We start from the raw sequence: 54080 nt of genomic DNA, 5'->3' as shown, positions 1-54080 counted from the left end.
GCGAGGACGACCGCCACGAGCCGCCAGTCGAATCTGAGCAACAGGACGGCGGTCACGAGCGGTCCGCCAGCGATGCCGACGTTCCCGGCCATTCCGTGGTAGGCGAACGCCCGTCCGCGTTCCTCGACGCCGTTGCTGATGAGCGTGAGCCCCGCCGGGTGATAGACGCTCGCCGTGGCTCCCCACAGCGCCAGTGCGCCCGTCACGCCGACGACGCCCGGTGCCAGACTCAGGGCCAGAAACGAGAGCCCCATCCCGGCGAGACAGGCGGTAATCAGCGTTCGAGAGCCAAACCGGTCGACCAACAGCCCGGCCGGGAGCGCGCCGACGCCGAACAGTCCGTAGCCGATCGCGACCGAGACGCCCAACACCGCCGCCGTCGTCGAAAACTCCAGCAGCCAGATCGTCATCAGGATCGGAATCGATAGCTCGTAGGTGTGAACCATCGCGTGCCCGACGGTAACGAACCCGACGATCGACCGATCGTTGTCGTCCACAACGTCTGCTATTCGGCGAGTTCGAGTTATATATTCTGTTATGTGAGACCTATCGACACGGATCGAGCGCGCCGGTTCGACAGACGATGCGATCGCCACGACCGGCCTAATCGCGCCGGTGCGGTCGCGACGCCGTCGTTCGATTCGCACTCCCATCGTCGCTTCCCAGGTAGCGGCGGACTCGACGGCAAAGGATAGTATAAAGGCGAGCGGGTGCTACGTCAGGGACATGACGACGCTCGGAACGGCGAGCGCGGGGCCCGGCGAGATCGACACGGGCCGTCTCGAGGTCGGCGAGACGCGGGACGGAAGTCCAGTCGGGCTTCCGGTCGCCGTGGTCAACGGGGCAGCCGCGGGGAAGACCCTCTACATGCAGGCAGCGAGCGACGGCGACGAACTCAACGGCGTCGGCGTCATCCAGCGGGTCGTCCCACGGCTCGATCCTGCCGAGATCTCGGGGACGATCCTCATCGTGGGGATCGTCAACTACCACGCGTTTCAGGTCGCCGAACACCGCAACCCGATCGACGACACGAAGATGAATCGCGCCTACCCCGGCAACGAGGGGGGCACCTCGAGCGAGCGGATCGCCGCCGCGACGTTCGACATCGCCACCCGTGCGGACCTGATCCTCGACCTCCATCAGGGATCGACCAGTCGGATGCTCGACGAGGTCCGCGTCCGGTGTGGGAACCGACATCGCCTTCACGAGCAGTGTCTCGAACTCGCGAAGGCGTTTGGCTGTGGCTACATCCTCGATCAGAAGGGGCCAGACGGACAGCTGGCCCGTGCAGCCCCCGACGATGGGATCCCGACCGTCGACCCCGAACTCGGCGGGGCCGTCGGCTGGGACGAGCGGAGTATTCGGAAAGGCGTCGACGGCGTGTTCAACGTGCTCCGGTACTACGACTTCCTCCAGGGGAGCCACTCCCTCGAGACCCAGACCCGTGCCACGGGGTTCGAACAGTATGGCGCTCCCGCGGGCGGGCTGGTGACCCTGCAAAAGGAGCTCGGCGATCCGGTCCGGCCCGGCGAGACGCTGTTCGAAGTCACCACCCCCTTCGGCGAACCGAAAGCCGAGGTGACCGCCGACGGCAACGGCATCCTCTGGCGAGCACGGCGGCTCCCGCAGGTCGCGACGGGTGAGTACGTCTGCTCGGTCGGAACCGACATCGGTGAGTACTGATGCCCGCCGATCTCGATTGCCCCGACTGTGGTGCCGTCTATGAGGCCGGTCCGGACGAACCGTGGCGCTGTGCCTGTGGTCGCGCCCTGGAGTTTACCGAACGCCCCCATCCACAGGGAGACCCGCTCCCGCTGCAGAGTCTCGACACCACCGAGGGACTGTGGACGTTCTTCGAGTTCCTCCCGATCGAACAACACGTCACGTTTTACGAGGGGTTTACGCCGATGGTCGACGCCCCCGCGTGGGACGCCCAGTTCAAACTCGAGTACGTCTTCCCGACGGGCTCGTTCAAGGACCGGGGCGCGACGACGACCCTCTCGCGGGCCGTCGAACTCGGCGTCGAGACGGTGATCGAAGACTCCTCCGGAAACGCGGGCGCGTCGATCGCGACCTACGCTGCTCGGGCGGGGCTCGACGCCGAGATATACATGCCAGCGGACGTCAACCAGTCCAAACTGATGGCGATCCAGCGGGCCGACGCCCGGCCGGTTCGCATCGAGGGGTCACGGGAGGACGTCACGGCGGCCTGTCTCGACGCCGTCGAGGGCGACTCGAGGACGGACGAGACGGCGGCCGGCGGGCGCGACGTCCCGTATCAGACGGGACCGGGCTGGTACGCCAGCCACGCCTGGAACCCCGCGTTCTACGCCGGGACGATGACGTTCGCGTTCGAGGTGGCCGCCCAGCAGGGCTGGACGACCCCCGACGCCCTCGTCCTCCCGATCGGCCACGGGACCCTCTTCCTCGGCGCATACCGGGGGTTCTCGCTGCTGAACGAGGCGGGTATCGTCGACGAAATGCCCAGATTGCTCGGCGCACAGGCGGCCGGCTACGCGCCCATCGTCGCCGCACTCGGCGGTGAGTCTACCGACGCGGACGACAAGCGAACGGAAATCGCCGACGGGATCCAGATCACCGAACCCGCCCGCGGTACCGAGATCCTCGAGGCGATCGAGGAAACCGGCGGCGACGCGATCGCGATCGGCTCGGATCCGATCGAGACCGCACTCGATCGACTCCACCGCAACGGGTTCTACGTCGAGCCGACCTGTGCGGTCGCGCCCGCGGCCCTCGAGCAGTATCGCGAGGCCGGCGTCATCGACGCCGACGACGACGTCGTCGTTCCGTTGACCGGCAGCGGACTGAAAACCCTTTGACGGTCGAGTTCACATACCCCGGTAGATGGTAAGCCGCCCGCCGACGTTTTGCCCCGACTGCGGACGCTCCCTCGAGTCGACGACGATCGAGGACCGCGACCGGATGCGCTGTCCCCGTTGCGAAGCGATCGTCTGGCACAACCCGGTCCCCTGTGCCGGCGTCGCAGTGGTCGACCGCTCGGGTCCAGCGCCCGCCGTGCTCTGTGTCGAACGCGGCGTCCCGCCGGGCGTCGGCGAGTGGACGATTCCCGGGGGCCACATGGAGACCGGCGAGGAGCCCCCCGAGGCGGCCGCGCGCGAACTCCGAGAGGAGACCGGCGTCACCGTCGACCCGGCCGACCTCGAGATCCTGGCCGCGTCGGCGATGCCGCCTCGAGCGGGCAAACACGTCGTGACAGTCCACTACGTGGCCGACTGCGCCGACGCCGACGGCGAACCGGTCGCGGGCAGCGACGCCACGGACGCCCGGTTCTGGACCCCGGCCGCGTTCGACGCCTCCGAGGAGACGTTTCGACCGGTCCACGAGGAGCGGTTCCGCGAGGCCGCCGCGGCGCTCGAGTAGGACCGTGGCCGGCGGTCGACCCCGTCCGACGAACCGGCACACGACGGGATCAGGGGATTCATTAGCGACCCGATCCAGATCCGGACGATGAGTGGACCGTCGTTCGCCATCGGGATCGCTGGCGGCACGGGAGCCGGGAAGACGACGGTCGCACGCACGGTCGCGGAGACCGTCGGCGAGGCCGTCACGCTGATCACACTCGACAACTATTATAAGGACCGCTCGCAGCTGACGTTCGAGGAGCGCGAGGAGATCAACTACGACCACCCCGACGCGTTCGAGTGGGACCTGCTCCGGGAGCAACTCGACGCACTGTTGACCGGCCAGTCGATCGAGATGCCCCAGTACGACTTCGAACTGCACAACCGGACGGACGAGCGCGTCACGGTCGAGCCGTCCGACATCATTATCCTCGAGGGGATCCTCGCCCTCCACGACGAGGCGATCCGCGAGATGCTCGACCTGCGAGTGTACGTGATGACCGACGCCGACGTCCGCATCTTGCGTCGAATCGAACGCGACGTCGTCGAGCGCGGGCGCGATCTCGAGGGCGTCATCGACCAGTACCTCGAGACGGTCAAACCGATGCACGAGCAGTTCGTGGCCCCGACGAAGAAGCAGGCGGACGTAATCATTCCCGAGGGTGCAAACCGGGTGGCGCTCGATCTCCTGATCGAGAAAATCCAGTCCGAGTTGTCGGACGACTCGCAACGGCCCGACGACGCCGACCGCGAACGTTCCGTTGCCGACCAGTCGATGGACTGACGACCGTCGGTTCGGAGCGATGGTCCACGACAGCACCGAGACGGAACCCGACATTCCTTTACTCCGGCCCTGAATACGGGCGGGTATGTTCCTCTCCCTACGCGCGGAGGTCGAGGACGCCCTCGAGGGGGCGCTCTCGACGCTTGCCTTTCCGACGGACGATCTGGGAATCGAAGAACCGCCCGAGGATGTCGAAAGCGTCCTGGCCTCGAGCGTCGCCTTTCGCCTCGCCAGCGAGGCCGGCGCGCCGCCGCCGCAGGTTGCGGGGCAGATCGCCGACGAAATCGATGCCGACCAGTTGAGCTACGTCTCGGACGTCCAAACGCAGGGACCCTATCTCAACTTCCTGCCGAGCGCGGCCTATCTCGCCGACACGCTCGCCGAAGCGACCGACGAGGCGTACGGCCACCTCGCCGACCGCGAGGAATCGGTCGTCGTCGAGCACACGAGCGCGAACCCGACGGGGCCGGTCCACGTCGGTCGTGCCCGGAACCCGATCATCGGTGACGCCGTCGCGAATCTGCTCGACTTCGCCGGCTACGACGTCGACCGCCACTACTACGTCAACGACGCCGGCCGGCAGATGGCCGTCTTCACCTGGGCCTACGAGACCTTCGACGAGGACGACCTCGAGGGAGAACCCGAGCGCGACCGCAAAGAGTACGACCTCGTCCGGTATTACCGCAAGGGCAACGCCTACCTCGAGAACGCCCCCGAGGCGGACGTCGAGGCCGCCGAGGCCGAAATCGAGTCGATCATGCAGGGACTGGAGGCCGGCGAGGACGAGGCCTACGAGCGGGTCAGCGAGGTCGTCGACCAGGTGCTCGGCGGGATGACGGAGTGTCTCGCGCGCCTGCCCGCGGAGTTCGACGAGTTCGTCAAGGAAACCCGGTTCATGCGAAACGGCGCGACCGACGACCTCGTCGATCGCCTCAAGGAACTCGACGAATCGGTCTACGAGGAGGACGCCTGGCAGCTCGAACTCGAGGATCACGGCATCGACAAGAACCTCGTCTTCCTGCGCTCGGACGGCACCTCGCTGTACGCCACGCGCGATCTGGCCCACCACGAGTGGAAGTTCGGCAACTACGACCGCGCGGTGACGGTGCTCGGCGAGGACCACAAGCTCCAGGCGAAACAGGTCCGGACGACGCTCGAACTGCTGGGCAACGAGACGGACCAGCTCCGGCAGGTCCTCTATTCGTACGTCAACCTCCCCGAGGGGAAGATGAGCACCCGCCGCGGAACCGGCGTCGACCTCGACGATCTGCTCGACGAAGCGATCGATCGCGCCCGCGAGGAAGTCGAGAATCGACTCGACGACCGCATCCGCGACGACGAACTCGACGACGAGGACATCGAGCGCATCGCCCACCAGGTCGGTATCGGTGCGGTCCGCTACGACATCGTCTCGAAACAGCCCACGAAAGCGATTACCTTCGAGTGGGAGCAGGCACTCGATTTCGAGGCCCAGTCTGCCCCCTACGTCCAGTACGTCCACGCGCGCTGTTGTGGCATCCTCGAGGAAGCGGGCATCGACCCCGAAACCGGAATGGACGACGTCGAGACCGCCGTCGACGCCGACCGCCTCGAGACGGAGGCCGAGCGGGACCTCCTCGAGACGATCGCGCGGTTCCCGGCGGTCGTCGACGAGGCCGCCGACGACCTCGAGCCCCACCGGATCGCGACCTACACCCGCGAGTTCGCCGATCGGTTCAACGGCTTCTACCGGGAGTGTCCGGTGCTGGCCGACGACGTCGATCCCGAGGTCCGCGAGGCGCGGCTGGCGCTGGTCGCGGCCTCGAAACACGCAGTCGCGAACGCGCTCTCGATCCTCGGCGTGGCTGCGCCGCGGTCGATGTAAGCGGCCGCCCCTCGCCGCCGTCACTGCCTCCCTGAGGCCGGGTGGCCATACGGCTGGTCGCCGTTACGACCGAAAGAACACCGTCTGCAGGCGCTCCCGTACGGACTACGTCTCGTCGCTGGTCTCGAGGACGGTCTCGACGAACTCGTCCTCGCTCATCTCGTCGTTGATGTACGCGATCGCCCACTGGACGTCGACGTAGAACGACATCACTTTCGCACCGTCGTTTTCGAGCACCCACGTGACGCTCTTGATCGCGGCTTTGAACGCGTCGGGATCGGTGATCGCCGCGGCGATAGTCTCCCCGAGTGACTCCAGTTCCGCGGCCAGCGTCTCGGGATCCGTCGTGGTCGTCGTCGCGACGATATCGACTTCGTCGCCGTCCTTGTTGACGTCCTTGATCGATAGTTTGTCGCTGTCGAATTTCAGTTTGTCCCGGTCGAGCCCCGGAACCTCGGGTTCGTCGTCGCCATCGTCGGTGCCGTCGGTATCGTCTCCCCCGTCGTCGTTGAGGGATTCGTCGTCGTCGTTCGGGTCGGAGTCGTCGCCGGTCTCGTCACTGGAACAACCCGCGAGGACGGTTGCGAGCGCTGCGCCACTGCCGAGGAGGATCTTTCGTCGCTCCATGGACGGCCCATCGAGAAGAGTCATGATTAGTAATCAGTTCGTTACCGTTTCTGTCCTCGCGACCGACGAATTCGGCCACTTGCGCTCGCGGAACGGGGAGCGGAAACGGCGGACAAACGCGTCCAAGGCGAGCGCGTTCCGTGTCGGAACCGGCGGAGAATCGGTCCATCGGGTGAGAGACGATGACTGTCACGAGTTGAGGGTAATCGTCGCATTCGACGGCAGTGACGCCATCGTGCGACGACTCGAACGCGGAAGGCACCGCTTACCGACCGATTTCGCGGTTCAGTGGTCGGACTCGGCTTCCGTGATCGCACTCGAGACGTCGTCGTGTGCAGCCTCCCGTTCGTCGGCGTCGGAATCCGAATCGGCTGGCGCGGAAGCGTCCGTCGAGTCGGTCTCCTCGCCCGCCGTCGAGACCGGGATATCGACCCCAGTCAACTCCGCTGCGAGACGGCGGTAGGCGACCGCGGCGGGTCCGTGGGGTTCGAAGACGACCAGCGGCGTCCCGGCGTAGACGCTATCGCGGGCCGCAGGATCTTCGGGGATCGTTCCCAGCAGGGACACCTCGAGGCGGTCGGCGATTTCGGTGTGGGAGATATCGCTGTCCGGGCGGGTCCGGGTGAGGACGAGTCCAGCGACGGCACCGCCCGAGCGATCGGTCAACTCGACGGTTTTCTTCGTGTCGTGGACGGCAGCGGGTTCGGGCGTCGAGACGAGGACGACGGAATCGGCCAGCCCAAGGGGGAGGACCGTCTCGTGGCTGACGCCCGCACCGACGTCGAGAAAGACGTAGTCGAACCTCGATCGGAGATCCGCGACGACCTCCCGCAGCCCTTCGGGGGAGGTTTCGGCGTAGTCGTCGAGGCTGGTGCCGCTTGGAACCGCGACGATATTCTCCGCCAGTCGATAAGTGGCGTCGTCGACCGATGCATCTCCGGCTAACACGTCGTGTAGGGTCGTCGAGTCGGGGGAGAGGCTGACGAACCCGCCGAGGTTCGCCATGCCGAGGTCGGCGTCGACGACGGCGACGCGCTTGCCGGCCTCGGCCAGCGCCGTCCCGAGGTTTACCGTCGTCGTCGTCTTCCCGACACCGCCTTTCCCGCTCGCGATAGCGTAGACCGTCTCCTGAGACATATTCGGATACTGTCCGGAGCCTAGAACGGCAACACCTTAAATCGTGACCTCACCCGACGAGTCGTGGCGAGTGGCCGACAAATCGTGAGCGACGGCAACGTGGTCGCTTGGCCGCCCAGCACCGCCGAGTACGTCTGCAGCGTCACCGGTCCCGCGTCAACCGGTGTGTCAAAGGATTCTTACCCACAGCCCCGTTTTATACGGCTAATGAGCCAGGAGGCCGCACAGGAGCAATCCGACCGGAAAAAGTACGAGTTCCGGAAGGTCATCGAGGACCTCAAGGACTACGACGGCTCCGGAACGCAGCTCGTGACGATCTACGTTCCCGACGACAGACAGATCAGTGACGTCGTTCAACACGTCACCCAGGAACACAGCGAAGCGGCCAACATCAAATCGAAGCAGACGCGAACGGCCGTTCAGGACGCGCTGACGAGTATCAAAGACCGGCTGCGATACTACGACACCTATCCACCGGACAACGGCATCGTGTTGTTTTCGGGTGCCGTCGACTCCGGTGGCGGCCGGACCGACATGGTCACGAAGGTCCTCGAGAGCCCGCCCCAGCCCATCGAATCGTTCCGCTATCACTGCGACTCGGACTTCCTGACCGAACCGTTAGAGGAAATGCTGGCCGACAAGGGCCTCTACGGCCTGATCGTCCTCGATCGCCGCGAGGCGAACGTCGGCTGGCTGAAGGGGAAACGCATCGAGCCGGTCAAGTCCGCCTCCTCGCTGGTCCCCGGCAAGCAGCGCAAAGGTGGCCAGTCCGCTCAGCGATTCGCCCGCCTGCGACTCGAAGCCATCGACAACTTCTACCAGGAGGTCGCGGGGATGGCAAACGACCTGTTCGTCCCCCGCCGCCACGAACTCGACGGCATCCTCGTGGGCGGTCCCTCGCCGACCAAAGACGAGTTCCTCGACGGCGACTACCTCCATCACGAACTGCAGGACACCGTACTGGGCAAGTTCGACGTCGCCTACACCGACGAATCCGGTCTGAAGGACCTCGTCGACAACGCCGAAGACGCGCTGGCCGACGCCGAGGTGATGAAGGACAAGAAGGTGATGGAGGAGTTCTTCGAGGAGCTCAACGCCGGCGAGCTGGCGACCTACGGCTTCGAGCAGACCCGGCGAAACCTCATGATGGGGTCGGTCGACCGACTCCTGATCAGCGAGGACCTCCGGAAGGACGTCATCACCTACGACTGTCCCGAATGCGGGGCCACCGAGCGCGAGGTGATCGATCGGCGCAAGTCGACGCCGACCCACACCTGTACCGAGTGTGGCACCGACGTCGAGGGGGGCGAGGAGGACCGTGAGGACGCGATCGACCACCTCATCGAGATCGCCGAACAGCGCGGCACCGAGACCAAGTTCATCTCGACGGACTTCGAGAAGGGCGAACAGCTCCTCAACGCCTTCGGCGGCTTCGCCGGTCTCCTGCGCTACTCGACCGGGGTCTAACCACTCCCTTCGCTCCCGATCGGCGAATCGGAACGCTTTCGTTCCGGTTCGCTGTCAGTTGTGGTATGCGACGCCGTCAGTTCCTCGCGAGCGGAACAGCCCTCCTCACCGTCGCTCTCGCCGGCTGTGGCCACCCGCCGGTCGTCCTCGATATGGACGAAGCGACGGCAGACGACATCGCCAACGAAGTCTCGACGACGGTCGAGCCCGATTCCGAGGAATACTCGGTCGTCTCGTCGGCCCGTGAGAACGGCTCGGCAACGCGGAGAGGGCGGTCCGAACTGTTCGATCGTACCGAGACGGTTCGAGTCGACGACGCCTTCTACGACGTCTCGGAGACTCGACTCGGGAGCAACGAGGTGACCGTCTACGAACTCCGCATCGATTTCGACCCCGCCGATTCCACGCCCGAGCGCGGCGAGATCGAGTACGGCGACCTCCCCGAGGCGGACCGCAAGCGCCTCGAGCGACTCTTCTCGGAAGACGACCCGCCGACGCAGGACGGAGACGATATCGGCGTCGAGTACGGAACCGCCGAGGAGGTCGGGAACGGGTCGGTGTTCGTGCCGGAGCCCGAGTACGATATCGTCGTCCACGATGGGGATCGGTCTCGAGTCACGGTCGATTCGCGAACCACGACCGAGGCCGAGTATCGGTACGAGGTGACCGAAGTCGCGTCCGACGTCGACACGTTCGCCGAGCAGGTTCGAGAGCAGTACCTGTTCACGCTCGAGGGTCTTTCCGACGCCGAAAGGGAGGTCGTCGAGGAGGCGATCGACGGCGGGTACTTCGAAGACGACGACGACTTCCGGTCGGTGGTCGACCGCATTCGGAAACACGAGGGGATAGACGTGGAGGATTTCTACGGGACGTGGCTCATAGAGTACGAGCGTGTTGCGTATATCACCTATGTCGAATGGTAGGTGAAGGGGTCGAGACCGGGTGCGTCGGGTAATTCCGATGTCGTTCGGGGCGGTATATCCAAAGAGCACACACGGCGACGAAACACTCGCCATCGAGAAACGGCGACCGTGGTAAAACGGCCGTCGTCGGTTTCAGGCTCCGCCGACGCCGGAACACAACAGCGTTAACACCACGTCCGTGAACAGTCGAGTATGCCCATTTCGAACCGAGACGTGCTCGTCACGGGCGGTGCCGGGTTCATCGGCTCGCATCTCACCGAGCGCTTGCTCGCGGACGGCGCGACCGTGACGGTCGTCGACGACCTCTCGAACGGGGACCGCGACCGCGTGCCCGAGGCGGCCACGTTCCTCGAGGCCGACCTCACCGATCCCGACGCCCTCGGGGGCCACCTCGAGGACGTCGACCTCGTCGTCCACCTCGCGGCGTCGAAACACGTCGACACGGACCGGCCCCACGCCCAGTTCGACGACAACACGCGGATGACCCGCACCGTTCTCGAGGCGATGGCCGACGCGGGGGTCACGGAGATCGCGTACACCTCCTCCTCGACGGTCTACGGCGAGGCACCGCGGCCGACGCCGGAGGACTACGCGCCCCTCGAGCCGATCAGCGCCTACGGGGCGAGCAAACTCGCGGACGAGGGCTTACTCTCCGCGCGGGCCCACAGCCACGAGCTGACGGTCTGGAACTTCCGGTTCGCGAACGTGGTCGGGCCGCGCCTGCGGGGAGCGGTGATCCCCGACTTCATCGAGAAGCTCCGGGAGAACCCGGAGACCCTCACGGTTCTCGGCGACGGCCGGCAGGAGAAGTCCTACCTCCACGTCGAGGACTGCCTCGATGCGATCCTCCACACGATCGAGCACGCCGACGACGCGATGAACACCTACAACCTCGGGACGCGGACGACGACCTCCGTCGACCGGATCGCGGCCATCGTGGCCGACGAGTTGGGCGTCGATCCCGACCACGAGTACACCGGCGGCGAGCGGGGCTGGACCGGCGACGTCCCGAAGATGCGCCTCTCGATCGAGAAGCTCTCGGCGCTTGGCTGGGAGCCCCGCTACGCGAGCGACGAGGCGGTCCGCCGGTCGACGCGCGAGATCATCGACGAACTGCAGTAAGCGCGAATTCCGTCGCATCGTTTCCGATGGAATCTGACCCGAGAGCGACAGTCGAGCCTCTCCGATCCTGTTTTAGGTGGGCTTAAATATCTGGCCTCGAGAGGGATCGCTATGAACGACGGGGGGGAGCGATCGAGATCGGAAGCGCCCGCCGACGGCTCCGGGAGCGGCGGGCTCGCCGGGGCGTTGACCCGCCGTCGACTGACGATTGCGGGAACCGTCCTCGTCGTACTCGGCCTGCTCGTCGCCCTCCGGGAGATCGACCTCCGGACCGTCGCCGCCGAGATCTCGAGTGCCGATCCGCTCGTGCTCGTGGCGGCAGTCACGGTGTACGTCGCCTCGTGGCCGCTCAGGGGTCGCCGGTACGGCGACGTGCTGGCCGCGATCGGCCACCGCGGGGGGACGGCGTTTGCCACGGGAGCCGTCTTCGTGAGCCAGACGGCGAACCTCGTGATCCCGGCGCGGGGAGGCGACGCGGTTCGCGCGTACGTGATGAACACCTACCGCGACGTTCCCTACACCGCCGGCTTCGCGTCGCTGGCCGTCGAACGGGTCTTCGATCTGGCGACGATCGCCGCCCTCGCGGGGCTCGCGACGACGTGGCTCGTACTGGGCGGCGCGGCCGGTCCCCTCGAGATCCTCGCGGAGGCCGGCGGCGCGCGGACCGCGCTCGTCGCTGCAGCCGCCGTGAGTACGGCGACCGTCGGCGTCGGGTTCGTGGTCGTGACGTCCGCTCGAGCCGATCACGGTCTGGGGTCGTGGCTTCGGAGGCGAGTCGACGGTCGATCGCGCCTCGAAAGACTGCTCGAGACGGCGCTCCGATTCGCGGGCGACGTACAGGTGGTCGCCCGGCAGCCGCGAGCGCTGGCAACCATCGGGATGGGGAGTCTACTGGTGTGGATACTCGACGTGCTCACGGCGGTCCTCGTCCTCGCGGCGCTTGGCAGCGGGCTCGCAGTCGGCCCGCTGCTGGCGGTCGGAACGCTGGCGGTGAGCGTGGGGAACCTCGCGAAGGTCCTGCCGCTGTCCCAGGGCGGCGTCGGGCTCTACGAGGCCGCGTTCACGGCACTGGTCGTCGGACTGACGCCGATCGGCGCGAGCACGGCCCTGGCCGCGGCGATCGTCGATCACGCACTGAAAAACGGCGTCACGCTGGTCGGCGGTGCCGGTTCCGTCGCCTCGCTCGGGATTTCGCTTTCCGACGCTGCGGAGTCGAACCCGGACGCGACGCGGGGGACCGATACGTTTTTAGGTGAGCCTAAAAAATAACGGTGCAATGAGTCAGGATATCTGCGTGATCGTCCCGACGATCCGGGAGTACGAGTGTATGCGCTCGTACTTCGCGAACGCTCGCACCCACGGCTTCGACCTCTCACGGTTGCACGTCGTCCTCGTCACCGAGGACTTCTGTGACACCGACGAGATGGAAGCGATGCTCGAGGACGAGGGTGTCTCGGGTGAGGTCTTCGATGGCAGCCGTCGCGAGGAGTGGTACGACGACCACGACGTGGCGGAGTACGGCCACGTCGTTCCGGCCGCCAGCCACGCCGAGACGAGTTTCGGCCTGCTCTACATGTGGGCCCACGACGAGTTCGACTACGGCTTTTTCATCGACGACGACACGCTTCCCCACGAGGATCAGGACTTCTTCGGGATGCACATGGAAAACATCGCGTTCGAGGGCGAGATCGAGGAAGTTTCCTCCGACGAGCAGTGGGTCAACGTCCTCTACCAGAACGCCGACGACCACGGCCTCTACCCGCGTGGCTACCCCTACTCGGCGATGAACGAAACGGTCGAAACTGGGACGACCGAGATCGACGGCGGCGACGTCGTCGCCTCCCAGGGGCTGTGGACCAACGTCCCCGATCTCGACGCCGTCCGCATCCTCATGGACGGCGACCTCGAGGGCCAGGCCCAGACCCGTACCTCGAGCGACGACTTCGGCGACGACTTCGTCGCCGCTCGCGGCAACTACCTCACCGTCTGCTCGATGAACCTCGCCTTCCGGCGCGAGGTGATCCCCGCGTTCTACCAGCTGCCGATGGACGACAACGAGTGGGAGGTCGGCCGCTTCGACGACATCTGGTCGGGCGTCTTCCTCAAACGGGCCTGCGACGTGCTGGGCAAACGCATCTACAACGGCGCGCCCCTCTGTGAGCACAACAAGGCTCCCCGGAGCACGTTCGACGACCTCAACAACGAAGTGCCGGGCCTCGAACTCAACGAGCACCTCTGGCGCGTAATCGACGGTGTCGGCGGCGACGCAGACGACTACGCCGACGTCTTCGAAGCGATGGCCATCGAACTCGCCGACGGCGACTGGGACGCGTACAACAACGGCGCGTTCTTCAACTACGTCGGCGAACACATGCTCGACTGGCTCGAGTGTCTCTCGGCCCTCGAGCGACCCGCGGCCGTTGTGGGGAATCGATGACTATAAGTGTATTTAGGCCAGCCTAAAACCCATGACGAAGGAATACGATTCCGCGGGCCGACGGGCGTTTCTCGCCGGCTCTGCCGCGCTCGGTACGGCCGGTCTGGCCGGCTGTACGGGCCTGATCGGGGGCGAAGAGGAAGACGACGAGAACGTGTTCAATCAGATCGGCTCCGGCCGCGCGGGTCGCGACCAGCCTGGGGGGACGCCGATGGCGGACCTCCCCGAACTCGAGGGGGAACTCCACATCTACTCCGGGCGAAACGAGTTCCTCGTCGGGACGCTCATCAACAGCCTCGAAGACATGTACGACGGGTTCGAGGTCGTCGGGCCGCGATACAACGACTCCTCGGATCTGGCAAACCAGATCGCCGAGGAGGGGTCGGGAACGGACGCAGATGTCTTCTTTACCGTCGACTCGGCCGCGCTCGGCGAGATCGCGAACGAGGGCCTGTCGCGGTCGCTCTCCGACGACGTCCTGGAGATGGTTCCCCAGGAGTTCCGAACCGACCAGTGGGTCGGGACCTCCGGCCGTATCCGGACGGTGCCCTACAACACGGACGCGTTCTCCGAGAGCGACATGCCAACGAGCATCGACGCCTACACCGACTTCGAGGGCGACCTCGGCTGGGCCCCCTCCTATGGCTCCTGCCAGTCGTTCGTCACTGCGATGCGACTGCTCGAGGGCGAGGAGGCGACCCGCGAGTGGCTCGAGGGCGTCGTCGATGCGGGAATCTCGGCCTACAACAACGAGATGGCGGTCTGTCAGGCCGTCGCGGACGGCGAGATCGACGCCGGCTTCACCAACCACTACTACATCCAGCGCGTTCTCGAGGGATCGCCCGACGCACCCCTCGAAACCGTGTTTACCGACGGTGACGCGGGCGCTACCTTCGACATCGCGGGCGCAACCGTTATCGAAAACACAGACGTGCCCGATCTGGCGGAGAACTTCGTCCGACATCTGCTCTCGGCGGAAGTCCAGGAGTACTTCGCGGTCGAAACGTTCGAATATCCGCTCATCCCCGAGGGCAATCCGGTCGGCGAACTCCCGACGATCCCCGAACTGGACGTTCCGGACCTCGACCCGTCCGAACTGTCCGACCTCCAGCCGACGCTGGATCTCATGCGCAGCGTCGAGGGCATCAACGTCTAACCACCCGCCACAGACCTCGTGATCCGCGATCCCGTTCGTACGGTCCGGTCGGTAATGGACAACCGGAAACGCCGTCTCGACCTGGCCGCACTCGCCGTCGTCTGTCTCGCCGGCTTCGCAGTGGCGATACTCGCAACCGAGCTCTTTCCCTACCACTCGAGCAACGACGACGAGGGAGTCTACCTCCTGCAAGCAGCCATGCTGCTCGAGGGGCAACTCGAGATACACGCCGGCGAGTTGGCCGACGCGTTCCGACCGTGGTTTTTCGTCGAGGACGGCGGCCGGCTTTACTCGAAGTACTCGCCGGTTATCCCCGCGATGTACGCCGTGGCGATGGCGCTGTTCGGCGAGCCGCGTGTGACGCTCGTCGCCGTCGCAATGGGGAACGCTGCGCTCGTCTACGTCCTCGGATCGATGGTCTTCGATCGACAGGTCGGCGTCGTCGCTGCGGCCGTCTTCGCCGCCGCCCCCATGACGCTCCTGACGTCGTCGGCGTTTCTCCCGTACGCGCCGACGACGGTGTTGAATCTCGTCTTCGCGGTGTGGTACCTCCGTGGCCTCCGTACTGGCAGGCTTCGGGATGCCGCCGTCGCCGGGGCAGCGATCGGACTCGCCTTCTTCGCCCGACCGTACACTGCCGTCCTGTTCGCCGGTCCGTTCATCTGTCACGCAGCCTGGACGATCCTGCGGTCCGTCCGCCATCGCTGGCGGGACAACCGGCTCCGACCGCTTCCGGATCCCGTTCGGCGAAACGCCGTCACCGCCGCGGCCGGACTCGCGTTCGTCGGTCTGACGCTCGCGTACAACGTCCGGGTCACGGGGTCACCCCTCACCTTTCCGTACGCAGCCTTCGCCCCGCTCGATGGCCCCGGCTTCGGTCATCGCGAACTGCTCGATCATTCGCTCGAGTACACGCCGGCCGTCGCCTTCGAGGCGAACAGCGCCGCCCTTTGGTACTTCGCCACGCGGTGGTTCACTGCGGGGTTGATCGGAACGGTCACCGCACTCGCAGGTCTTGCCCTCGCGCTGTGGCACTGGCTCCCCGGTCGCGACGCCGACGGCGAGCGTGACCGCCGGAGCGACCGAACTGCGGGCCTGCTTCTGGCCGGCCTCTTCGTCACCGTCTCGCTCGGCAATTTCGCGTTCTGGGGCAACTACAACGTCCACGCCGGAATCGCCGATCCGACCACCGGTCTCCTCTCGAAGTTCGGTCCGTTCTATCACTTCGACCTCCTCGTCCCGCTGTCGATCTTCGCCGCGTTCGCCGTCGTCGCTGGCTGGCGGCAGTGTCGCAACGTCGCGATCCGAAACCGGATCGCCACCGTCGCGTCCCCGCGGACGGCTCGAGCCGTCGTTCTCGCCGCCTTGCTCGTGAGCGTGCTCGTCGCCGGCGCGGCGAACGCCGCCCTCCTCTCGGCTCCGGTCGAGCGCAACGCTGCCCACACCGAGCGGTTCGAGTCCGCCTACGAGCCGTTCGAGGAGCGCGACCTCGAGAACGCACTGGTCTTCCTCCCGACACCCTACGGCCAGTGGCAGGGCCACCCCTTCCAGGCACTCCGGAACGACGGCGGTCTCGACGGTGAGGTCGTCTACGCACTCGAGGGTCCCCCTGCCCGCGATTTCGCGGTACTAGATTCCTACCCCGACCGAAACTACTACCGCTACAGCTACCGCGGCGAGTGGACGGCGACACCGGACGACGAGGTCGTCGCCCGACTCGAGGAGCTGTCGGTCCGGTCGGGCGAGCGCCTCGACGGCGAAACCACCGTCGGGATCGCCCGTCGGGTCGACCGGGCACACGTTCGCCTCGAGAACGACGGCGAGGTCGCCAGCGAGACGATCGTGAATCCCGACGACGAACTGTCTATCGCGTGGTCGCTCGAGCGCGCTGCAGGCTCCGAAACCGATGGGAACGCGAGCGCCGGAGAGGGCGGTATCGCTCGGCTGAACGGATCGACGACCGAGACGGTGTCGTTCGACGGGGCCGACGAGGTCGTCCTGACGATCACACAGGTCCAGCCGGAGGGGGCGACCCACACCTACCGTCAGGAGATACCCGTCCGGACGACCGACGACGGCGTCGAAGCGGTCTGGCCGCCCGAACGGACTGCCTGTCCGCTCGTGACCGACTGCGGGGCCGACGGGACCTACCTTCCCGACCGGCCCGACAGCCACAGCGAGTGGGAGCGCTTCGAGACCCGACTCGAGGCGAGCGAGCCCGAATAGTCCGTCAACAGGAGTGGGGTTATTCAGGCAGCAACGTTAGGAGCCGACTTCCCGCAAAACGCCTATGACCGAGAGGCGTTGCGGTCACGTGACGAACAGCAGCGGCGTCGACGAAGTGGGGGCGATCTGTTGCTGGCGGCCCACGTGGGGGGAGACCGACTGCTGTCTCTGGCACACCGAGCGCGTCGTTCCGAGGGACGAGTACGAGCGCAACACCCCGGAGCCAGACGAACGGCTCGACGGGGCGAACTTTCGAGAAACGACGTTGAGCGGCGCGTCGTTCCTCGCGGGCCGATCACTCCTCGAGGCGGATTTCACGAACGCGGTCCTCGACGGTGCCGACCTCTCGGAGACGGATCTCCGGCGGGCCACGTTTCGGGACATCGACGCCCACGGAACGTCGTTCCGGAACGCGAACCTCCACGACGCGGTGTTCGTCTTCGCCGATCTCCGCGGTGCTGATTTCCGCGGTGCGAGGCTCTATCGTGCGGGCTTGACCGACGTCCGGCTGAACCTCGAGACGGCGTTCGACGAGCGGTCGGTGTACGAGGACGACATCGTCGGGTCGCCGCCGAGCGACGAGGGAACCGAACCGGTCGACTCCGCAAAATGGGTGTATCGTGAGCTACAGCGGCTGTACGACGAGAACGCGTTTCCGGAGAAGGTCCACGCATACTACGTGCGTGAGATGGACCTTCGCCGGCGACAGGCGTGGCGGGTCGGTGCGTACCTCCAGGGGATAAAGCTCGCCGGCTCGCGCTGGGTCATGCACTACGGGACGAGCCCGTGGCGCGTCGTGGCGACGTCGGTGCTCCTGATTCTCGTCTGTGCCGCGTTGTACCCGCTGACCGGCGGCATTCAGGAAGTCGGGACGGAGACCGCGGTCACCTACCAGATCGAAGACCCTGCCGAGACGCCGGGCCCTGTTCTCGTTCGAGCGTTCCTCAAGAGCCTCTACTTCAGCATCATCACGTTCGCCACGCTCGGGTACGGCGACATCCAGCCCGTCGCCGGCTTCGCTCGCGCGATCGCCAGCATCGAGACCTTGCTCGGCTCGGTCCTGATGGCGTTGCTCGTTTTCGTCCTGACGAGGAGCGTCCACTATTGAGCGACGCTGATCCGCCGACGATCGGTCTTCGGGGGAATCAGTCGAGCGGGCTGGAGTGCGTTCGGTCGAAAGGGATCACCGACGCTCGACTCGGTGCTTACTGCGTCGGCCGGTGGGGCAACTCTCGGAGCCGCTCCTCGAGCGAGACTTTGACGATCGATCGCGCGATTTCGACGCCGCCTTGCAGCGGATCGAGCTTCGTCTGACCGGCGCGCTCGCGGTACTCGATGGGGTGCTCGCGGACGTCGTAGCCTCGCATCAGCGGGCGGATCAGGAGTTCGGCCGACAGGCCGGTGTTCTCGGTCCACTCGATCGATTCGACAACGTCGCGGCGGTAGGCCCGCATTCCGGTCGTCGTGTCGTGGACGCGAGTGCCCATCAGGACGCTCGCAACCGCCGCGAAGACCTGATTGCCGAAGCGATTGAATCCGGGCATCGCGTCGGCACCGTGGTAGAGCCGATCGCCACTGACGACGTCGTGTCCGTCGTTGATCAACGCGAGGAACTCGGGCAGTTGCTCCATCGGATAGGTGTCGTCACAGTCGGTCGTCACGACGATCGGGCGATCGGGCTCGAGGATCGCCGCGCGCACGGCGACGCCGTACCCCTGCGGTTCTTGCTCGATGACTGTCGCACCGTGCTCGCGGGCGATCTCGGGCGTTCGATCCGAGGAGCCGTCGACGCAGACGACCTCCGCCTTCCCGTCGGTGACGTCCTCGATGTCCGCGAGCACTTTGCCGATCGCTTCCTCCTCGTTGTAGGTCCCCATGACGACGCTGAGATCGTTGAACGTGTACTCCGCCTCGCCGGTTTCGGTCGTCGTCTCGGTTTGCTCTCCGCTACTCATTGGCGGTACTCTCTGCCCTCCGTATTTATATTTTTAGGTTTGCCTAAAAGGCAGGGGGATTCGACACTAAACCGACTCGAGGACGTGGTCTCCGGCCTTGAGCGCGAGCGCCGCGATCGTCAGCGTCGGGTTCATAGCCCCGCCGGTCGGGAAGACGCTGCTCGAGGCGATCCAGCAGTTCTCGAGGTCGTGCGTTCGCAGCGTGGGATCGACGACGCTCTCGGCGGGGTCGTTCCCCATGCGGGTCGTTCCCATGTGATGATTGGTCGGAATCGTGTTTTCGGGGCCGTCCTGCCACTCGATCTCGGCACCCAGCTCCTCGAAGACGTCCCGCTGGATCTCGTTTGCCCGCTCCATCGTCCGGCGCGCTCGATCGCCGACGGTCAAGTGGACGTGGGGGACGGGGTTGCCGTGATCGTCGGTCCGCTCGGGGTCGAGCCCGACGTAGCTGTCCTCGCGGGGGAGCTGTTCGATCAGCGCGCCCATGGCGATGTGAGTGCCGTAGTCGCCGCGGATTCGCTCGAGCAAGTCGTCGCCCCAGTCGTCGCCGGTCAGCGCCATGCCGACGGGCGAGGGGCCGGCGAAGTTGAAGAACTCGAGTTTGAAGGGGGCGTACTCCGCGTCGGCGTCGTCGTAGAACTGGTGGGACTCGCTGGTCAGGAAGCCGACGTGGTTCTGCCGGGTCGGCTCGTCGAGGACGCCGAACGTGCCCGCAAACGAGTGTTCCATGAAATACCGGCCGACGAGGCCGCTCGAGTTGGCCAGTCCGTCGGGGTAGTGACTCGACTCCGAGAGGAGCAGCAGGCGGGGCGTCTCGACGCCGCCACAGGCCACGACGAAGGCGTCGGCTTCCTGGCGGTGGCGCTCGTCGTCGGGGGTTGCGTAGACGGCCGCCTCGATCTCGTCGGCGTCGTGTACGAGACGCTGGACCGGCGCACGATCGATCACGGTCGCGCCCTTGCGCTCGGCGCGCTCGACGTGGACCGTCGCGTCGTACTTCGCACCGGAGGGGCAGACCGGTCGACAGGTGCCGTAGCCGACGCAGGCGCTTCGGTCGTCGTAGCTCTCGGAGTTGCGCGCGTTCGGCACGGAGTGCATCGCGATCTCGAGTTCGTCGCAGGCCTCGGCGAACAGGCTGTCGCTGTAGGATGGCGGAAACGCCGGCATCGGATGCGGTTCTTCCCGGGGCGGCGCGAAGGGATTGTCGGCGGCACCGGCGATCCCCAGTTCCCGCTCGGCCTCGGCGTAGTATGGCTGGAGGTCCGCGTAGTCGATCGGCCAATCCGCGCCGACTCCGCGGACGCTCCGAGAGTTGAAATCCGCCTCGTGGAGCCGCATCACCATCCCCTGCCAGTGGAGCGTCGAGCCGCCGACGCCCTTGACCCGGGCGCGGTTCAGCGGGTAGTGTCGGTCGCCCGACGCCGAGTACGCATCGCGTTCGGGATCGCCGTCCCAGACGTCCGGCCGGTCGTAGAACGGCCGGATCGCCCGTTCCTGTCTGGCGAGCCTGTCGGCCGGATCGAACCGCGGCCCGGCCTCCAGGATCACGACCTCGCGCCCGGCCTCGGCGAGTCGGTCCGCGACGATCCCACCCGCGGGGCCCGCCCCGATCACGCAGACGTCTGCGTCCGCGACGGGCGTTCGGTCGACAGCCTCGTCAGTGATGGGGGCTGCCGATTCGGGGGGCGATCGAGCCTCGCTCACGATCGTGGCCCCCGCTGGTAGCTTTCGATTCCACCCGCGTGGCCTTGCGGGTTCTCGATGCCGACCAGTTCCCCGCCCGTGGGCGAGGCGTACAGTGCCACCAGGAGTTCGTTGACGACGTAGTACCGGACCCGTTGGGCGGTCGTCCCGTCCGGGTTCTCCTCGGCGGTATCGGCGCGGAGTTCTCGAAAGAACCGATCGCGTTCGGCCACGGACAGCGCCGCGACGCCGTCGGCGTACCACGCGTCGGCGAGTTCGTCCAGTTCCGCGACCACCGCGTCCAGTTCGGCGGCGTGTGTCGGATCAGCCAGTCGACCCTCGAGGAACCGCTCGACGAACGGCCGCGTCCCGGTAACCGCGCTTGGATAGACGACCTCGGCGGCCGCGACCATCGTCTCCCGAATCAGTTCGGTATCGACGTCGGCCCCCGAATCGGTGCCGTTCCCGTCGGGAGGCGCTCCTCTGGGAGCGGCACAGCCCGCCAGCGTCCCCCCGCCGAGCGCAGCCAGTGCGGCGACCGCGTCCCGTCTGGTCAGCTCCATGCGAGCGGATTAGGTAAACCTAAACCTTATACCCGTTGGAACGAGACGCTCCAATAATGGGTCACCCACACGGCGGAACGGCTTCCGGTCGGCCCGAGGGCGACGGCCGCCCTCGGGGAACGAGTCGGTGATGGTCGACGTGGAACCGCCAACTATTCCGCACTGTCGGACCGATTATCCCACAACGGTCGCCGATCCCGTCCAACAGTACCACCAACGACGAATTACGTATGAAATCTCTGCTCTCACGACGACGCGACACGACCGACGGACCGACGCTCGGGCTGTTGTTCCTGTCCGGTGCCATCGCCGTCATCGTCCTGTTCCCGCTTACGTACCTCCTCTTCGAGGCGATGACCGTCGACACGGGCCGGCTCTGGGAGATGCTCGTCCGCCCGCAAACCGCGACCATCGTTACGAACAGCCTCCTGTTAATGACCGGCGTCACGGTCCTCTCTGCGCTGCTCGGCGTCCCCCTGGCGTGGCTCACCGTCCAGACGGACCTCCCGTTTCGCCGCTTTTGGTCCGTCGTCGCGGCCCTCCCGTTGGTCGTCCCGAGCTACATCGGCGCGTTCGCGTTCGTCTCGGCGTTCGGACCACAGGGCGAGTTCCAGTCGATCCTCGAGCCACTGGGGATCCAGCAGTTGCCCGAAATCTACGGCCTCCCCGGTGCGACCCTGGTCATCACGCTCTACACCTATCCCTACGTCTACCTGACGGTCCGGGCCGCGTTGCTGTCGTTCGACACGACGCTGCTCGATGCCGCCCGCACCCTGAACCACGATACGTGGACGGCGTTTCGCCGCGTGACGCTCCCACAGATCCGACCCGCCGTCGTCGCCGGGGCGTTGCTCGCGGCGCTGTACGCCGTCTCCGACTTCGGGACGCCGGCGATCATGCGTCTGCCCGTCTTCACCCAGCAGATCTACGTCGAATATCGCTCCTTCGGCCGGGACTACGCCGCCTTTCTCTCGTTGCAACTGCTCGTCATCGTCCTCGTCGTCCTGGTTCTCGAGTGGTGGGTCCGACCCGACCGGACGGTCCAGGGCGACGGGTCGGAGGGGACCGGCGGCCCCGTCGTGGAACTCGGGCGATGGCGCTGGCCGGCGACGCTCCTTCCCGCCGGCGTGACCGGGATCGCGTTGCTGGTGCCGCTGTGGATCCTCGGCCTCTGGCTCGTGACCGCCGATCCGGACGCACGGCCCGAACTCGCGTTCGAACTCGAGTACGCGCTGAACTCCCTGCTGGTGGCCGGCGCGGCCGCGTTCGTCGCCGTCCTGGTCGCCCTGCCGGTCGCGTACGTCGCGGCCAGAGACGAGTCGCCGCTGTCGACGCTGTTCGAGCGATCGACCTACGTCGGCTTCGCCGTGCCGGGTATCGTACTCGGGCTCGCACTCGTCTCGTTTGCGACGACCTACGAGACCCTTCGACAGTCGTACGGCCTGACCACCCTCCCGGCGCTCTACCAGACGATTCCGCTGTTGGTGTTCGCCTACGTCGTCCGATTCATGCCCCAGGCCGTCGGCTCGATCCGGACGACGACGCTACAGGTCGATACGAAACTGGTCGAAGCTGCACACACGCTCGGCGAGACGCCGCTGCGGACGTTCCGAAAGGTGACGCTGCCGCTCATCGCCCCGGGCGTGACCGCCGGCGCGGCGCTGGTCTTCCTGACGACGATGAAGGAACTCCCGGCGACGCTACTCCTTCGGCCGACCGGCTTCGAAACCCTCGTCACGATCATCTGGAAGGCACAGGGCGAGGCGTTCTTCCAGTACGCCGTCATCCCCGCACTGCTGTTGCTCGCCGTCTCCGGGCTCTCGTTGCTCGTCCTCCTCACCCAGGGCGGGCGTGAGGGGCTATAACCCTCGGTCACCGCTCCGCTCGAGGACCTCGATCGGCTCGATCAGCGACGGCTCGTCCGTCGCCGGGTCGTTCACCGCCGTCGAGACCGGATACGCCGTCATCCCGTCGGACGGATAGGGCTCGAGCAGTGCTCGGGGCTCGTCGCCCGACAGCCACCGTTCTTCCGCAGCCGGCTCGAGAACGACGGCCATCCGGTGGTGGAGTTCCGAGACGAGGTCGTTGGGGTCGGTCGTGACGATGGTAAACGTCTCGAGGGGGCCGCTCTCGGATGCCTCCTCGACGCCGCCACCGAAAGCGTCGAGCCCCGTCTGGGTCGTTGCCGGTTCCCAGCGCTCCCAGAGGCCGGCCATCGCGAACACGCGATCGTCCTCGAAGGTCACCCGATAGGGCTGTTTTCCGTCCGCAGTCTCGACCCACTCGTAGAACCCGTCCGCAGGAACGATGCATCGCCGCCGCTCGTAGGCCGACTCGAAGCTCGGCTTCTCGTCGATGGACTCCGCCCGCGCGTTGATGAGCCCGCCGCTGTCGTCGTCGGCCCACGACGGCACCAGTCCCCACTCGAGGCGCTGGATCGTCTCCGGCTCCTCGTTCGTGATCACCGGCAGCTCCTGGCCGGGTGCCATGTTGTACCGCGGCGTAAACGTCGCGTCCGATCCCGAGTCGGACTCAGCGGTCCGAAACCGGGCGTCGAACCGGGCCTCGAGGTCCTCGTCTGGGACGGTGAGCGTGTAGCGACCGCACATACTGGAGTCCTCGGAGCGCTGGCCCAAAGGCCTGTCCGGTCACGACTGCAAACGAGTCGAGCACGCGGGCCTGCTCGGAACCACCGCGTGAATCCGCTCCGAAGTACCTATCACGAACGGGTACTGACGAGTGGCCATGAAAGTCGGAGCACACGTTTCGATTTCCGGTTCGCGCGTCTCCTCGGACGACGAAACGCCGCCCTACGACGACGTTCGCAACGCCGTCCACCGCCAAGTCGCGTTCGGCGGCAACTGCGGGCAGATCTTCACGACCTCGCCGCAGGTCTGGGCCCAGCCCGAACTCAGCGACGAGGCCGCAGAGGGCTTTCGCGCGGAGAGCGACGAGCGACTCGAGGGGCCGTGGGTGATCCACTCCGCGTACCTCGTGAACCTCTGTACGCCAAAAGACGACCTCCGGCGGAAGTCCACGGAGAGCATGCAGGCCGAACTCGACGCCGCCGACACACTGGGTATCCCGTACGTAAACGTCCACCTCGGGGCGCATACGGGTGCCGGCGTCGAGGGTGGCCTCGACAACGCCGCGAGCGTCATCGACGACCTCGAGGTCCCCGAGGACGTAACGATCCTCATCGAGTCCGACGCGGGCAGCGGCACGAAGCTCGGCGGCGAGTTCGAGCACCTCGCGGGGATCGTCGATCGCACGGACACGGACATCGGCATCTGTATCGACACCGCCCACACGCTGGTCGCGGGCAACGACCTCACCACGCCCGAGGCGGTCGACGAGACGATCGGCCGGTTCGACGACGAGGTGGGCCTCGAGTATCTGGAGTACATCCACCTCAACGACTCGAAACACGACGTCGGCACGCACAAGGACGAACACGCCCACATCGGCGAGGGCTTCATCGGCGAGGACGGGATGAAGGCCATCGTGAACCATCCCGACCTGCGGGAGCTGCCCTTCGCACTCGAGACGCCGACCGAAGACGGCCGCGGCTTCGCGTGGAACATCGAGAAGGTCAAGGAACTGCGGGAGTCGTAACCCTCGATTCGGCGAGGCCCACGACCACGTGTTCCGTCTCGGCCGTTCGAGAAACCGACCCGTTTTTATTCGAGACGCCGTATCCGGAGCCGTGCGCGAGTTCTCCGAATCCTATCTCAGCCGGACCCGCGAGGGGATGTGGGCCGATTCCCGCGACGCGCTCGAGCCACTCGAACTCGAGTCCCGCGATCGGAGCCTCGACGTGGGCTGTGGAACCGGCGAGTTGAGTCGCGTGCTCGCGGCGGAGTCGCCGGGCGAGGTGATCGGCTGCGATGCGGATCCCGACCTGCTCGGGGCCGCGAGCGAGCGCGTCCCGGTCGTGGCCGGCGACGCCGGTCGGCTGCCCTTTCCCGACGATGCGTTCGATCTCGTGGTCTGTCAGGCGCTGTTGATCAACCTCCCCGAGCCCGCACGCGCCGTCGCCGAGTTCGCTCGCGTCTCGAGTGACCTCGTCGCGGCGGTCGAGCCGGACAACGCCGCAGTCGAGATCGACTCGAGCGTCGACGCCGAAGGTCGACTCGAGGGCCGGGCACGGCGGGCCTACATCGACGGGGTGGACACGGACGTCACGCTCGGGGCCGACGCCCGCGAGGCCTTCGAAGCGGCGGGACTGGACGTACTCGCGACCCGCCGGTACGATCACGTTCGAACGGTCGAGCCGCCCTACAGCACCGGCGCACTGACGGCCGCCCGTCGGAAGGCGACCGGCGAGGGGCTGGCCGACGACCGGGCGACGATGCTTTCGGGTGCGTTGACCGAATCGGAGTACGACGAACTTCGCGGTTCGTGGCGGGAGATGGGGCGGGACGTAATCGACCAGATGGAAACACGGGAGTACCGCCGCGAGGAGGTCGTGCCGTTTTTCGTGACGGTCGGTCGGATGCCGTGAGCGGATCGGAAGGGGTCACCACGGGAGCAGTGCGCGCAACACGCTCCCCACGACGCCGCCGACGAGTCCGTCGACGACGGTCAGCAGCGAGAACGCGAGTGCGATCAGGACGATACTCGGCAACCCGAGTCCCGAAAGCATCGGGCTGATCGGACCGATGGATGCGAATATCAACAGCGGCGGTTCGTTGTATAGTCCCAGCAGCGTTCCGAGAGAGGCGGTCACCGTTCCTGCGACGCCGCCGACGAGCGCGCTCGCGATCGCCGCGTGAACGATGCCGGACGTGACCCGGCCGGCGGCGTAGGCGGCGATGAATCCGGCGACGACGCCACCCCCGATACGAGTGAGCAACGGCACCAGCAACGCGTTGAGATTGATGAGGATTCCGACGAGAGTCGCCCCGACGATGATCCACGTGTCGATCACCTCGGATTCAGTCATTCGTACCCCTCGTCGGATACTCGAACGGAGTACTGGTGATACACGCCGATCCCGCGCGGTGAACGCGCCCATCGATGCGGTCGATCTCCCTTCACTTACCCATGGTCCGCCGTTTGATGTGTTCGACGCGCTCGCGCAGTTGCGAGGCTGCCCTCGCGGCGACCGATCGGAACGGGCGACACACTCGCGCAACTGTCGCGTCGACTTTGCTCGGGTCCGTCGTGCTCTCGTCCTCGGGTTTCCACGCGAGACAGAGGTTCCCGCCGATGATCCCGAGCAGCATGCCGACCAGTAGTCCGCCGAGCGAACCGAAAATCGAGAGGATCGAGAGGGCGACGCCGACGACACCGATCACGTCGGCGAGCTCCGGTCGGTACAGCGCGAATACCCCCGTCAGAAAGACGAACACCCCGAACGCCGCTCCGATAGCGAGAAAGCCCGCCATCTCACCACCGATGAAGATGATATCCGGCAGGATCTGCAGCGGGACCCACGCGATCAAAACCCCGGCAATGCACAGCAACAGACCGCCGAGGAACGGCCGCTGCAACCGCCAGCGTGTGAACCGCTGCCATCGAGTCGCGACCCACTGAGTGGGGAGCCTGGAGTCATCCCGACCGTCTTTCGTTGCCATCGGAATCACTTGTCACCATCGGGGTTGTAATTCAGGTCGACGCTGAGACCCGGGAGCGTAATCTCGTTCGAGGCGAGGTACAGCATATCGATCTCGGCGTCTTTCTGTACCGTTCCGGGGCTCTCACCTTCGATATCGGTGATGAAGCCGTCTTCGGGATCGGCGTTCTCCCCGGCCGCCTGCTGGAACTGCCGGTTGGGATCGTCGTGGTACTGGGTCTTGATGACCTGTCCGTTGAACGACGCCTCCTCGGCGTCGAGTCCCGTCATCTTGATGTACTGCTGATCCGCCTCGACAGTCTCGTCGGCAGTAAACGAGATCTCCATCGTGCCGCTGAGTCCGGGCAGTTCGTCGACCGATTGTTCTCTGGTCAGTCTCAGTCCGTCGATTTCGACATCCCGTTGTTCGACGATGAGGGCTGGCGTCGCTTCCGCGTTATCGCTCTCTCCGACGCCGGGATAGAGGAGGAACTCATCGGATCTGATTTCGTCGGCTTCGACGGTGAACCCGCCAGCACCGGCCAGCGGTGCAGCGTACGCCGTTGCCGAGGAGAGAATAATGAGTCCCACGATCGCAACAGCGAGAATCGAGATCCCGGTCCCGGCCACTAGCCGCTTCGTTTCATACATACTCCGTCCTCCGTTCGATCGACGAGTTCGTCGTCCCCAGACGATTGTAGGATCCGTTCACACGCTGGCTGAATCGGTACTTCGCTCGCATGGCACAGAACCACACACAACGCAACCTCCAATCTGTTTTCCCCCTCGGATACGGGGGAGTTTATACTGTGGTATGGCCGAATCACTGCGCGACTGATAGCGCCATTCTCCCCGCCTCAGTACGGGACAACGCGGGACCGCTCGGCTCGTCGCTCGAGTGAATATTATAAAAAAACGTGTATTTACGGGATAATAACTATTGAAGAGAGTGGCCCGTGTGGGAGCATGCAACGGACGCGGTTCGACACCGAAGCAATCGTCGACTTCTCCAACGACACTGCGTGGGAATATCGCTTCTTCTGGAGCGACGCCACCCGCCACTATGGCTGTTACGACGACGATCACACGAGCCATCGGGAGGCCATGGAACGCTCCAACGGCGTTTACGCCGCCAAATTCGACGTGGACACGACGGAGACGCTGCTGGACGTCGGGACGGGACGTGGCGGCGTTCCCACGCGGGTCGCGGCCGAGTGCGGGATCGCGGTTCACGGCGACTTCACCGCGGAGCTCCCGGCGTAGGTGATACCGATGATGACAGCAACGACCGCTCGAGGCGACACGGAGCAGCCCCATCCCAGCGGCCGGCGAGTTCGAAACGTGGTGAGTATCGGGCCATGAGATACGCAAAGTGCATCATCATTACCGACGAGGCGGGATTACATCCCGTCGACAAGCGGATCGCCGAACACACGGACATCACGCGTGAACTCCTTCACAACGTCAGTCTCCTCGGGGACGAAACGATCGTGACCCTCTTTCAACTGTCGGGTGACCGAACGGCCCTCGAGGAGATCCTGACCGACTCCCGGATGGTCCGGAAGTTTCACCTCTCGGGGCGGGACGACACGATACACGCCTATCTCCATCTCGAGCGATACGACAGACTCGTCCGACTGATGAAAATGCTCAGACAGTTCGAATTCATCATCGATACGCCCCTGGAGTACACGCGACGCGGTGGGCTCTGTGTCACGCTGATCGGCGACGTGGTGAGTTTTCAAAACGCCGTGCCGAACATTCCCGACGGGATCACGCTCAAGCTCCTCAAGACCGGGACCTACGAACCGAACACGGACCGATTGTTCTCCCAGCTCACCGACCGACAACAGGAGATCCTTCGGACCGCCGTCGATATGGGCTACTACAACGTTCCTCGAGAAGCGACCCACGACGCCATCGGCGAGGAACTGGACTGTACGGGCGGGACGGTCGGCGGTCACCTGCGGAAAATCGAGGCCAAGATCCTCTCACAGATCGTTCCGTGAGTCGGCTCACGGTCGCTCCGCCGAGTCGTATAAACCACCGTCGATACCCGGACCAACACTGAGACACGTTACCGACGAACGACGACGGGAGGCGAGTATGACAGACGCCGACGCCAGCACCGAAACCGACGGTTCGAACGCAGTCGGGGATCGGCCGCCGTACCGCGTGGCACTGGCCCCGCTCTCCGAGGCGGCCGACTCGGTCTCGTTCGACCCTCGCGAGGTCGAAGCCGCGATCGCCGGCGGACTCGCCGGGGCGTTTCCGGCGGCGTTGCTGATCCAGCGGTGGGATACCGACGCGATCAGACGGGTCGGTGCGGTCTTCGGTACCCCGACGCTCGACGGCGGCTGGCTCGCGATGTTCGCCCTCGGGGTCCTGTTTTCGCTGCCGTTTATCGCGTTCGTCTCGATCTGTCTCGACCCGTTCGTGGAGTGGCTGCTGGGAATCGTCCGCCAGAACGCATCCCTTCGGGCGGCACTCGTGGCACTCCTCGATCGATCCGCCCTCGCGACGATCACGTTCGGACTCGGCAACGGCTATGGAGCCGCGGTGGGAGTCGGCTTCGGGGTGCTCCTACAGCCCCTGTGGGTGACGGTCGTACTGGGCGTTCCGACGACCGTTCCCATCCTCGCGCTCGAGAGAGTCGTCGCCGTCGTCGCGTGGACCGTCTACGGTGGCACGCTCGGGCTGGTATACGGGCTGCTCCTCGAGCACTGAGACGGTTTGCTGTCCCGAGTTCCCGGTGGAACCGCAGACCGGTCCCGGTCCCACCGACACTGACGGACGGGAGACCGTATGAACCGTCGCTTCGTCGCGGGCCAGGGATTCGAACGATGGGAGCCCCCGAAACGAGTCCACACGACTCGCAACGCTGTCGTCCGAGTCGGTGTGCAGTGACGGTCAGTGGCTACGATAGGGGCCACGCACTCAGAACAGAAACCGCGAGTCGACATCGGCGGCGACGTCGGCCAGGCCGACCGCCGCGTCGGAGTACTGCAGGAGCCGCTGTATGTCACCGTCCAGCTCCAACTCGCCGGCCATGAGCATGTCGACGATGCCGCCGTCGCCCCGAACGAGTTTCGTCCACGTCTCGTACTCGCCGGCGAGCCGGAAGCCGTATTCGTGCTCGTCGGGCTCGGTGAGCACCTCGACCCCTCGGCACTCGCCATCGTAGAGATCCAGATACGAGTAGACGGTCCCGTCCACGACGTTCTCCGTCGCTTGGACGGTCAAGTCCTCGAAGATGTCGGGAACTGCCGCCAGGAGTTCCGGCCAGGTCCGGGCGGGAAGGTCCGCGATCGTCGTCCGGCAGAGTTCGGCAGTGAGCCGGTCCTCGAGCGCCCCCTCGCGGGCGTCGATCCGCTCGCGGACGTCCGCCGGTGCCGCCTCGACGATCGGTTCGATCGCGTCCGCCGAGCGATCCGAAAACTCGTCCTCGATCGCGTCGACGATTTCCGGTGGCAGACCGGCGAGCGTCGTCGTCTCGAGTGGCACGTCCTCGATCTGGAAGACGAACGAGCCGTCGAAATCGACGCCCCACCCCGCCGAGCGAGCGGCGTAGTCGTCGCTCTCGTTGATCGCTCGCCGGTACTGTTCGAGCCACGGTTCCGTCGGGAAGTACTGTTCGATCGGTCGAACTCGTTGCGTGCTCATTGTGAGTGTTCGGGTTGCCCCGATAGAGACGGCCGAGCCGAGACGTATACGGGAGATCGACCACCCGTTCGGCCGAACCCCACACCGACTCGCGACCGGCCATACGGGAGTACGATTACTGTGAACGCTTGTTGTGGTTGCTCCAGTCATCCGAGGGCTGTTATTAGTGACGGAGAAGGCGATCACGTCGTCTCCGCTCGGACGTGGGTTGATGGTATCTCACACGGGGCAGCAATACACACCAGGACGAAAACTGTGGGCTCGAACCCGTTCGTCTGCCCTTCAACGACTGGTTATTCGAGCGAGTAGGTTGATCAGCGACTCGGTCAAACTACGTCTGTGTCACAAGCTATCACATCATCCGACTTCCGGGCGGAACGGATCGATACCTCGAACAAGTGGTACGAACTCTTCCAGAAGGGCGTCGAACTCGGAACCTGGGACGTCGAAACGCTGTTCGAGGAGGTCGACTTCCGGCGTGATCGCGAGCGCTGGGCGTCCCTCGAGGCCGACGAGCGAAAGCAAATCAGATACCTGTTGTCGGGCTTTCTCGACGGCGAGTTCGCGGTCGGGGAGGACGCGAGTCACCACCTCCAGCGCATCGTCGGAGCGCCGTGTTTCGACCACAGCGAGGAGATGGGGATGTATATGACGATGTTTACGCTGACCGAACACAAACACACGCAGTTCCTCGACGTCTACATGCACGAGGTGATGGGCGATCAGGACGTGTTCGCCGAGTTGAACCCGAAACGAGGCGGTGCCCGAATCCCGATCGTACAGGCGACCGGGCTCGGCGAAATCTTCGATCGACAGGGACAGCTAACCGCGCGGGCTGCACATTCACAGGATCCCGTCGACATCGCCGAGGCGTTGACGGTGTATCACATGATCGTCGAGGGGCTGCTCGCCCGCGGCGGTTTCTACTCGGTCAACAAGCTCTCGGCGAACGCGCCGCTCCCGCTGTTGAACCACGGGTTCAAGCTCATCAGCACCGACGAAGGCCGTCACATCACCCACGGTGTCGAGGCGTTGGGCGAACTGATCGAAAAGGAACGCGCCGGTAAACCCGAGTTCCAGGGCGTCAGTGAGGCGATCGTCGACGTCCTCTACGAGAACGTCGGGGCGGTCGCGGACTTCGGCTACATGTTCACGGACGCCGTCGGCGACCCCCTCGAGATCGAGTTCGATGATCTCCTGTTTCGTGTCGGCCATCTCATCGACGGCCAGTTCAACGAGGCGCTCGACCTCGATATCGACCACCGCACGATCCTCGAACTCGTCGCCGACCGCCACGAAGACTGTCTGGAGACGGACATCGACGAGGCAGTCCGGGAGTACCGGGACCGCTACCAGCGCCAGCGTGGCGTCGAAACCGATGGTGGGCGATAACATGCCCGACGAGACCGACCTCGACGAGCTGGCCCGCGGCGCAGCGTTTACCGCCTCGGAGGAGGAGGTGCGCGACGCGATCGAAACAGCCGCGGACGAACTCGATCAGCGCTTCGAGGACGTTCGCGACAACGTCGCCTACATCATGGACTCGACGTTCGAGGACGAAGGCGTCAGCACGTCGTTCAACGAGAGCATCAGCGGTACCAGCCTGGAACACGACGCGGTCGGAACCGGCGATCCCCGTCTCGAGGCGCTGGAACTGTACAAACTTCGCCAACGGCTCTAGATGTACGACGTTACGTTCTCCCTCGACGAGGGAGCGGAAACCGTCGCGATCGCCCCGGACGAATCCGTCCTCGACGCGGCGGAACGGGCGGGGCTCGACCTCCCACACTCCTGTCGGAACGGCATGTGTACCGCCTGTGCGGGCGAACTACTTTCGGGCGAACTCGAGAGCAACGGAACGGCACTCTCCCCCGAAGAGGAAGCCGACGGGTACGTGTTGCTTTGCTGTTCGTCCCCGCGTACCGACTGCGAAATTCGAGTCGGCGAACGCGTCCAGGACGAACTCCTCGGTCTCGACGCCTTCTGATCGGGCTATCGGAGGTCCCGCTTTCCCCCGATCGATGACGGGGTTTCGCTACCGGCCGACGGGGAGCGCCATCGACAGCACCCGGGAACAGTTTAAAATAACCGCGTTTCCGAGGGGTCACGCTAACGATAATCGGGAGCGATGCTCTCTACAGATCATGCATGGTACTGACGTATCACACGCGTGACCGTCTCCCCATCGACCCCCGTCGAAGCGGGTGCACGTGTCAGCACCATCCTGCGGCCGAGATGCGTCACGGCTCGTTTACACGGCAGAACCGACGCGTGCTGTGGCCGTCCGAAAGCACAGCGATCCGCTCGAACACCCATGAGTAACCAGAACAAGAAGCGAGTGAAAGAACCCGACTCGATCGACCAGTCGTTCGACGTGTTGCGAGATCCGTGCCGCCGGTCGCTCTGTCGATACGTGATGCAAACGGAGACGGCGGTCATCACACACGAGGAAGTCGTCGATCGAGTCTCGACATCGATCGAAACGACCCTGGATCGAACGGCCGTTGCGACGGAGCTTCGCCATATTCACCTGCCGAAGCTCGACGAAGCCGGTCTCATCGAATACGACCGGGAGAGCGGGGCCGTTCACGTCGATCGCGCGACGACTGAAGCGTGTCTCGAGCAGGTCCGTGCGACCGTCGCGGAGCTACAGGGGACGCAACTCGACCGGTAACTTCCGTCAGACGATGTCGCCGCGGACCGTCCGCCCGTCCTGTTGGGCTCGCCAGTCGGACAGCTCCCGAGCCGCCGCTTCGGCCTCGTCGCCGTCCATTCCGAGCATCTCGAGCGCGGCCGACAGCGTCGGCAACGCCAGTTCACCCGCCCGAAGCTTTCGGAACGCGTCGTGGCTCCTGGTGCCGTCGGCCCAGAGGCAGACCCCACGCGGGTCGAGCAACTGCGTGTAGTCCTCGCGCAGTCGGGCACCGCGCAACCGCTGGGTGACGTTGTCCTCGAACGACGCGTTACAGACCTCGAGGTGAATCGGTTCGTCGTCCTCGAGGAGGTGGGCGGCGAGACACCGTTCGGGGGCCGCGTGGCCGTTTCGGTTGGCCCGGAGGTAGTGGGGGTAGTCCACGGCCCAATCGGCCCGGACCGATTTGCCGACGCCACTGATGCCGTGGGACTCGCGGAATCGTGCGGCGGGCTCGCGGGCGTCCCCCTCGTCGGGACTCGCGGAAACGGACTCGCCGTCGTCGTCCAGCAGGATATCTTTGGTCACGTACACGTCCAACCGCTCGACGGGATCGAGGCCGAGCGCGACGTCGCCGAAGGCCCACACTTCGCGGACGGGCACCGGCATCCGATCGGCTTCGACGGTGTCCACGAGCCGCTCGAGGCGGTCGACCGCGTCACTGCGGTCCAGTCCAGTCATCGGTCGCCCTTGGGCGTGGACGCGCAAAGTCGTTTCTTCCGCTGTCGCGAGCGCGGTCGGACACGACGAGACGGCAGGGCGATCCCCACGGCGACCGGACCGTCTCGCGACCCGGCTCGAGAGATCAGGTTTTTTATCCGTTCCCGGTGAACGGAACGCTATGCGACACCGGATCTTCAACGAGGACGGCGACGAGGAACTCGTCTTCGTCATGGGTTGGGGCAACCGCTGGACCCACGAGAACGTCAGCTGGCTCATCGGGCAGTTGACCGAGGCCGGCTACCGGGTTCACGCGTTCGAACTCCCCACGAACATCGACGACTTCAAAGCCGACTGGCTCGAGCCCGTCGCCGAATACGTCCGCGACCTCGAGGAGTACCAGCTGCTGGGCCACAGCGCGGGTTCGCTCGTCGCCCAGGCCCTCGACGGTGCGGACAACCACGTCTACCTGAGTCCGTGGTGGGGCTACGGCGAGGGCTTCCCGGAACCGGTGTTGGACGCGGTCTCGAAACTCCCGACCTCGTTTCCCTGTCTCCCGATGGGCGGCTTCGACAGGGAGGCACTCGGCAAGCGGGCGACCGACCACCAACTCGAAACGACGCCGTCGTGGATCTCACCCGCCTTCGTCCGGGAAACCCGCCGCGCACAGGACGAGCTGTTGACGATCGATCACGACGCCGTCGTCTTCTGCTCGCTGCGCGATCCCGTCGTGAGCCTCCGGCCGATCGGCGAGCGGGTTCCCGCCGAGCACGTCGTTCTCTACAACGGCGGCCACGAACTGTTCTCCTCGACCGGTCGCGATCGGTACGTCGACCTCCTGCTCGCCGCACTCGAGGAGGGTTCGGCAGCCGTCGAGCACCGGGAACGGCGCTCCGCCTGATCCGGGCTGCTGTCACTGGGTCCCGCATACTTGCAGGGCGGGTCGTGGGTGCGCCGGCACTGACTGACAGGAATCCGGATAACTCCGTTCGATATCCCACCACTGGCGACCCGCTCAGAGAGCGTCGACCAGGGCCCGTAGTTGGGACCGCCCCTCGAGCAGGGCACGGGGAAACCGCGGTCGTGCAGTCGCGATCGCGTCGGCGAGAACAGCCGTGGCGTCCGTGAAGACCCCAGTGCCATGCCCGAGAAGGATTCGTTTCGGCGCGATCCCCTCGAAGACGTCCGTCGGGACGATGGGCCGAAGCAGCAGGTAGACCGCGAGCCGTTCGTCGCCGGCGAGATACGGCGGTGCAGTTCCGAGGAGGTCGGGGACGTACAGCGTGCCATCGGAGCGCCGGTATGCGATCGCTTCGGACCAGCCCGGTACCGGGCTCACTTCGCGGACAGCGAACCCCGACCCCTCGAGTTCGCCGTCGAACCGCTCGCGGGGCGCGTCGAGTCGCTCGGAAACCCGCTCCAGCCACCGCGGAACGTACACGGGAACGTCGAACCGACGGGCGAACCGATCGGCGTCGCGAGCGTGGTAGGCCGAGCAGACGACGACACCCGCGACCTCACCGAGGGCGTCGATCGCCTCGTCGGTTCCGGGTGCCTCGAGCGGGTCGAACAGCCAGACGCCGCCCTCGTCGCCGAGCAGGGCGTGACTCGCCCGCATCCCGGCTTCGTCGGGATGGGCGAGCCACCCGATACCGCCGTCGAACTCGTCGATCAGTCGAGCCGAGGCCGATGGCGACCTGTCGTATATCACCATGTGCACGCCGTCTCGAGGCTACTCGAAGTTACTTTCGGACGACACGACCGCGGCGGGGTCGGGACGAATCGGTCGACAGCGCCGTCTCGAGACGGTAGTGACCACACCCCATCTCGTGTCACACGGTCTGTAAGACACCGGTGGCGGCCGCCGCCTTCGTCTCCGGCAGACGAAACCGTGATTGGCAGCGACCGACAACGGACCGCTAATGGACTGTAACCGGTGCAACGAGGAGGCGGTCATGCACGCCGCCTACTCCGGGGCACACCTCTGTGAGGACCACTTCCGCGAGTCGGTCGAGAAGCGGGTGCGTCGCCGGGTCCGGCGGGACGACCTCGTCCCCCACGACGTAACGCCGGCGGACCCACGGACCTGGGTGATCGGCCTCTCGGGCGGCAAGGACAGCGTCGTTCTCACGCGGATCCTCCACGAGACGTTCGTCGACGACCCCCGCATCGAACTCGTCGGGCTGACGATTCACGAGGGGATCGAGGGCTACCGCGACAAGTCGGTCGAGGCCTGCGTCGAACTCTGCGAGGACCTCGAGATCCGCCACGAACTCGTCAGCTACGAGGACGAGTTCGGCGTCCGAATGGACGACGTCGTCGAGGACGACCCCGAAAACATGGCCGCCTGCGCCTACTGTGGGGTCTTCCGGCGGGATCTCCTCTCGAAATACGCCGAGGAACTCGAGGCCGACCTCCTCTTGACCGGCCACAATCTGGACGACGAGGCCCAGACCGCGCTGATGAACGTCCTCGAAGGCGACGTCGAGCAGATGGCGAAACACTTCGACGCCAGCCTCGGCCCCCTCTCCGAGCGCGAGGAGCAAGACGAGTTCGTCCCGCGAGCGAAGCCGCTTCGTGATGTCCCAGAAAAGGAAGTCGCCCTCTACGCTCACATCGACGACCTCCCCGCCCACATCACCGAGTGTCCACACGCCAGCGAGGCCTACCGTGGCGAGATCCAGCAACTCCTCTACGATCTCGAGGAGAACCATCCCGGGACTCGCCACTCGATCCTCTCGGGGTACGAGGAACTGGCGGACATCGCCGCCGAGAAGTACGCCGGCGACGGCGGTGCCGACCTGCAGGAGTGTGTCGAGTGTGGATCGACGACCACGCGCGAGGTCTGTCGGAAGTGTTCGCTACTCGAGTCGCTCGTCTGAGACGGTTTCCCGTCCGTCAGTGCCGGTGGGACCGGGACCGCGCTGCGGTCCCACCGGGTCATCGGGACAGCAAACCGTCTGAGAGGGCGCTCGTTCCCTCCTGGGTTCGACGGACTCGATCCCGGCCGGTGACGACCATCGGTTGTAGCCGATCAATGGTCGTCCCGCAGTCCCGCCGACGGATCGGCTTTCGGCCGTATACGGTCGTAAACGGACGGGTCGCCGAATAGCGAGCGGAGTCGGCTACGCCGCCGGCCCGCCGGTATCGGTCGTCCGACGCGATACCGTGTGGAGACGAGTGTGGGCACTCGCGAGTCGAACTCCGAGAAAAGACGACCGACGAAACCGAACGGAGACCGGCACGACGGTGGTGTGTCGACCGCGTGCTCGCGCCGGACCGATCCGCCCGTCTCGATTACCGAATCACGTCGACGCCGTTCTGTCGCTCGAGTTCCTCGCGGCCGCCGTCGCTCTGTGCGCTGTATCCGGAGTCGGCGTTCTTGACGTTGTTGCTCGCATCGAAGTCGGCCTCGTTCAGCCCCTCGATGCTCTGGCGGGACTTGTCGGCCTGTTTCTGCGTCGTCGGTCCGAGGACCTGAGCGCTCTGGACGCCGGTCATGATCGCCATGACCCGCACTTTGCCCTTGTAAGACTCCTGGATCCGGGCACCCCAGATGACGTTCGCCGAGGCCTCGAGGCGCTCGGTGATGTTGTCGGCGATCCCCTCGGCCTCTTTCAGCGTGAGGTCGGGACCGCCGGTGATGTGGACGAGCCCGCCCGAGGCACCGCGATAGTCGACGTCCAGCAACGGATGGTTCATCGCGTCCTTGACGACCTCGTCGGTCTTGTTCTTGTCCTGGGTCTCGCCGACGAGCATCACGGCGACGCCGCCCTGGTTCATGATCGTGGACATGTCGGCGTAGTCCAAGTTGATCAGCGAGGGCTGGGTGATCGTCTCCGAGATTCCCTTGACGGTCTCGGCGATGATCTGGTCCATCACCGAGAACGCCTTCCCGATCGGCAGATTCGGGACGTAATCGAGCAACCGGTTGTTGTCGAGTACGATGATCGAGTCGGCCTGCTCGCGCAGTTTCTCGAGACCTTCCTCGGCTTTGACCGTGCGGGCACGCTCGACGTTAAACGGCGTCGAGACCATGCCGACGACGATCGCGCCCTGCTCTTTGGCGATCTTCGAGACGACGGGGGCGGCACCCGTGCCGGTGCCACCGCCCATCCCGGCGGTCACGAACACGAGGTCGGCATCGCCCAGTACTTCCTTGATCGTGCCCTGGGCCATCTCGGTCGCACGCTCTCCCATCGACGGGTCGCCGCCGGCACCGAGCCCGTTCGTGAGCGATTTACCGACGAGGATCTTCGTGTCGGCCTCGATCATCTTGAGGTGCTGTTTGTCCGTGTTGATCGCGATGGTGTCTGCACCGTCGACGCCGATGTTGTACAGCCGGTTGATCGTGTTGTTCCCGGCACCGCCAGCACCGATGATGACGATTCGAGGGTCGCCGAACTCGTCGTCCTCCATCGAGGCGTCCATCTCACGGGCCTCTTCTTCCGCGTTCTCGAGGGCGTCTTGAACGATATCCTGCATCGTTACACCTTCGCCCAGTTGCGTTTGCCGGACTGTTCGCTGGGCCCGTCCTGTTGCTCGTTGATCATTTCGCGGACGGCCGACCGGATCGCCTCGCTCCGGTTCGGAAACTCGCCCGAATCGACCAGTTGCTCTACTTCTTCGATCTGCTGTTTCGGGATTCGCAGTGTCACACGCTCCATGGTTGTATTCCCCGTTGGGTAAGACGGTGGCGCGCCCCTGTCAGACGCGGCGTGTCTTACGACGGAACCGCCCGACATCGAGCGGTTTGCTTTTATTCCGACGGTTGTAAGACAATCCGTCTTACGCGAATAAGGGGATGTCCGGCATTGATAATAAAACTTTCGTCAGACGTGACTTTCGTCGTCTTACACCAGTCAGTAGTGACCAGTGTCCGACTCGAGGACGTCGGCCGCGGGCGTCCGACGACCGCAGCCGGGACAGAACGACCAATCCGACCGGATCTCGTCGCCACAGTCACAGAACAGTCGCCGCGAGGCCTTCTCGCCGCAGTTGGGACAGTAGACGTGATCGCCCTCGAGATGATCACCACACTGGGTACACTGGACGGTCTCCTCGTCGGCTCGGGCGTCCCTCGACCCCTGTGTCTGACTCCGCTGGTGGGCTCGACCAGGCTGCTGTCCGTCGGCGGGCGGCGTCTCACCCGTCCGCTCGTCGTCGACACGGATCCCTTCGTCGGACCGGACGGTCGCCCCCTCGAGCGAGATCGAGACGGAGACATCTCGGGGCTCGGCGGACCTCGATTCGTGTGCGCGCGAGTTCGGCTGCTCGATTCCAAGCTCCCGGAGTCGCGTCGCGAGTCGCTCGTCGACCAGTTCGCGAACCAGTTCCTCGATCGCCCCCTCCCCGTCACGTTCCGACCGCTCGCCGCCGACTGCCGCCCCATCCTCGCCCTCGAGATACGCACGCAGTGCCTCGCGCATCGCTTCGCTCTTGGAGGTCTCGAGCCCCTCGAGTTCCTCGACGAGGTCGTCGTCGGCGCGGAACGTGATCTTGCTCATGGGCCAGTTACTCCCGTGTTATCACGCCTCCTATATCAATCATTCTTCCGTTCACGATCAGTGACCTGAGCTGGCGTCGAATAATAACCCTTATGTGCACCTCGCGGACTACGTAGAAGTGCCTGCCCGCCCTTAGCTCAGACTGGTAGAGCAGTCGACTGTAGATCGACTTGCCCCCCGTTCAAATCGGGGAGGGCGGACTCGGATTCTTGTCGAAGTGTAGTCGAACCCGATAGCGGTGTTTTCATCCCGGAGAGGTTCGATACTGGCTGTTTTCCATTCGGTCTCTCGGGACGAAAATCCGGAGTGCAGCTTGTTTCAAGTGCCGGGTGGACGCCTGCGGGCGAATTTTGTAGTCGATCGATGGGGTGGTCGGCGTGACGGTCGCACCGTGGCCGTCGGTCGATCACTCGACGTGCGAGCACTGTGGTGCCCACGTCACGGATAGGTTCCGTCGCGTTTTCGGTGACGACGACGATCGCGCTCATCGGTGTGGTGACTGCGATACGTACGCGCGACTGAGCCGCGGCTCTGCAGCTGGCATTGACGTGTCTGTTCCGGATCCGGAGACATCGCCCGGCCGTCACGGAGGTGAGGCCGATGCGTAACGAGTTCGTCCGGGCGAGTCGGCTATACGATGTCGAGAATCGGACGCCCATCGCCCATCCGGCCCACCAAGCGACTGACGAGGACGTTCGTCGCACCCTCAAGGATCGGGAAATGCGGGCCGATGATATTCGGTCCCCGATTGGGCTTGAACGATTAAGTGGTATCGAGAATTCGTTCAGCAATACTGACCAGTCTATAAAGGAGATATATTGCGGCCAATCCGATCCCCATCCAGAACCATGTCACGAAGGTTCCTCCCTCGTTCGTCGCGGAGACGCCAATGACCCCAATAATCGTGAAAACGGCAATTATTTCAAAGGCTGTCTTCCCTATTTTGGAATCCGTCTCGGAGGACATAGTGAGCGTTCTCTAATTAGGCCTCGTAAATGTTGGGAAAAAACTACGCCTGTTCTCGAAGTCAGTCGCCATGCACTTCAATCAGGCGTTGACCGAACGGACGGTGGTTCGCGGTGAGCCGACTCGTCGAATCCGACGAGTGTGAGCGGTGCGGTGATCGCGTCGACGCACTTCGTCGTCTCTGCCCGGAGTGTACGCGCGCGGTTCGCGACGCGCGGGAGGGTCCGTTATGAGTTCTCGAGCGTCGGAACTCGAGAGCCCGAAGGCCAGCGGCGACGCCCTCGAGGGCGAGATCGTCCAGACTGTCGACGAACTCGAGTACGTCAGCGATCACACTGCCACCTGGCACGATGCGCGGACCACCACTGTCCTCGAGGCGAGTCACTCGCTGCCGTTCTACGGGATCGTCCTCGTTGAACCGGACGTTCCCGTCGAGATCAAAGGCTGCCAGATAGAGACGAGTAACGGCAGTCGGTCGACTCGCGGTCGGTTCTACGTCAAGCGAGCGGCTCACGAGCAACTGCTCGAGGCAGCGGGGATGTACCTGTTCGTCGTGTATCTGCCGCGGCCGGGGCTGCCCCAGGTGGCCCGCGCGATCGTGCCGGCGACGCTCGTCGACGAGCTGCTATCCGGCCGGTGGTACGAGGTCGGCGGCTCGCGATCGGAACAGGAGGTCGCGAAACTCGCGTGGTCGCACGTGATCGACCCGGCTGGTGTTGATCCGTCGGTAACGGTCGGTGATTCGCGGTGAGCGTCGACACCGAATCCGACGATCGGGACCTCGAGGCGGAGTTAGCGAGTTCGGCAGCGGGTCAGTTCGGCGTACCTGTCGACGCTGTCTGCGTGGGCTGTGGGCGGACCCGCGTCAAGCGCGCGACTCTCGAGGCGATGGACCACGATCCCGACACCGACCCCACGACGCTCGAGGCGAGCGACTGTACGTCGTTCAAGCATGTCTGCTATCCCTGCCAGGGTGCGACGTGGTGGAATCCCGTCGCAGTGCTCACCGGCTTGCTCGAGAGCGAGCGAGAACGGGAGCGCAAGCGAGGTGAGTAGCGGTGTCCCAGGTCGAGACGACACCCCACGAGATCGAGGGCCGATGGAAGTGGCCCGACTGGGGCCGCGGTCCGTATGACGCGCTGTCGTCGGTCATGCTCGGCCCGCCCTTCGAGGGCTACCTCGAGATCGACACCGAGATCGACGGCGAGCCCTGGCACCTTGAGGTCAGCTACAGCAAATCGGGGTTCGCGCCCCGGTTGTCTGACGGGATCAACGCCGAACGCCTGTACGAGTGGGACATCAAAGGACGCGGTCGTGGCGAGCGGAAAGCGTCGTACAATATCTCGCCACGGTTCCCGAACATGCGTCACTGGGAGAGTGGCGAGCGGTTGCAACTCCCCTGGGAGAATCAGGTCGGCGAAGTCGATGGGGTTGACGTCGAGTTCCACACCAGCAACATCGAACCCGACCGCGGTCTCGAGTTGCTCCCGGAGTTCTTCACGGCGATCTTCGAACACGCCGGCGAGCGCATTCACTCGGAGTATTTCAGAACGACCCCGCATTCGGCGAGTCGAATGTGGGCGTACGAGCGGTACGTTCGGATTCGCCGTGAATGGGCTGAGAAGCTCTCGTCGGCCGGTGTCTTACAGAAGGTCGCGCACTATCTCTCCGACCTCGAGGGAGTGAAAGCGGAACTCCATATCGACAACGAGGAAGTCGTCAACCACCAGAACCGGCTGTTCTTGAATCCCACGTCGGCCAGTGAACTGCTACCCGGCCACACCTACGGGCGGAAATTCGAGATCTACCAGCTTGCCGACCCCGACGCGGTGTCGAAGGATCACCCGTCGTACCATCCGAAGGTGGAAGTCTTGGTGAACAAGTCGATGAACGACGGCGAGGCATGGGCGTGGGCCGATCGGCACGAAGTGACCGAGCAAATCGAGGAGACGCTGTTGAACGCGCTGCACTGGGAAGACATTCCGCTCGGACCCGACGGCAGCGGTGTCTACGTCGCCGACGATCACTTCGACGCCGTCGCTCGAGACGACCTGGTCGAACTGTACGAAGATCCCACCCCGCGCCTCGAGGCGAAGTCGGACCACCTGTTGATGACGACGCTGCGAGATATGGGCGAGACCGCCCGCGACGTTTCGGAGACGATCGCGACCGACGGTGGCGCGACGGTCGACGACCTCGCCGACCAGTTGGGGAAGCACCCCGCGACGATCTACCGAGCGATCAATGACCTTGGCGAGATCCTCGAGCTCGACCAGGGCGACGTGTCGTTCCGAGCCCGGAAGTATCGCGAGGAACTGCGTGCGCTCGTCGAGTCCGCCGAGTACGCGATCGAGAGCTACGCCGATCGGATGCAACACATCATGGGCTTGGCCGATCACGTCGCCGAGTCCTCGCCCTTCCAGGAGTGGCTCGCGAAGAACGGTGCCGACCTCGAGTTCGACGAGAACGGCGAACCCCGACAGATGCGGATCGATACGATCCTTTCGCGGTTGAAGTACGATAGCTTCGAGAACGTCGCCACGATCGCCAGTGAAGCCCTCGAGAAGTGGTCGAAGTCGGGGAACGATCCGACCACGCTCCGCGGCGTTGAGCTGACCTGGAAGACTCCCGGCGGCGGGACTGAAACCGGATTCGTCGGTGCGGTCGCCGATCGCTGAATCGACCCGGATAGTGGCAACACTCTCGGTATCGCTGTTTTCTGCAACTTAGGTTGACTACCACCGTTTCCTATGCAAATCTGATTGTAGTTCGTCCCTCGAGGGCGGGGGTCGGCACCGCGATCGCACCGCAACGCCGGCGGGGTCGTTTCGCGCTTCGCGCGAAAGCCCCCTTGGCGGGTGTCGCCAAGGCGACAGCGCTAAAAAATTACAGCGCCCCACCCCCACCTCTGCAGGATCTCCAGTTGATCCACACGAAACAGGGGTAGTAGATGTTTAAATAAGACTAAATAAAATGTTTAAGTTATTCATTCCACGGGTAGGGCTCCCCACATGCGTGGCAGAAATCTGGCACATCTGTGCTGGATGGTGCGATAACTCCTTCTACCCGATAATAGCCTCTTATTTCTTCTCCGCATTCTTGGCACTTGATTATCGTTTCTGCACCGCATTTTTCACAATACTCTTGCCGATGTTCTGGTGATCTATAATATCTGTCTGTTATTTGATGACCGTTCAAACAGACTTGCATCGTATCATATTCGCCCATATTTCCCTCATAGGCGTTCTCCCTAATTAATCTTCCAAGCATCTACCTCCTCAAATCCCATGTTATTATGAACACTAATATCTTCCTCTAATATGGATAATTCCCTCATATTATTATACTCATCAACAGAAACAAGATCTATTTCAAGTCGAATATCATTCACTCCCTCCCTTGAGAGATAACTTGTAATTCCTGAAAACACGTCCGAAAACGTGTTGGAGCCGTCAGAAACTGAAAATTCTAGATCACATGCCATACGTATATTAGTTTCATTACCACCGATCACTGTAGCACCAGTTATTCCATTATCATATCTTTTCAACTCCGTAGCCTTCCAATCCCCCTGGAATTGGTCACTTTGTGGCTGAACGCGGGTTCGGAGCATAGTTTGTTTGATGGCTCCATTGCCATGGTTCGATATTTCAATAAAGCATCGATCGTTTTCTGAACTACAGATAGACAAGTCTAACATGGCAGATTTTTCTGTCTCTAACATTTCCTGCTGCTTTTCTTGTATTTCAGTTTGTTCCTCAAGGATATCTTCTTGATTTTCCTGAATATTTGTTCTTTGCTCTTGCGTTTCCCACATCTGCGAATACAGATATGCCAATATTGCTGATAATAATATTGTTCCATAGGCAGCGATAATATTGCTTACCTGATATACATTTAATCTTGTATTTTTAGTAATTAAAAATATAAATGCGGAGATCACTATTACTATTCCGAATACGATACCAAGCATTTTAAGCAGAACATCTCTGCTAACCCCTACATTGGGGTCCGAATTATCGGCGTTCTCTCCCATGATTAATGAGACTATGATTATAGACGAGAAGAAGGTACAATAAATCTTCAATATCATTTTCTCTCCCATTCTTCTCCCCTTCTCGGGGTTGCATGCCGCGAAGATCAATTTCCCCAATATGAACACGAACCGAGTACCGGCCGTGTTCATATGACGTGGGCTGCCGCCGCGATCCACCTGGTCCCCACGTCGATCACGTCGGGCTCTGACCTCTTTTTATAAACTGAACCGGCTCGAGTGAACCGAAAAAACTAGAAATAGCGGGTTGTGTTCACGACCATGTCTCACGACGAGATACCCGGTTCCGTTCGGATCCGGACCGACGACGGGAACGAATGGCGATTCGATGCGATTCAGAAAGCCGCCCGATTCTACGACTGTAATCGGAGCAACGCGGTCGCGTTCGCTTGCGAAGATATTGACTCACTCGTCTCCGCAGCTCGGGCCGTCCTCGAGCGCGACGACCTCTCCCGTGAGCAGCGCCGGGAGATCGCCGAGACGCTGAGTACTCGCGCAGTTCGCTTCGATGTTGACACTTCTATCTCAGTAACACCAAAAGGAAAAATGTAACCCGTCGACGGGGGTCAGCCGTATCAGTAATTCACCGATATTATAGAGAGTTAAGCACTGAAACCTCTTGTTTCGGTATGCCTAAAAACTTGGAGTGCCGTGGTTCCGATAGAGGTATGCAACCAGCAGTAACCCGCGGGATAGCGTTGAACCGTCCGGCAAGCCCACCAATACGTCTCTCGTTCGGTTTGTTCTGGTTGGTTGATCTCGTCGCTACAGTATTCCTCTTTCTCGTTCCGTACGCCACCGAACTCAATCCGATCACGACCCACTTCTATAATCTAATCGGACTGCCCGGTGTCGTTCTTGCAGGAAGTATCTACGCCGTTGCGGTCGTTATGATCGGGCACTATCTCCCGAAACCATACGATGCACTGTTCGCTGTCGGTGCTGTTCTCGTGTATGCCGTCTGTGCAAGCAACAATGTCATCCTCCTAATGAGCGGAGAACCAGTCGTCGAAACACTCATTCTCTCCTTATAACATATTCAGAAAATGGAGTCGATCGAGATCTTCGCTTGCTCGGTCCCGCGGTGATCGCCACCGCCGTGCCACCGAAATAGAGGCAGATCGCTCGAGCGGACCATCTTGTCATTGAGGATCGTACAGCCGCTTTGTCCGTGGGGTCGATAGACGACGAAACAGTACCAGCCGTCGTGCCGCCGGAGTTTCTCGTGATACTGGCGATAGACCTTCCAGTTCCCCGGCTGCCCATCACTGTGCTCGAGCATCGTACTCTTGATTTCGACCGGCGTTCCGTTCCCGAATCTCGCATCGTGCCAGCTCGAGCGCTCGAGATCGAAGCGGCGCTTCCGCGCCATGCGCTTTTCGCAGATCGTCCCGAAGTGGTTGGCCCGCTGGGATCGATTCACGCGGACCACGCGCATCGCGCGCCGATATATATACTTCTCCGCTGGTGTCTCGCCGCGATCGCGAGCGATGGGCGAAGATTGTGAGTAATTGGGGGTGAGTGAGCGCTGGGCGTTGGGCCTGCGATCCCCCTAAACGGGGGTCGATTCCGGTTTACAGGTTTCCACCCCGACGCTCTCATGCGATCACCTGTTCGACCGTGTTAACCCAGTCGGCCTTTTCGCCGCCCTCGTCGATGTCGTTCCACCAGTTCGAGACGGTAGCGTGGCTGTAGGGAACGTACTCGGCGGTTTCGCGCGCCGACATTCCCTGTTGTCTGCAGGTTTCCATCGTCCAGGCAGCGACTCTTTTGACCTCGCTTTCGGCGATTTCCGGCCCGCCGTCGTCGCTCGAGGAAGCGGACCAGGACCAGTCCGCTTCGTCGTTCGTGTGGGGCTCGAAGTCCGCCGGAGGGATGCCCTGGAGCGGACGCGGATCGACGTCTTTCAGTTTGCCGCCAGCGATCCGCTCGGCGATGAGGGCCTTCCCCTTGTTGTTCCGGTCGGGCTTCTTGAGGATCGTGCCGACACGCCACAGGAGCGGATGGATTGAACTCTCGTCGTGACCGATATAGACGAGCGCGCCGTTGTATTTGCGGATCTTGAACACGAGCGGCCCCATCAACTTCCGGACCTTCTGGCCGTCTTTTCCGGTACCGCTCCCGTTCGTACTGAACTCGTCGCCGATGAACAGTTTCGGCTGTTGGGGATTCGTGACCGGGTCGCCGTCCTGGCCGACCCATTCCTCGAGGAGCGGGTAGTTCGGAATCCAGCCGTCCTCGACAGAGCCGTCGTCGCGAGTCCAGTCGTCATTGCGATCCAGCGTTCGGATGTTACTCGCGACGCGGAGATCGCCGTCGACCCAGCGGTCACGCAACTGCGTGACGAGACACGCGAGGTTCGTTTTGCCAGCTCCCATTTCGCCGAGGATCACGATCACCGGCGCGGGTCCGGCGACGATCTGCCGGAGTCGCGAAATCGCTTTGATACCGGAGAGGTCGGCCTCTTGGCTCGGATCGCCGATGTAGTGTTTCAGCGTCAGCGTGTCGCCGTTGTCGAGCGCTTGGCGGGCCGTCGCGCTTCCCTCTGCTTGCAGGATGTCTCGGTTCTTGCCGACGCTCAGATAGTCCGCGGCGGCCTTCCCCTCCCAGCGGTCTGGGTCGTGATGAATCGCCCGCATAGCCATCTGGCGGTCGATTTGCTCGTCTCTCACGAATCCGGAATGGGGGAGCACCTCGTCGGGATCGCGCTTGAGGTTGTTGCCCTGGTACTCGCGAAAGCCGCCGACCGTGTAGTTATCCTGCTCGTCACTCATCGTGACCACCGTCCGCTCGAGTCGGCGAATCGATCCCGTCGACGGTATCGTACAGTCGGTTCGGACGGGGTCGCGGCGCGTGCTCGCCGTGCATGCGGATGTACTCGTCTTCGTAGCCGTCGATGTCCTCGATGTCCTTGCGAGCCTTGTCCTCGACATCGGATTTCGCCGCGTCGAAGCGATCCTTGACCGTCGTTTTTGGATTCATTAGCCCGCGCTCGTCGGCCTCTGCCTCCTGATTGATTACGTCGCTCTGAATCTCAAGCCCCATTTTGGAGATACGTCCACGGAGTCGATTCAACTCAAGGAACGCGTCAACGAGGTCGCCATGTACGTCCTCGAGCATGGCTTTCGACGTGACGAGTTTCGAATCGGCCATCTGACTCATGTAACAGCCGGTCACCCGGAGTTCGTCCATGTCCTCGAGGTGTTCGAACTCACGGACTTCGTACGCATCGCCGTCGTTGACGACGTACGGGCTCGGTCCGTCGACGGTCTTCTGTTCCCACAGTTCCGGCGCGACGTAGTACTTTTCGCGGGTGTCGGTCACGCCGTTGATGTGGTACACGGTCTCTCTGTGCCGGTTGCGTAGCTTCTCGGCTCCGACCGCGAACAGTCCGAACAGCGGCGGCCCGAGTAGCATCAACGCGACTGCGATCCCGACAGCGATCGGGGGCACACCAGGGACCGACGGACGGACCAACAGCAACAGGATGCCGACCGAGATCGCGATCCCGATCACGAGCAACTGTGCCTCTGCAACGATGTACGTGAGTCGGTCTTTCCAACTGCCGAACGTCGTGCTCAGGTTCTCACTCATGCTTTTTCAACCCCCTTCGATTCGGTTTTCACCACATAGAACGCAGCAAGCGCGGCGAGTCCGACCGTCATGAGTACGCCCGTGAACAGTCCGCTCGCACCACCGAACGACTCAAACGGATCGTCGCTTCCCGACATGCCGCTCGAGAGTCGGACGGTGCCGCCGCGAGTCGAGACCGAAACGGCAGAGTCGCCGTTGATCGACGCGACGGACAGGGAGATCTCGTTGCGTCCCTCGCTCAGTTGGTATTCTTTCTCGGGGACTTTCGTCGCCCCGGCCTGTTCGATCCCCGCGAGCGCGTCGCTCACGATCATCGGCTGGGGTTCCTCGCTTTCGATCACTATCTGAGCATCGCCGTTGCCGACATCGAACTCGACAACTCGGGTTTGATCGTCGATCGCGATCTGCTCGAGGGCGGTTTGGTTGCTCTCGTTGCCCGGAGCGCTCTGGTTCTCCCCGTCCTGTGCGCTCACAGGCCCAACGCCCATGCCCATTCCCATCACCGCAATCGCGACGACTGCGAACGCCAGCACTATCCGCGTCTTTGAAAACGCAACACGAGACATGGTTAGGGCCCCAGTTCTCCGGCGAGGTTGGTCACTGCCGCTGCAACGATCGCGATAATCGCGATGAGGAATGCAGCCGCGAGCCACATATCACCGCTTCCATCCTCGGGGAGCCAGCCGCCGGCTCCGCCGAGCAGACCGTCATCCTCGTCGCTGGTCTTGCTGACGATCTGTTCACGCTCGTCGCTCGCTTCCTCGAGTCCGTCGATGTATCCGCTTGCATCATAGGTCGAATAGGACGGGCCGCTGTATTCCATCGTCTCGACCGTGCTCCCGTTCGAATCGGTCATGTTCTGGATGGTGAACTGTCCTTCCCAGAAGACGACCTCCTCAGTGGTGTCGGACTCTCCAGTACTGAGGACCATCGACGGCTGTTTCTCGAAGTCAGAGACATTGTAACTCACTCCCGTTTCGGCAGATCCGTTCGGGAACCCTCCAGCGTACAACATCCCGGTGTACGTCTCATTGACCGTTGTGTAGTCGTACGAGACGGCACCTGTCGAACTGTTCACGCTCCGCTGGCGATCCGTCTTCCCGTCGAAGTGGACCGTCATCGTGGACTCGACATCATCCGGCTGGGGCAAGTCCAGCGTGCTCCGAAGTCCGTACTCGAGGCTATCGCCGGAGGTTTCGTTTCCAGACATGTAGCGCACCATCCCCTCGGCTCCGCGGACATCGTTTGGCGAGAGGTTCCCCGCGTCCATCTCGGCGTAGAGATCCTCTGCGACCGTACTCGGGTAGTTGTTTTGCACGGTCTGAGCTTGCTGTTCGATCCGGTGGCTCTGCTTCGCGGTTAGTCGGTAATCGTAGACTGTCGCCGAGTCGAGCGACGCAGCCGGTGCGTTCATCACTTGGATACCACCCGGCCAACTCCAGTCGTTATCAACTCCTGCCGAGACGTTGAAATCGTCCGTTTCAGCGTGGTAGTCGTCGAACAGACTGTCATTATAGACCCCGCCGCCAGTGCTGCCGCCGGATGTTGACCACGATGTTTCAATCTCGAGCTGTTCATGCTGGTATTCACTGCCGTTAACCAGCGTCATCGTCTGTGTAGACGTGTTACCGGTGAATGCGAACGACTCGCTAGATGTCGATCCATCATGATTGGCAGTCCACGCATGGATGAACTCATCTGAGATGTCCGGATCTTGGTGGGTGACGTTCATCAGATACGCTAATTCAGCAGAATCAGCGCTCGCCCGCTCGGCCAGCTGAATTTGGTGGTGAGCGTAATAGTCGTTGATTGCTTGCTGCCCAGCCGCTTGCGCCTCGATTGCAGTCTTGTTATTCTCGTAGGCCGTCGCGATCGCGTGCCGCGCCTCGAGCGAGGCCAGTGTCTCGGTGTCTTCGAGGTAATTCTGATAGACCGAGGTGGACTGTTGAGTCCCCTCATAGACACCAACAGCCGAGGTATGCGTATCGACCTCGATTGCCGAGGACTCCTGTGAGGTATCAATATCTCCGAAAGTCGCCTCGGCAGCATGGCAGGACCGTGGGAAAGCGAACTTCGCCATCGCTCCGCAGTCCTCGTTGATCTCGATCGAGTCGCCACTGTTCTGAGCCGCGACCGTCCCCGTCACCGCGATCGGCGCGACGACCGAGCCGACCAGGAGCACCGCGAGCATGACCGCAAACGCGCGGTGGGCTATGGGCCGATGGGCCGCCATCTTAGAGTCCCCCCGTCGCGACCAGGAGCGCGACCATCGCCAGCTCGTAGATCGCGATCGCGACGATCGCCGCGCCCGCGATGGTCAGGGTTGCCGACGCGATGCGATTCACGATCGAGGTGCCGATTTTGATTAATTCCGTCATAGAATCACTCCGTGTAGGAGATCCAGCCGGCTGCGAACGTGACCAGGACCGTGCCGCCGATCAGGAACCAGTCGTTGCTCGAGAGCAACTGATTGAACGCGGGGACGAACTCGAAGACGACTGGGAATAGGAGCGTCCCGACGATCGACCATTTCTCCATGTCCGAGTAGTTCGAGCCGTCGAACTCGTTGGTCCAGAGGATCCACAGGACGGATGTGGTCGCCCCGATCAGGGGAACCGAGAAGTTCACACCCCCGGCGCTGTAGAATGCCGAGTTGAAGTTGTAGCCTCCCAGGACCTCGAGGTTCCACGACCAGACCCCGAAGACCATCGATGCAAATGTGGGGTAGACCCACAGCGCCGCGTAGTCGATCTTGTCGATAACGTCTCTTGCCATGTGTACAACGCCCGAGCGTGCGCTTGCCCCGTCCGAAATACTCCGGAAAACCTCGGGAAACCGGATGGTCACCAACCTTTATGAGATGGGGGGTTGCCCGCCGAATATGGCGTTGAACAAACTCCGTCAGCTGGATCAAGACTCAGTCGGCATCACGCTCCCGAAAGACGACATCCGCGTCGAGGGACTTCTCGACGACCAGGGCCGACTCGAGGGAGAGCACCATATTCACATCCGTCACGTCGACGACGGTGAATGGACCCTCGAGCTCGTCGAGGGGATCGATGCGTGAGCGAGACCGCCGCAACCGGGTCTTCGAATCGGACTCCCTGGGGTTGCTCGCGAATGTATACGACGACCTCGATGTATGCACCTATCCGTGGGCGATGGGCTCGGGAGGTGCATAGAATCGGGGCCAATCCGGATGGCTCCCGCCGTGATCACGCCGGGGCCATGACCCTCGTTCATAAAGCATCACCCAGTCTCTCACTCGCGAGCGACGCGAATCGATCCCCCGTGCATACCCTCGCTTAAACCATGACCAAGCGAACCAGTCTGAAACTCACTGACGAACGGCAGCGGAAACTCGACCGTGCGAGCGCGATCGTCGCCGAAGACGAGTACGATGACCCTCCGATGTCCGTCGTGATCGACGCCGCACTTACTCACCTGATTGAGTCCGAACAGAACATCGACGATGCTCGAGATGAGTACGATCCCGAGACGATCCAGGCGATCGCGAATACGTCGGTAATTGGGCTTCGATATCGGACGAGTCTTGAAAGTCGGTATCGATAATGAATTAATCGATGTTGAGGATTGTTGCTATCGTATCTGCAGTTTGAATATTTATCCGATTCGCTTCACGTTCCAATTCCCTTACAGAATCCGCTCTCTCGTTCGCTCGGTCAAATTCTTCGGCTTGTGCTGCTTCCACTCCTAACTGTGATTCCTGCATAGCATCGCGCCATAGAAGAGCATATTCTGCCGCTTTTTCGCATTCTTCCCGTGCATTACTATGCTCAATTTCATACGTTAAATCAATTGCATCAGTGAAATGGTCCCGAGCCGATCTGTAACTCTCTTCAGCGGATTCATAATGGGATAACGCTACGGAGAAGTTTTCATTGTTATAGGCACTAACACCAGAATTCCGATCATCTACCCCGGAATTCAAGTCACGGATCCCATCATCGTATATATCTGCAATTTCTTGTCTTGTTTGCCTGTCCTCTATACCACTATTTTCTGCTTGTCCGTCCTCGTTGGTTTCGCCGTTATTGTTCGAGTTTGTATCAGAATCACTGTTGTCGTTATCAGACGAGGAAGTAGAGGGGGCACTCGGACTGTTAGGTTCAGTATTCTGGTTATTACTGTTTTCTGGATCGTCCTTACTGAGACTGTCAAGACATCCTGCAATCGAGGAGATTGATAAAACAACCGTGCCGCTAAGGACTTCCCGTCTTCGATTCATACACTCTTCTTAGAGTAGCTATACTTCTAATTGGTGGACATTATCGGGATTGAGAATTAGATTTCGGAATTTTGTCCAAGATCTTCTAAACTGAGTTTTCCCTCGAGATACGCACGACCCTGATCAGACAAATTGTAGAAAGGATGTGATCCTTCCTGTTCATCAACTTCCACGAGTCCGTTATCGACAAGAACACTAAGTCTGCTACTGGTATATCCACGGCTTAGTCCCGTGTTGCGGGCGATATTTCCCGGTGTTAACTCGAGAGGTTTTGGTGGACCCAGCAGCTGAAGGATTGCTTGATCTGCTGCTTTCATCCAGTCCACCCGCCGATACATTCGATTTTACAATCGGCCATACCCTGTATCACCTGTTCGGTCGAATATAAAATATCCCGTATTCGTAATCTGTGAATGACGACTACGTCAGATAGAATTAAGTCCCCTCCGAGTCTGGGTCGGAGCAACGGAGGCCAGACGGACCCGCCGCTGCCCGGTCGGGTCCTCGAGAGAAACGCGGACCCGGTGTTAGGGCACCGGCCCGCCTGGCTTCCGTAATCAGGCTACGGAAGCATGCAATCGCACGACGCTACGGGGGATAAAGCCCCCGATAGACCGCATCGATCGGCCCGCGGCCCACAGCCCACTGCCGATCCGAGTACCGATTTCGGAACTGGTATCGGAAAGCCGCCGATCCCCAACTCGAGAGTCACGAGAGCCAATCAATCACGATATTTGACTCTTTTCGGAAGTATCGGAAACTACGCGCTGACGACTAAGACAGTCGGAGAGAGACAGTACAACCAACCGACGGACAGCACCCGCACGCGCCCCAGCTCCTACACAGTGGCGCGCACGGTGAGTCCGCGGTCCCAAATCAGTGAGACCATGACCAAACTGGCACGCTACCACGGTAAGAGTACCGGATACTGTAACTACGCTAACCTACTCGAGGTGAGTCGATGAGCGACGAGTTCCTCGCTCTCGAGGCGCAACGCGAGATCCTCGAGCGCCAGGCCAACGCGATGGAACGACAGACCGAGGCCCTCGAGGCGATCGCGACCGAAATGCGATATCAGAACGCGGTTCTCGTCGAGACGGTCGCTTGTCTCGACGACCTGTCGGCACGCGTCGACGACCACCACTGTCCGGACGGCCCACCGCATGATCGGTCCGGGCCCGCGCTCCAGACGTGGATTCAGGATCGGCTGTTCGAACGCGACCAGCTCGAGGACGATCACCCGCGATTCCGTTGGGGCAGTCCGGAGAACTGGTCCGGTGGTGATCGAGATGAGTGACAATCTCGAGCCGATCTCCCCACAAGAGGCGGTCGACCTGTACCTCGAGGCACGCGACGACGCCGCAGAGAACACGATGGAAGCGCAGGACTACCGTCTGCGGGCGTTCGTCATGTGGTGCGACGAGGAGGGCATCACGAACCTGAACGAGCTGTCCGGACGGGACATGTACGCCTATCGAGTCTGGCGTCGCGAAGGCGGCTACTCGGATGAAGAACTCAAGGACATCACCCTCCGCGGGGACATGGCGACGATGCGCGCGTTTCTCCGCTTTTGTGGGGAGATCGACGCCGTTCGCGAGGACCTCTACGATCAGGTTCCGCTCCCGCGAACCGACGGGAACGACGTGAGCGAGTCGACGCTCGACCCGGACCACGCCATCGAGATCGTCGACTGGTTGGAACGCTACGAGTACGCCAGCCGCCGACACGTTATCGTCCACATCCTCTGGCACACCGGCTGCCGTGTCGGCGAGTTGCGTGCGCTCGACCTCGGTGATCTCGACCTGGAGGGC

Annotated in this window: 63 protein-coding genes and 1 tRNA gene (2 of these 64 only partly in view); 36 read left to right on the top strand and 28 right to left on the bottom strand. The window is 63.2% G+C overall.

Translation table 11 applies throughout. The features are described 5' to 3' along the window. Positions 1–497 carry the 5' end (the start) of an MFS transporter gene (locus J0X27_RS13075; protein WP_224214573.1) on the bottom strand. 748 nt of this gene lie to the left of the window's left edge, so only the first 497 of its 1245 coding nucleotides appear in the window; its start codon is at positions 495–497; its stop codon lies off the left edge, out of view. Between the two features lie 229 nt (positions 498–726). Here J0X27_RS13075 and J0X27_RS13070 point away from each other — a divergent pair, with 229 nt between their 5' ends. The 5 genes from J0X27_RS13070 (at position 727) to argS (ending at position 6031) form a co-directional block, all read left to right on the top strand. After that, positions 727–1683 (top strand): succinylglutamate desuccinylase/aspartoacylase family protein, encoded by a 957-nt coding sequence (locus J0X27_RS13070; RefSeq protein ID WP_207269616.1) that lies wholly within the window; start codon positions 727–729, stop codon positions 1681–1683. Further along, positions 1683–2840 carry a threonine synthase gene (locus tag J0X27_RS13065; protein WP_207269615.1) on the top strand — a complete coding sequence of 386 codons (1158 nt, stop codon included), beginning with the start codon at positions 1683–1685 and terminating at the stop codon, positions 2838–2840. Before J0X27_RS13070 ends, J0X27_RS13065 begins: the two co-directional genes overlap by 1 nt. 25 nt (positions 2841–2865) lie before the next feature. After that, a complete protein-coding gene (locus J0X27_RS13060) occupies positions 2866–3402 on the top strand; it encodes an NUDIX domain-containing protein (RefSeq protein WP_207269614.1) in 537 nt (178 codons plus the stop codon). Positions 3403–3489: 87 nt separating this feature from the next. Then, complete coding sequence (gene udk, locus J0X27_RS13055; RefSeq protein WP_207269613.1) at positions 3490–4167, top strand: uridine kinase; 678 nt, start codon at positions 3490–3492, stop codon at positions 4165–4167. Between the two features lie 85 nt (positions 4168–4252). After that, the gene (gene argS / locus J0X27_RS13050) at positions 4253–6031 is read left to right on the top strand and encodes an arginine--tRNA ligase (RefSeq protein WP_207269612.1); all 1779 of its coding nucleotides are present in this window, start codon (positions 4253–4255) and stop codon (positions 6029–6031) included. A gap of 105 nt (positions 6032–6136) precedes the next feature. On the opposite strand, the gene J0X27_RS13045 is transcribed toward argS, so the two are convergent. Together J0X27_RS13045 and minD are read right to left on the bottom strand one after the other, a co-directional pair. Then, a complete protein-coding gene (locus J0X27_RS13045; RefSeq protein WP_207269611.1) occupies positions 6137–6658 on the bottom strand; it encodes a DUF8159 domain-containing protein in 522 nt (173 codons plus the stop codon). Positions 6659–6943: 285 nt separating this feature from the next. Next, positions 6944–7795 (bottom strand): cell division ATPase MinD, encoded by an 852-nt coding sequence (gene minD / locus J0X27_RS13040; protein WP_207269610.1) that lies wholly within the window; start codon positions 7793–7795, stop codon positions 6944–6946. Positions 7796–8002: 207 nt separating this feature from the next. Here minD and prf1 point away from each other — a divergent pair, with 207 nt between their 5' ends. The 8 genes from prf1 (at position 8003) to J0X27_RS13000 (ending at position 18234) form a co-directional block, all read left to right on the top strand. Beyond that, the gene (prf1, locus tag J0X27_RS13035; protein ID WP_207269609.1) at positions 8003–9262 is read left to right on the top strand and encodes a peptide chain release factor aRF-1; all 1260 of its coding nucleotides are present in this window, start codon (positions 8003–8005) and stop codon (positions 9260–9262) included. 65 nt (positions 9263–9327) lie between these two features. After that, on the top strand, positions 9328–10185 hold the full coding sequence (locus J0X27_RS13030) for a hypothetical protein (RefSeq protein WP_207269608.1): 858 nt from the start codon (positions 9328–9330) through the stop codon (positions 10183–10185). Positions 10186–10377: 192 nt separating this feature from the next. After that, on the top strand, positions 10378–11307 hold the full coding sequence (locus J0X27_RS13025) for an NAD-dependent epimerase/dehydratase family protein (RefSeq protein WP_207269607.1): 930 nt from the start codon (positions 10378–10380) through the stop codon (positions 11305–11307). Between the two features lie 111 nt (positions 11308–11418). Continuing rightward, on the top strand, positions 11419–12576 hold the full coding sequence (locus J0X27_RS13020; RefSeq protein ID WP_207269606.1) for a lysylphosphatidylglycerol synthase transmembrane domain-containing protein: 1158 nt from the start codon (positions 11419–11421) through the stop codon (positions 12574–12576). A gap of 7 nt (positions 12577–12583) precedes the next feature. Next, the gene (locus J0X27_RS13015) at positions 12584–13744 is read left to right on the top strand and encodes an alpha-1 4-glucan-protein synthase (protein WP_207269605.1); all 1161 of its coding nucleotides are present in this window, start codon (positions 12584–12586) and stop codon (positions 13742–13744) included. A 31-nt stretch (positions 13745–13775) separates the two neighbouring features. Next, entirely contained in the window at positions 13776–14900 is a 1125-nt protein-coding gene (locus J0X27_RS13010; RefSeq protein WP_207269604.1) for an extracellular solute-binding protein, read from the top strand. 54 nt (positions 14901–14954) lie between these two features. Continuing rightward, positions 14955–17126 carry a DUF7846 domain-containing protein gene (locus J0X27_RS13005; RefSeq protein WP_207269603.1) on the top strand — a complete coding sequence of 724 codons (2172 nt, stop codon included), beginning with the start codon at positions 14955–14957 and terminating at the stop codon, positions 17124–17126. Between the two features lie 64 nt (positions 17127–17190). Then, complete coding sequence (locus J0X27_RS13000) at positions 17191–18234, top strand: pentapeptide repeat-containing protein (protein WP_207269602.1); 1044 nt, start codon at positions 17191–17193, stop codon at positions 18232–18234. A 97-nt stretch (positions 18235–18331) separates the two neighbouring features. On the opposite strand, the gene J0X27_RS12995 is transcribed toward J0X27_RS13000, so the two are convergent. The 3 genes from J0X27_RS12995 to J0X27_RS12985 form a co-directional block, all read right to left on the bottom strand. Then, positions 18332–19081: a dolichyl-phosphate hexose transferase gene (locus J0X27_RS12995; RefSeq protein WP_207269601.1), complete on the bottom strand. Its 750-nt coding sequence runs from the start codon at positions 19079–19081 to the stop codon at positions 18332–18334. 66 nt (positions 19082–19147) lie between these two features. Beyond that, entirely contained in the window at positions 19148–20785 is a 1638-nt protein-coding gene (locus J0X27_RS12990; protein WP_207269600.1) for a GMC family oxidoreductase, read from the bottom strand. Further along, positions 20782–21327, bottom strand: a complete 546-nt coding sequence (locus J0X27_RS12985) for a gluconate 2-dehydrogenase subunit 3 family protein (RefSeq protein ID WP_207269599.1) — start codon at positions 21325–21327, stop codon at positions 20782–20784. Before J0X27_RS12985 ends, J0X27_RS12990 begins: the two co-directional genes overlap by 4 nt. Before the next feature lie 230 nt (positions 21328–21557). Here J0X27_RS12985 and J0X27_RS12980 point away from each other — a divergent pair, with 230 nt between their 5' ends. Beyond that, positions 21558–23192 (top strand): ABC transporter permease, encoded by a 1635-nt coding sequence (locus tag J0X27_RS12980; protein WP_207269598.1) that lies wholly within the window; start codon positions 21558–21560, stop codon positions 23190–23192. On the opposite strand, the gene J0X27_RS12975 is transcribed toward J0X27_RS12980, so the two are convergent. After that, positions 23187–23936, bottom strand: a complete 750-nt coding sequence (locus J0X27_RS12975) for an SOS response-associated peptidase (RefSeq protein ID WP_207269597.1) — start codon at positions 23934–23936, stop codon at positions 23187–23189. The genes J0X27_RS12980 and J0X27_RS12975 overlap by 6 nt on opposite strands. A 136-nt stretch (positions 23937–24072) precedes the next feature. On the opposite strand from J0X27_RS12975, the gene J0X27_RS12970 reads away from it, so the two are divergent. Both J0X27_RS12970 and J0X27_RS12965 read left to right on the top strand, forming a co-directional pair. Beyond that, entirely contained in the window at positions 24073–24942 is an 870-nt protein-coding gene (locus J0X27_RS12970; protein ID WP_207269596.1) for a deoxyribonuclease IV, read from the top strand. A 91-nt stretch (positions 24943–25033) separates the two neighbouring features. Beyond that, entirely contained in the window at positions 25034–25831 is a 798-nt protein-coding gene (locus J0X27_RS12965) for a class I SAM-dependent methyltransferase (protein ID WP_207269595.1), read from the top strand. A gap of 15 nt (positions 25832–25846) precedes the next feature. Here J0X27_RS12965 and J0X27_RS12960 read toward each other — a convergent pair whose 3' ends face one another. The 3 genes from J0X27_RS12960 to J0X27_RS12950 all read right to left on the bottom strand — a co-directional run bounded on the left by J0X27_RS12960 (position 25847) and on the right by J0X27_RS12950 (position 27535). Next, positions 25847–26272 carry a hypothetical protein gene (locus tag J0X27_RS12960; protein ID WP_207269594.1) on the bottom strand — a complete coding sequence of 142 codons (426 nt, stop codon included), beginning with the start codon at positions 26270–26272 and terminating at the stop codon, positions 25847–25849. A gap of 91 nt (positions 26273–26363) precedes the next feature. Then, complete coding sequence (locus tag J0X27_RS12955) at positions 26364–26906, bottom strand: DUF6114 domain-containing protein (RefSeq protein ID WP_224214574.1); 543 nt, start codon at positions 26904–26906, stop codon at positions 26364–26366. Positions 26907–26911: 5 nt separating this feature from the next. Next, on the bottom strand, positions 26912–27535 hold the full coding sequence (locus J0X27_RS12950; protein WP_207269593.1) for a DUF6230 family protein: 624 nt from the start codon (positions 27533–27535) through the stop codon (positions 26912–26914). Positions 27536–27850: 315 nt separating this feature from the next. Here J0X27_RS12950 and J0X27_RS12945 point away from each other — a divergent pair, with 315 nt between their 5' ends. The 3 genes from J0X27_RS12945 (at position 27851) to J0X27_RS12935 (ending at position 29611) form a co-directional block, all read left to right on the top strand. Further along, positions 27851–28147 carry a class I SAM-dependent methyltransferase gene (locus J0X27_RS12945; protein WP_207269592.1) on the top strand — a complete coding sequence of 99 codons (297 nt, stop codon included), beginning with the start codon at positions 27851–27853 and terminating at the stop codon, positions 28145–28147. 95 nt (positions 28148–28242) lie between these two features. Beyond that, positions 28243–28893, top strand: coding sequence for a helix-turn-helix domain-containing protein (locus tag J0X27_RS12940; RefSeq protein ID WP_207269591.1), 651 nt, complete (start codon positions 28243–28245; stop codon positions 28891–28893). A gap of 97 nt (positions 28894–28990) precedes the next feature. Further along, positions 28991–29611: a hypothetical protein gene (locus J0X27_RS12935; RefSeq protein ID WP_207269590.1), complete on the top strand. Its 621-nt coding sequence runs from the start codon at positions 28991–28993 to the stop codon at positions 29609–29611. 210 nt (positions 29612–29821) lie between these two features. Here the strand turns inward: J0X27_RS12935 and J0X27_RS12930 are convergent, their stop codons facing one another. Further along, on the bottom strand, positions 29822–30547 hold the full coding sequence (locus tag J0X27_RS12930) for an SCP2 sterol-binding domain-containing protein (RefSeq protein WP_207269589.1): 726 nt from the start codon (positions 30545–30547) through the stop codon (positions 29822–29824). Between the two features lie 339 nt (positions 30548–30886). Between J0X27_RS12930 and J0X27_RS12925 the strand changes: the two genes are divergently transcribed. The 4 genes from J0X27_RS12925 to J0X27_RS12910 all read left to right on the top strand — a co-directional run bounded on the left by J0X27_RS12925 (position 30887) and on the right by J0X27_RS12910 (position 33221). After that, on the top strand, positions 30887–31939 hold the full coding sequence (locus tag J0X27_RS12925; protein ID WP_207269588.1) for a ribonucleotide-diphosphate reductase subunit beta: 1053 nt from the start codon (positions 30887–30889) through the stop codon (positions 31937–31939). Position 31940: 1 nt separating this feature from the next. Continuing rightward, positions 31941–32228 (top strand): hypothetical protein, encoded by a 288-nt coding sequence (locus tag J0X27_RS12920; RefSeq protein ID WP_224214575.1) that lies wholly within the window; start codon positions 31941–31943, stop codon positions 32226–32228. Continuing rightward, positions 32229–32534, top strand: coding sequence for a 2Fe-2S iron-sulfur cluster-binding protein (locus J0X27_RS12915; RefSeq protein WP_207269587.1), 306 nt, complete (start codon positions 32229–32231; stop codon positions 32532–32534). A gap of 327 nt (positions 32535–32861) precedes the next feature. Beyond that, positions 32862–33221, top strand: coding sequence for a DUF7344 domain-containing protein (locus tag J0X27_RS12910; protein WP_207269586.1), 360 nt, complete (start codon positions 32862–32864; stop codon positions 33219–33221). A gap of 6 nt (positions 33222–33227) precedes the next feature. On the opposite strand, the gene J0X27_RS12905 is transcribed toward J0X27_RS12910, so the two are convergent. Next, positions 33228–33920: a DUF7095 family protein gene (locus J0X27_RS12905; protein WP_207269585.1), complete on the bottom strand. Its 693-nt coding sequence runs from the start codon at positions 33918–33920 to the stop codon at positions 33228–33230. A gap of 160 nt (positions 33921–34080) precedes the next feature. On the opposite strand from J0X27_RS12905, the gene J0X27_RS12900 reads away from it, so the two are divergent. Further along, positions 34081–34800, top strand: a complete 720-nt coding sequence (locus J0X27_RS12900) for an alpha/beta fold hydrolase (RefSeq protein WP_207269584.1) — start codon at positions 34081–34083, stop codon at positions 34798–34800. A gap of 114 nt (positions 34801–34914) precedes the next feature. On the opposite strand, the gene J0X27_RS12895 is transcribed toward J0X27_RS12900, so the two are convergent. Further along, positions 34915–35613 carry a hypothetical protein gene (locus J0X27_RS12895; RefSeq protein ID WP_207269583.1) on the bottom strand — a complete coding sequence of 233 codons (699 nt, stop codon included), beginning with the start codon at positions 35611–35613 and terminating at the stop codon, positions 34915–34917. A gap of 208 nt (positions 35614–35821) precedes the next feature. Here J0X27_RS12895 and ncsA point away from each other — a divergent pair, with 208 nt between their 5' ends. Continuing rightward, positions 35822–36781, top strand: a complete 960-nt coding sequence (ncsA, locus tag J0X27_RS12890; RefSeq protein ID WP_207269582.1) for a tRNA 2-thiolation protein NcsA — start codon at positions 35822–35824, stop codon at positions 36779–36781. Between the two features lie 415 nt (positions 36782–37196). On the opposite strand, the gene ftsZ is transcribed toward ncsA, so the two are convergent. The 3 genes from ftsZ to J0X27_RS12875 form a co-directional block, all read right to left on the bottom strand. Continuing rightward, positions 37197–38384 carry a cell division protein FtsZ gene (gene ftsZ / locus J0X27_RS12885; protein ID WP_207269581.1) on the bottom strand — a complete coding sequence of 396 codons (1188 nt, stop codon included), beginning with the start codon at positions 38382–38384 and terminating at the stop codon, positions 37197–37199. 2 nt (positions 38385–38386) lie between these two features. Then, complete coding sequence (locus J0X27_RS12880) at positions 38387–38566, bottom strand: ribbon-helix-helix domain-containing protein (protein WP_006185704.1); 180 nt, start codon at positions 38564–38566, stop codon at positions 38387–38389. A 195-nt stretch (positions 38567–38761) separates the two neighbouring features. Further along, entirely contained in the window at positions 38762–39406 is a 645-nt protein-coding gene (locus J0X27_RS12875; protein ID WP_207269580.1) for a double zinc ribbon domain-containing protein, read from the bottom strand. 126 nt (positions 39407–39532) lie between these two features. Between J0X27_RS12875 and J0X27_RS12870 the strand changes: the two genes are divergently transcribed. Beyond that, positions 39533–39606 (top strand) — tRNA-Tyr (locus J0X27_RS12870). Positions 39607–39774: 168 nt separating this feature from the next. Continuing rightward, a complete protein-coding gene (locus J0X27_RS17960; RefSeq protein ID WP_224214576.1) occupies positions 39775–40014 on the top strand; it encodes a DUF7563 family protein in 240 nt (79 codons plus the stop codon). A gap of 154 nt (positions 40015–40168) precedes the next feature. Here J0X27_RS17960 and J0X27_RS12865 read toward each other — a convergent pair whose 3' ends face one another. Further along, positions 40169–40372 (bottom strand): Mn2+/Fe2+ transporter, encoded by a 204-nt coding sequence (locus J0X27_RS12865; RefSeq protein WP_207269579.1) that lies wholly within the window; start codon positions 40370–40372, stop codon positions 40169–40171. Positions 40373–40601: 229 nt separating this feature from the next. Here J0X27_RS12865 and J0X27_RS12860 point away from each other — a divergent pair, with 229 nt between their 5' ends. Genes J0X27_RS12860 through J0X27_RS12850 form a run of 3 tightly spaced genes read left to right on the top strand, consistent with a single transcriptional unit; the run spans position 40602 to position 43050 of the window. Beyond that, the gene (locus J0X27_RS12860; RefSeq protein WP_207269578.1) at positions 40602–41123 is read left to right on the top strand and encodes a PD-(D/E)XK family putative nuclease; all 522 of its coding nucleotides are present in this window, start codon (positions 40602–40604) and stop codon (positions 41121–41123) included. Then, positions 41120–41428: a hypothetical protein gene (locus J0X27_RS12855; RefSeq protein ID WP_207269577.1), complete on the top strand. Its 309-nt coding sequence runs from the start codon at positions 41120–41122 to the stop codon at positions 41426–41428. The genes J0X27_RS12860 and J0X27_RS12855 overlap by 4 nt, the downstream gene beginning before the upstream one ends. Before the next feature lie 2 nt (positions 41429–41430). After that, on the top strand, positions 41431–43050 hold the full coding sequence (locus tag J0X27_RS12850; protein WP_207269576.1) for a DUF7845 domain-containing protein: 1620 nt from the start codon (positions 41431–41433) through the stop codon (positions 43048–43050). 304 nt (positions 43051–43354) lie between these two features. Here the strand turns inward: J0X27_RS12850 and J0X27_RS12845 are convergent, their stop codons facing one another. Together J0X27_RS12845 and J0X27_RS12840 are read right to left on the bottom strand one after the other, a co-directional pair. Next, positions 43355–43642, bottom strand: coding sequence for a DUF2321 domain-containing protein (locus tag J0X27_RS12845; RefSeq protein ID WP_207269575.1), 288 nt, complete (start codon positions 43640–43642; stop codon positions 43355–43357). Beyond that, a complete protein-coding gene (locus J0X27_RS12840; RefSeq protein ID WP_207269574.1) occupies positions 43623–44408 on the bottom strand; it encodes a hypothetical protein in 786 nt (261 codons plus the stop codon). Before J0X27_RS12840 ends, J0X27_RS12845 begins: the two co-directional genes overlap by 20 nt. A gap of 279 nt (positions 44409–44687) precedes the next feature. Here J0X27_RS12840 and J0X27_RS17955 point away from each other — a divergent pair, with 279 nt between their 5' ends. Both J0X27_RS17955 and J0X27_RS12835 read left to right on the top strand, forming a co-directional pair. Beyond that, entirely contained in the window at positions 44688–44978 is a 291-nt protein-coding gene (locus tag J0X27_RS17955; protein WP_224214577.1) for a DUF7692 domain-containing protein, read from the top strand. Between the two features lie 116 nt (positions 44979–45094). Beyond that, the gene (locus J0X27_RS12835; RefSeq protein ID WP_207269573.1) at positions 45095–45460 is read left to right on the top strand and encodes a hypothetical protein; all 366 of its coding nucleotides are present in this window, start codon (positions 45095–45097) and stop codon (positions 45458–45460) included. A gap of 5 nt (positions 45461–45465) precedes the next feature. On the opposite strand, the gene J0X27_RS12830 is transcribed toward J0X27_RS12835, so the two are convergent. The 7 genes from J0X27_RS12830 to J0X27_RS12800 form a co-directional block, all read right to left on the bottom strand. Then, positions 45466–45849, bottom strand: a complete 384-nt coding sequence (locus J0X27_RS12830; RefSeq protein WP_207269572.1) for a PD-(D/E)XK family putative nuclease — start codon at positions 45847–45849, stop codon at positions 45466–45468. A 175-nt stretch (positions 45850–46024) separates the two neighbouring features. After that, a complete protein-coding gene (locus tag J0X27_RS12825) occupies positions 46025–47200 on the bottom strand; it encodes a hypothetical protein (RefSeq protein WP_207269571.1) in 1176 nt (391 codons plus the stop codon). Further along, positions 47193–48020, bottom strand: a complete 828-nt coding sequence (locus tag J0X27_RS12820) for a hypothetical protein (protein WP_207269570.1) — start codon at positions 48018–48020, stop codon at positions 47193–47195. Before J0X27_RS12820 ends, J0X27_RS12825 begins: the two co-directional genes overlap by 8 nt. Further along, a complete protein-coding gene (locus tag J0X27_RS12815) occupies positions 48017–48493 on the bottom strand; it encodes a DUF8063 family protein (RefSeq protein WP_207269569.1) in 477 nt (158 codons plus the stop codon). The genes J0X27_RS12820 and J0X27_RS12815 overlap by 4 nt, the downstream gene beginning before the upstream one ends. 95 nt (positions 48494–48588) lie before the next feature. Further along, complete coding sequence (locus J0X27_RS12810; protein ID WP_207269568.1) at positions 48589–50253, bottom strand: Env/VP5 family phage fusion protein; 1665 nt, start codon at positions 50251–50253, stop codon at positions 48589–48591. Position 50254: 1 nt separating this feature from the next. Next, entirely contained in the window at positions 50255–50398 is a 144-nt protein-coding gene (locus tag J0X27_RS12805; protein ID WP_207269567.1) for a hypothetical protein, read from the bottom strand. 4 nt (positions 50399–50402) lie between these two features. Further along, positions 50403–50795 (bottom strand): DUF8023 family protein, encoded by a 393-nt coding sequence (locus J0X27_RS12800; protein WP_207269566.1) that lies wholly within the window; start codon positions 50793–50795, stop codon positions 50403–50405. Positions 50796–50901: 106 nt separating this feature from the next. On the opposite strand from J0X27_RS12800, the gene J0X27_RS12795 reads away from it, so the two are divergent. Both J0X27_RS12795 and J0X27_RS12790 read left to right on the top strand, forming a co-directional pair. After that, positions 50902–51087 (top strand): DUF8053 family protein, encoded by a 186-nt coding sequence (locus tag J0X27_RS12795; RefSeq protein WP_207269565.1) that lies wholly within the window; start codon positions 50902–50904, stop codon positions 51085–51087. A 245-nt stretch (positions 51088–51332) separates the two neighbouring features. Then, positions 51333–51593 carry a DUF7386 family protein gene (locus J0X27_RS12790; RefSeq protein WP_207269564.1) on the top strand — a complete coding sequence of 87 codons (261 nt, stop codon included), beginning with the start codon at positions 51333–51335 and terminating at the stop codon, positions 51591–51593. A gap of 4 nt (positions 51594–51597) precedes the next feature. On the opposite strand, the gene J0X27_RS12785 is transcribed toward J0X27_RS12790, so the two are convergent. Together J0X27_RS12785 and J0X27_RS18240 are read right to left on the bottom strand one after the other, a co-directional pair. Beyond that, a complete protein-coding gene (locus J0X27_RS12785; protein ID WP_207269563.1) occupies positions 51598–52269 on the bottom strand; it encodes a hypothetical protein in 672 nt (223 codons plus the stop codon). Between the two features lie 56 nt (positions 52270–52325). Continuing rightward, positions 52326–52586 carry a winged helix-turn-helix domain-containing protein gene (locus tag J0X27_RS18240; protein ID WP_207269562.1) on the bottom strand — a complete coding sequence of 87 codons (261 nt, stop codon included), beginning with the start codon at positions 52584–52586 and terminating at the stop codon, positions 52326–52328. 644 nt (positions 52587–53230) lie between these two features. Here J0X27_RS18240 and J0X27_RS12775 point away from each other — a divergent pair. Both J0X27_RS12775 and J0X27_RS12770 read left to right on the top strand, forming a co-directional pair. Continuing rightward, positions 53231–53566: a hypothetical protein gene (locus J0X27_RS12775; protein WP_207269561.1), complete on the top strand. Its 336-nt coding sequence runs from the start codon at positions 53231–53233 to the stop codon at positions 53564–53566. Next, positions 53559–54080: the 5' portion of a tyrosine-type recombinase/integrase gene (locus J0X27_RS12770; protein WP_207269560.1), read on the top strand. It continues 519 nt past the right edge of the window; only the first 522 of its 1041 coding nucleotides appear in the window; its start codon is at positions 53559–53561; its stop codon lies beyond the right edge, outside the window. The genes J0X27_RS12775 and J0X27_RS12770 overlap by 8 nt, the downstream gene beginning before the upstream one ends.

Source organism: Natrinema longum, assembly GCF_017352095.1.
Lineage (GTDB): Archaea > Halobacteriota > Halobacteria > Halobacteriales > Natrialbaceae > Natrinema > Natrinema longum.
This window is presented reverse-complemented; position numbering and strand designations above follow the sequence as displayed.

Excerpts from the sequence above, each read along its gene's own strand:
- J0X27_RS13070 (WP_207269616.1), top strand. The coding sequence starts at position 727 with ATGACGACGCTCGGAACGGCGAGCGCGGGGCCCGGCGAGATCGACACG.
- J0X27_RS13065 (WP_207269615.1), top strand. The coding sequence starts at position 1,683 with ATGCCCGCCGATCTCGATTGCCCCGACTGTGGTGCCGTCTATGAGGCC.
- J0X27_RS13060 (WP_207269614.1), top strand. The coding sequence starts at position 2,866 with ATGGTAAGCCGCCCGCCGACGTTTTGCCCCGACTGCGGACGCTCCCTC.
- udk (WP_207269613.1), top strand. The coding sequence starts at position 3,490 with ATGAGTGGACCGTCGTTCGCCATCGGGATCGCTGGCGGCACGGGAGCC.
- argS (WP_207269612.1), top strand. The coding sequence starts at position 4,253 with ATGTTCCTCTCCCTACGCGCGGAGGTCGAGGACGCCCTCGAGGGGGCG.
- J0X27_RS13045 (WP_207269611.1), bottom strand. The coding sequence starts at position 6,658 with ATGGAGCGACGAAAGATCCTCCTCGGCAGTGGCGCAGCGCTCGCAACC.
- minD (WP_207269610.1), bottom strand. The coding sequence starts at position 7,795 with ATGTCTCAGGAGACGGTCTACGCTATCGCGAGCGGGAAAGGCGGTGTC.
- prf1 (WP_207269609.1), top strand. The coding sequence starts at position 8,003 with ATGAGCCAGGAGGCCGCACAGGAGCAATCCGACCGGAAAAAGTACGAG.
- J0X27_RS13030 (WP_207269608.1), top strand. The coding sequence starts at position 9,328 with ATGCGACGCCGTCAGTTCCTCGCGAGCGGAACAGCCCTCCTCACCGTC.
- J0X27_RS13025 (WP_207269607.1), top strand. The coding sequence starts at position 10,378 with ATGCCCATTTCGAACCGAGACGTGCTCGTCACGGGCGGTGCCGGGTTC.
- J0X27_RS13020 (WP_207269606.1), top strand. The coding sequence starts at position 11,419 with ATGAACGACGGGGGGGAGCGATCGAGATCGGAAGCGCCCGCCGACGGC.
- J0X27_RS13015 (WP_207269605.1), top strand. The coding sequence starts at position 12,584 with ATGAGTCAGGATATCTGCGTGATCGTCCCGACGATCCGGGAGTACGAG.
- J0X27_RS13010 (WP_207269604.1), top strand. The coding sequence starts at position 13,776 with ATGACGAAGGAATACGATTCCGCGGGCCGACGGGCGTTTCTCGCCGGC.
- J0X27_RS13005 (WP_207269603.1), top strand. The coding sequence starts at position 14,955 with ATGGACAACCGGAAACGCCGTCTCGACCTGGCCGCACTCGCCGTCGTC.
- J0X27_RS13000 (WP_207269602.1), top strand. The coding sequence starts at position 17,191 with ATGACCGAGAGGCGTTGCGGTCACGTGACGAACAGCAGCGGCGTCGAC.
- J0X27_RS12995 (WP_207269601.1), bottom strand. The coding sequence starts at position 19,081 with ATGAGTAGCGGAGAGCAAACCGAGACGACGACCGAAACCGGCGAGGCG.
- J0X27_RS12985 (WP_207269599.1), bottom strand. The coding sequence starts at position 21,327 with ATGGAGCTGACCAGACGGGACGCGGTCGCCGCACTGGCTGCGCTCGGC.
- J0X27_RS12980 (WP_207269598.1), top strand. The coding sequence starts at position 21,558 with ATGAAATCTCTGCTCTCACGACGACGCGACACGACCGACGGACCGACG.
- J0X27_RS12975 (WP_207269597.1), bottom strand. The coding sequence starts at position 23,936 with ATGTGCGGTCGCTACACGCTCACCGTCCCAGACGAGGACCTCGAGGCC.
- J0X27_RS12970 (WP_207269596.1), top strand. The coding sequence starts at position 24,073 with ATGAAAGTCGGAGCACACGTTTCGATTTCCGGTTCGCGCGTCTCCTCG.
- J0X27_RS12960 (WP_207269594.1), bottom strand. The coding sequence starts at position 26,272 with ATGACTGAATCCGAGGTGATCGACACGTGGATCATCGTCGGGGCGACT.
- J0X27_RS12955 (WP_224214574.1), bottom strand. The coding sequence starts at position 26,906 with ATGGCAACGAAAGACGGTCGGGATGACTCCAGGCTCCCCACTCAGTGG.
- J0X27_RS12950 (WP_207269593.1), bottom strand. The coding sequence starts at position 27,535 with ATGTATGAAACGAAGCGGCTAGTGGCCGGGACCGGGATCTCGATTCTC.
- J0X27_RS12945 (WP_207269592.1), top strand. The coding sequence starts at position 27,851 with ATGCAACGGACGCGGTTCGACACCGAAGCAATCGTCGACTTCTCCAAC.
- J0X27_RS12940 (WP_207269591.1), top strand. The coding sequence starts at position 28,243 with ATGAGATACGCAAAGTGCATCATCATTACCGACGAGGCGGGATTACAT.
- J0X27_RS12935 (WP_207269590.1), top strand. The coding sequence starts at position 28,991 with ATGACAGACGCCGACGCCAGCACCGAAACCGACGGTTCGAACGCAGTC.
- J0X27_RS12930 (WP_207269589.1), bottom strand. The coding sequence starts at position 30,547 with ATGAGCACGCAACGAGTTCGACCGATCGAACAGTACTTCCCGACGGAA.
- J0X27_RS12920 (WP_224214575.1), top strand. The coding sequence starts at position 31,941 with ATGCCCGACGAGACCGACCTCGACGAGCTGGCCCGCGGCGCAGCGTTT.
- J0X27_RS12915 (WP_207269587.1), top strand. The coding sequence starts at position 32,229 with ATGTACGACGTTACGTTCTCCCTCGACGAGGGAGCGGAAACCGTCGCG.
- J0X27_RS12910 (WP_207269586.1), top strand. The coding sequence starts at position 32,862 with ATGAGTAACCAGAACAAGAAGCGAGTGAAAGAACCCGACTCGATCGAC.
- J0X27_RS12905 (WP_207269585.1), bottom strand. The coding sequence starts at position 33,920 with ATGACTGGACTGGACCGCAGTGACGCGGTCGACCGCCTCGAGCGGCTC.
- J0X27_RS12900 (WP_207269584.1), top strand. The coding sequence starts at position 34,081 with ATGCGACACCGGATCTTCAACGAGGACGGCGACGAGGAACTCGTCTTC.
- J0X27_RS12895 (WP_207269583.1), bottom strand. The coding sequence starts at position 35,613 with ATGGTGATATACGACAGGTCGCCATCGGCCTCGGCTCGACTGATCGAC.
- ncsA (WP_207269582.1), top strand. The coding sequence starts at position 35,822 with ATGGACTGTAACCGGTGCAACGAGGAGGCGGTCATGCACGCCGCCTAC.
- ftsZ (WP_207269581.1), bottom strand. The coding sequence starts at position 38,384 with ATGCAGGATATCGTTCAAGACGCCCTCGAGAACGCGGAAGAAGAGGCC.
- J0X27_RS12880 (WP_006185704.1), bottom strand. The coding sequence starts at position 38,566 with ATGGAGCGTGTGACACTGCGAATCCCGAAACAGCAGATCGAAGAAGTA.
- J0X27_RS12875 (WP_207269580.1), bottom strand. The coding sequence starts at position 39,406 with ATGAGCAAGATCACGTTCCGCGCCGACGACGACCTCGTCGAGGAACTC.
- J0X27_RS12865 (WP_207269579.1), bottom strand. The coding sequence starts at position 40,372 with ATGTCCTCCGAGACGGATTCCAAAATAGGGAAGACAGCCTTTGAAATA.
- J0X27_RS12860 (WP_207269578.1), top strand. The coding sequence starts at position 40,602 with ATGAGTTCTCGAGCGTCGGAACTCGAGAGCCCGAAGGCCAGCGGCGAC.
- J0X27_RS12845 (WP_207269575.1), bottom strand. The coding sequence starts at position 43,642 with ATGCTTGGAAGATTAATTAGGGAGAACGCCTATGAGGGAAATATGGGC.
- J0X27_RS12840 (WP_207269574.1), bottom strand. The coding sequence starts at position 44,408 with ATGGGAGAGAACGCCGATAATTCGGACCCCAATGTAGGGGTTAGCAGA.
- J0X27_RS17955 (WP_224214577.1), top strand. The coding sequence starts at position 44,688 with ATGTCTCACGACGAGATACCCGGTTCCGTTCGGATCCGGACCGACGAC.
- J0X27_RS12835 (WP_207269573.1), top strand. The coding sequence starts at position 45,095 with ATGCAACCAGCAGTAACCCGCGGGATAGCGTTGAACCGTCCGGCAAGC.
- J0X27_RS12825 (WP_207269571.1), bottom strand. The coding sequence starts at position 47,200 with ATGAGTGACGAGCAGGATAACTACACGGTCGGCGGCTTTCGCGAGTAC.
- J0X27_RS12820 (WP_207269570.1), bottom strand. The coding sequence starts at position 48,020 with ATGAGTGAGAACCTGAGCACGACGTTCGGCAGTTGGAAAGACCGACTC.
- J0X27_RS12810 (WP_207269568.1), bottom strand. The coding sequence starts at position 50,253 with ATGGCGGCCCATCGGCCCATAGCCCACCGCGCGTTTGCGGTCATGCTC.
- J0X27_RS12805 (WP_207269567.1), bottom strand. The coding sequence starts at position 50,398 with ATGACGGAATTAATCAAAATCGGCACCTCGATCGTGAATCGCATCGCG.
- J0X27_RS12800 (WP_207269566.1), bottom strand. The coding sequence starts at position 50,795 with ATGGCAAGAGACGTTATCGACAAGATCGACTACGCGGCGCTGTGGGTC.
- J0X27_RS12795 (WP_207269565.1), top strand. The coding sequence starts at position 50,902 with ATGGCGTTGAACAAACTCCGTCAGCTGGATCAAGACTCAGTCGGCATC.
- J0X27_RS12790 (WP_207269564.1), top strand. The coding sequence starts at position 51,333 with ATGACCAAGCGAACCAGTCTGAAACTCACTGACGAACGGCAGCGGAAA.
- J0X27_RS12785 (WP_207269563.1), bottom strand. The coding sequence starts at position 52,269 with ATGAATCGAAGACGGGAAGTCCTTAGCGGCACGGTTGTTTTATCAATC.
- J0X27_RS18240 (WP_207269562.1), bottom strand. The coding sequence starts at position 52,586 with ATGAAAGCAGCAGATCAAGCAATCCTTCAGCTGCTGGGTCCACCAAAA.
- J0X27_RS12775 (WP_207269561.1), top strand. The coding sequence starts at position 53,231 with ATGAGCGACGAGTTCCTCGCTCTCGAGGCGCAACGCGAGATCCTCGAG.